This window comes from Serratia nevei (assembly GCF_024160145.1).
In the GTDB taxonomy this organism is placed as follows: domain Bacteria; phylum Pseudomonadota; class Gammaproteobacteria; order Enterobacterales; family Enterobacteriaceae; genus Serratia; species Serratia nevei_A.
Map to the genome: position 1 here is coordinate 1 of NZ_JAMYWQ010000038.1, position 45,591 is coordinate 45,591.

A 45,591-nucleotide genomic window follows, 5' to 3' on the forward strand; every position below is an offset into this window, starting at 1 on the left:
AAGCGTTTATTTCGCTTTTCTCTCGCTGACCCGGCGGCTTGTCAGTCGTTGTTCCCGGTCAGTGGAGGCGCATTATAGGGAGTTCTCGGCGGGCCGCAACCCCTAATTGCAAAAAACTTTTCAAGCGTGGATTTTTTCAGCAAAACGCTGGCCAAACCCGCGTTTTTGTCACTTTTCGTACTGGATCTGGCTAAATTCCTGGGCGAAACGATCGACCTGCTGCCAATCTGTGTACTCCACTTCCTTACTGGTATCCGTTTCGCCGCCCGTCATACGCATAATAAATTGAATCATGATACGGTCGAACCAGCGATAGCGTGGATAACGCAATGCGCCAGCAAACACCGCACACTGTTTTGGCTGCCACGGCGAGGCCAGCAGGAACTTGCGGGTATAAGCGTTGGTTTGCGGCGAACGCTTTTCCGGTTTACGCGCGGTCAGGTTCACGGCAAAGAACGCGCTCGGCATCCGATTCAGTTGCTCGGCATGGCGCTTAACGAATTTATCCAGCACCGAATTAAAGTGCCCATAGCGAATAGAGGCGCCGATCATCACCTGCTGATACTGGCTAAGGTCGACCTGTTCCGCCTGCAGCAGATCGATCACCTCACAGCGCAGCGTGTCCTGCAATTTGCTTGCTATATAAGAAGCGATAGCGCGTGTTTGCCCGTCACGGCTCGAATAAAGTATCAATGCCTTCATGGCGTACTCCTTATATCAGGTTCACTCACGCCAGAAGGTTGGCGTGAACAGCACCAGCAATGTAAACACTTCCAGGCGCCCGAACAGCATCGTCACCACCAGGATCCACTTGGCCGCCGCCGGCATCGTGGTGAAGTTATCCGCCACCACCCCCAGACCGGGGCCGAGGTTATTGAGCGTTGCCGTCACTGCGGCGAACGCGGAGAAGTCGTCAACGCCGGTGGCAATGATTGCCAGCATGCTGACGATAAACACCAGCGCATAGGCGGAGAAAAACCCCCACACTGCTTCCAGAATACGTTCCGGCAGCGCGCGGTTGCCCAATTTGATGGTATAGACCGCGTTAGGGTGCACCAGCCTTTTCAACTCGCGCGATCCCTGCAGGTACAGCAGCAGGATACGGATCACCTTCAGGCCGCCGCCGGTCGAGCCGGCGCAGCCGCCGATAAACGCCGAACACAGCAACAGCATCGGCAGGAACAGCGGCCACTTGGCGATGCTGTCGGTGGTGAAACCGGCCGTAGTCGCCATCGACACCACCTGGAAGAACGCCTGATTGAGCGTTTCCATGCCGGTCTTGTAGACGCCGTGCCCCCAGAGCACCAAGGTGCACACCACCACCAGCGTCAACTGAACGAAGATAAACATGCGGAATTCTGGATCGCGGCCGTACACCTTCAGACTGCGGCCGCTTAGCAAGGCGAAGTGCAGGCCGTAGTTACAGCCGGAAATCAGCAGGAACACGGCGATAATGGTGTTGATGGTCGGACTGGCGTAATAACCGATACTGGCGTCGTGGGTAGAAAAACCGCCGATGGCGATGGTCGAGAAACTGTGGCCGATGGCGTCGAACACCGACATCCCAGCCCCCCAGAGCGCCAGCGCACAGGCGACGGTCAGCAATACGTAGATTAGCCACAGGGTTTTGGCGGTTTCGGCGATGCGTGGACGCATCTTGTTGTCTTTCAGCGGCCCGGGCATTTCCGCCCGATACAGCTGCATGCCGCCGACGCCGAGTATCGGCAGTATCGCCACCGCCAACACGATGATCCCCATGCCGCCCATCCATTGCAGCATTTGGCGATAGAATAGGATGGCCTTCGGCAACGAATCCAGCCCCACCAGCGTCGTCGCTCCGGTGGTCGTCAATCCCGAGAAGGATTCAAAGAAAGCGTCGGTCAGCGACAAGTTGGGCCGTTCCGAAAACAGGAACGGCAATGCCCCCACGCTGCCCAGCACGGTCCAGAACAACACGACGATCAAGAAGCCTTCGCGCGGCTTCAGCTCGTGTTTCTGTTTGCGGTTCGGCCACCACAGCATCAGACCGATGGTCAGCGCCACGAAGAAGGTTTGGCTGAACGCACGCCCCGCCCCATCGCGGTAAATCAATGCCACCAGGCCGGGAATGAACATCGTCCCGGAGAACAGGATGACCAGCAGACCAACGATACGGGTTATGGCGCGAAAATGCATTTCAGCACGATCCTTAGCAATTCAATTGGGAGGAATTATTGCGAAATGGGGGTTAATTGCAAATTACCGCGACTGAGATCACGCAATTTATTTCCAAACAGCTCGACCTCGGTGGCCGGCAAGGCCAGATGCAGCACAACGGCGGCGCCGTATTCGCCCTGCAGGATCCGACCTGCGGTTTGCTGCAGCAAGTTCTCCACCAGCGCCAACTGCGCATAGTCGCACTGCAAGATATATTCGGCTTCCGGCACCTTTTGTACCAGCGCCAACTGCTTCAACGCCTGTTGAACACCGTTGCCATAGGCTTTCACCAGCCCGCCAGTGCCCAGCTTGACGCCGCCGTAGTAACGGACGACCACGGCGGTCACTTCGCCGATACCGCTGCCCATCAGCTGCGCGAGGATCGGTTTGCCGGCGGTGCCCGACGGTTCTCCGTCGTCGGAGAACCCCAGTTGCTGCGAGTCATCGGGGCTGCCGGCGACGAAAGCCCAACAGTGGTGCCGCGCCGCCGGGTGCTCATCCCGCACCTGCTGAATAAACGCCTTTGCCGCTTCTACCCCGCTGGTAGGCGCCAGCAGGGTGATAAAACGGCTCTTCTTTATTTCTTCGGTAAAGCAGGTTGCTTCCGCCGGTATCGGGTATGGCCGCATCAGGCCAGGTTCAGATCGCGCGTCATGTTCTCGATGCGCTTTTCGTGGATCACGATGTTGTCTTCGATGCGGATGCCGCCATACGGCTTCAGCGCATCGATGCGATCCCAGGCGAAGTGCTGCTTGAACTCACCGCTGCGCCACGGCGCCAACAGAGAGTCGATGAAGTACAGACCCGGCTCGATGGTCAGCACCATGCCCGGCTGCAACACGCGGGTGCAACGCAGGAACGGATACTTGGACGGTGCCGCCAGATGGGTGCCTTGCTCGTCCTGCATAAAGCCGGCGGCGTCGTGCACCTGCAGGCCCAGCGGGTGGCCCAGCCCGTGCGGCAGGAACGGCGTGGTGATACCCGTTTCAACCATCGCCTCTTCGCTGAGGCCGTTCACCAACTTGTGATTCTTGAGCAGCTTGGCGATGCGCTGGTGCATCTGCACATGGTAGTCGGTATAACGCACGCCGGTCTTGATGGTGTCGATCAACGCCAGCTGCTCACCGTTGAGATCTTTCACCAGGTGGGCGAACTCGCTGCCGCTTTGCGCCGCGTAGGTGCGGGTCAGATCGGCGGCGTAGCCGTTATATTCCGCGCCGGCGTCGATCAGGAAGCTCAGGGATTCGGCCGGCGGCTGATGATCCAGCTTGGTGTAGTGCAGCACCGAAGCGTGTTCGTTCAGCGCCACGATGTTGTCGTAAGGTACGTCGGTATCACGGTGGCCGGTCGCCGTCAGGTAGGCCAGGTTGATGTCGAACTCGCTCATGCCGGAGAGGAAGGCCTCATGCGCCGCACGATGGCCGGTTACCGCCGTCTTCTGCGCTTCGCGCATGCAGGCCAGCTCATAGCCGGTTTTGATCGAACGGTGGAAATCCAGGTAGTTCAGCACCGCTTTCGGGTTGATGTTTTCAGAAAGGATGCCGAGATCGCGGGCGCGCTGTTGCGCATAACCGATATAGCCCACGCGCTCGCGCTGCGGCGGAAGCTGCTGGGCGATAGCGTCGGCGTTGGCCAGCGGCATCAATTCGAGGGACTTGGTCCAGAAACTGTCCGGCAGCGGCTCCACGCTGTGCCAGTAGTCAACCGGGGAGTAGAACCACAGCTTCGGCTTATTGACGCCGTCGATCCACAACCAGCAGTTCGGCACCGACGTCACCGGCACCCAGGCTTTGAAATGCGCGTTCACTTTGAACGGATAGCTATGGTCGTCCAAAAATACCTTTTGCAGTTCCCCGGAGTGAATCAGCAGCGCATCCAGCTTGTTGCGCTCCAGCACTTCGCGCGCGCGTTTTTGCAGCTCTACCAGGTGGTCGTTATACAAAGAAGCCAGCGTTTCCATCACAGTACCCTTATGCCTTAGCACGAAAGAAGCCATCTTAACACAGCGCTCCGACGCACCAACCTCATCGCGTTGGGCATGCGGAGCAGCTCGCAATTCCCTGCAAATGCCGTTACATCCGCAGTTTAACCATTAGCCAGCCGGCCAGGCCGAGCAGCGCTATCGCCAGCGCCCACAGGCCATGGTGCTCCAACAACACCGCGCCGGCTGCGGCCACGCCCGCCAGGCACTGCTGCAGAAAGCCGCACAGCGCCATTGCATAGGCGCCGTACTCTTTGGCGTCGCTGACGGCCATCGCCATGCTGTTGGGAAACAACACCGCCTGGCCAAAAATGGTCAGGCAATACAGCGTGATGAACAACATCATGCCGGAAAGGCCGGCCAGGATACCGCTCCACCACAACAGCAGGATTGCCGCCGTCGCTAGGGCGACGATCCCACTGCCGGTTTGCATCAGTTTTTTCCCGCCGACGCGCGCCACCGTGCGGTTCACCGTCAATGCGCCGCTAAAGTAGGCGATGCCAATCACCAACCCCAGCGCACCGAACGCCGTGACGTTGAGACCAAAACCCTGCTGCATGACGAACGGGCTCACCTCCTGCAGCGTCACCGTGGTGGCGAAGCCCAACCCGCCGACGCAGGCCGGCCAAAAGAACCCCGGCCGCCGCAGAATGGCGAAGTAGGTGGCCGCCATCGCCGGGCGTGGCCCACGTGCGCGCCCCGCCTCCAGCGGCAGCGTCGCCATCAGCGCCAGAATGGCCAAACCGGTGGCGCCCATCAAGACGAAGCCCATCTGCCAGTGTGAATATTGGCTGAGCAGTCCACCGACAAACTGACCGCCGCCCAGCGCGGTGATAAAGGCGATGGAGAGCACCGACAGCCGCCGCGCCAGCTCATCACCGCTCCAGTTATCCCGCACGATGATACGCGCAATGATCGCCGCGCCACCGACCCCCACGCCCTGTAGCGCACGCAGCGTCAGCAGCTGGGTGCCGTTGCTGCACAGCGCCAACAGCCCGCTACAGCCGATGAAAAGCAGCAGGGAAAGCGTCAGCGGCGCTCGGCGGCCAAAACGATCGGCGGCCGCGCCCCAGAACAGCACCGGCAAGGCGGCACCGATGACGAAGATCGAAATGGACAGCTCGGTGGCGCGCCGGCTCATTGCCAACTCGCGCATCACCGTCGGCAGCGAAGGCAAATACACGGTCGTCGCCATTTGCGCCATAAACACCAACAGACACGCCAGCGTCATGGTTCTGGCGGGAATACTCCATAAGCCGCTGCGTTTGGCATAAGCCACCTTATTCATACCTAACCTCGTCTGAATGATAAATCGCTGCGAGCAAGTGTATGAGGGCCGACAAACTCCAGCAAATGCCGATAGCACATAAAATATAACTTCGTTTTAAATCAAAAAACTAACTTGGCGAGATGTGATCAGACCAGCAAATATGCAATCTCTCATTTGCATATTTTTAACATAAAAACCACACTCCTCATCATCTGGTCATACCAGATCATACGCTGATTCAGGAGATAGACATGCTCTACCAAGGCGAAACATTACAACTGCACTGGCTCGATAACGGCATCGCCGAGCTGGTGTTCAACGCACCGGGCTCGGTCAACAAGCTGGACACCCGCACCGTCGCCAGCCTGGGCGAAGCGCTCACCGTGCTGGAAAACCAGCCAGAGCTGAAGGGGCTGCTGCTGCGCTCCTCCAAAGCCGCGTTTATCGTCGGCGCCGATATCACCGAATTCCTCTCTCTGTTCGCCGCACCGGCTGAAAAGCTGCAAGAATGGCTGGTGTTCGCCAACAACGTCTTTAACCGGCTGGAAGATTTACCGGTACCGACCATTGCGGCCATCAACGGTTATGCGCTCGGCGGCGGTTGCGAATGCATTCTGGCGACCGATTTCCGCGTCGCCTCACCGGACGCGCGTATCGGCCTGCCGGAAACCAAATTGGGCATCATGCCGGGCTTCGGCGGTTCCGTCCGCCTGCCGCGCCTGCTGGGTAACGACAGCGCGCTGGAAATCATCGCCGCCGGTAAAGACGTCAGCGCCAAAGACGGGTTGAAAGTCGGCCTGGTGGATGCGGTGGTAGCACCGGAAAAACTGGCCGAAGCGGCGCTGAAAATGCTGCAACAGGCGATCGACGGCAAGCTGGACTGGCGCGCCGCGCGTCAGCCGAAGCTGGAACCGCTGAAGCTCAGCCCGATTGAAGCGGCGATGAGCTTCACCACCGCCAAAGGCATGGTGCTGCAGACCGCCGGTAAACATTACCCGGCACCGATGACTGCGGTGAAGACCATTGAAGCCGCCGCCAAACTGGGCCGTGATGAGGCGCTGAAACTGGAAACCGCCAGCTTTGTGCCGTTAGCACGTTCCAACGAAGCGCGTGCGCTGGTCGGCATCTTCCTTAACGATCAGTTCGTGAAGGGTCAGGCGAAAAAGCTGGCCAAAAATGTGGACGCGCCGAAACAGGCGGCGGTGCTGGGCGCCGGCATCATGGGCGGCGGCATCGCTTATCAATCGGCGCTGAAAGGCGTGCCGGTGATCATGAAAGACATCAGCGACAAGTCGCTGACGCTGGGCATGAGCGAAGCAGCCAAGCTGCTCAATAAGCAACTGGAGCGCGGCAAGCTGGATGGCCTGAAAATGGCGCAGGTGCTGTCGACCATTCAGCCGACGCTGGACTACGCCGGCATCGAGCGCGCGCAGGTGATCGTTGAAGCGGTGGTGGAAAATCCGAAGGTCAAAGCCGCCGTGCTGTCGGAAGTGGAAAACCTGATCGGTGAGGACACCGTTCTGGCGTCGAACACCTCGACCATTCCGATTAATCACCTGGCAAAATCGCTGAAGCGCCCGCAAAACTTCTGCGGTATGCATTTCTTTAACCCGGTACACCGCATGCCGCTGGTCGAAATCATCCGCGGCGAACAGACCAGCGACGACACCATCGCCAAAGTGGTGGCCTACGCCAGCCGCATGGGCAAAACGCCAATCGTGGTGAACGACTGCCCGGGCTTCTTCGTCAACCGCGTGCTGTTCCCGTATTTCGCCGGCTTCAGCCTGCTGCTGCGCGACGGCGCAGACTTCCGTCAGATCGATAAAGTGATGGAAAAACAGTTCGGCTGGCCGATGGGCCCGGCCTACCTGCTCGACGTCGTGGGCATCGACACTGCGCACCACGCGCAGGCGGTGATGGCCGCCGGCTTCCCGGATCGCATGAGCAAAGACTATCGCGACGCCATTGACGTGATGTTCGACAACCAGCGCTTCGGTCAGAAAAATCAGCTGGGCTTCTACCGCTACAGCCAGGACAGCAAAGGCAAACCGCGCAAGGACAACGACGAGCAGACCGATGCGCTGCTGGCCGCAGTGAGTCAACCGCGCCAGACCATCAGCGACGAAGAAATCATCGCGCGCATGATGATCCCGATGATCAACGAAGTGGTTCGCTGCCTGGAAGAGAAGATTGTCGCCAGCCCGGCGGAAGCCGATATGGCGTTGGTCTACGGCATTGGCTTCCCTCCGTTCCACGGCGGCGCGTTCCGCTACCTGGATACGCTCGGCACCGCCAACTACGTTGAGCTGGCCCAGCGTTACGCACACCTCGGCGCCCTGTATCAGGTGCCGGCCGGTCTGCGCGCCAAGGCCGAGCGCAATGAAAGCTACTACCCGGTGGCGACACCGCTGTCCGACGTCGCTACCCGCCAACCGGCATGAGGTCATAAAGATGGAAAACGTAGTTATTGTTGATGCCGTACGCACGCCGATGGGCCGCTCCAAGGGCGGCGCCTTCCGCCAGGTACGCGCCGAAGATCTCTCCGCTCACCTGATGCGTGAAGTGCTGAGCCGCAACCCGGCGCTGGACGCCGCCGAGATCGATGACATTTACTGGGGCTGCGTGCAGCAGACGCTGGAACAAGGCTTCAACATCGCCCGCAACGCCGCGCTGCTGGCCGAGATCCCGCACCGCGTGCCGGCGGTGACCGTCAACCGCCTGTGCGGCTCTTCGATGCAGGCGCTGCACGACGCGGCGCGCGCCATCATGGTTGGCGACGCGCACATCAGCCTGATCGGCGGCGTGGAACACATGGGCCATGTGCCGATGAACCACGGCGTGGATTTCCATCCGGGGCTGAGCCGCAGCGTGGCCAAAGCCGCCGGGATGATGGGGCTGACCGCCGAAATGCTGGCCAAGATGCACAACATCAGCCGCCAGATGCAGGATGAATTTGCCGCCCGCTCCCACCAGCGCGCGCATGCGGCCACGCTGGCGGGTTACTTCAAAAACGAGATAATTCCCACCAACGGCCACGACGCCGATGGCGTGCTGACCCGTTACGATTTCGATGAAGTCATTCGCCCGGAAACCACCGTAGAAAGCCTGTCGGCCCTGCGCCCGGCGTTCGATCCGGTCAACGGCACCGTCACCGCCGGCAGCTCATCCGCCCTGTCGGATGGCGCTTCCGCCATGTTGTTGATGAGCGAATCGCGCGCCAAAGCGCTCGGTTTGAAGGCCCGCGCCCGCATCCGCTCGATGGCGGTGGTCGGCTGCGATCCTTCCATCATGGGTTACGGCCCGGTGCCGGCCAGCAAGCTGGCGCTGAAACGCGCCGGTCTGAGCGTGCAGGACATCGATCTGTTCGAGCTGAACGAAGCGTTCGCCGCCCAATCGCTGCCGTGCATCAAGGATCTGGGGCTGATGGACAGCATCGACGACAAGATCAACCTGAACGGCGGCGCCATCGCGCTCGGCCACCCGCTGGGGTGTTCAGGCTCCCGCATCTCGACCACCCTGTTGAACAACATGGAACGTCGCGACGCGCAGTTCGGCCTGGCAACCATGTGCATCGGCCTGGGCCAGGGCATCGCCACCGTCTTTGAACGCGTTTAGCTGTGTCTATCTTGGGATGACCGCGTCACCACTTCAAATCGCGGCATCCCGCCAAGTTTAGTTGCCGTTCTTCCCGCCTGTCAGGGGCGGGTTTTTTATGCCTGACGTTTGCCGGCGCCCAAATAAAAACGGGGCGACTCTCGGCCACCCCGTTCACTGCGCACCGCATCGGTCAGATAAACGAAAACGCGTCGCCGAACATATGCGCTTCCAGCGCGCCGCGCTCGGCGCAGAAACGCTCACGGGCGATTTTCGCCATCTCGAAACGCCCGGCGATATAGATGTCATGCTCCGCCAGCGTACCGAAATCCTGCAGCACCGCGCTGAGCACGGTGCCGCTGCGGCCGCGCCATTCGGCTTCCGGCTGCTCGACCACCGGGATCACCTTCAGGTTCGGGTGCTGCAACGACAGCGCTTCCAGCTCGCTCAGATCGTACAGGTGCTTCAGCTCACGCCCGCCCCAGTAGATCGAAATATCACGATCGGGCTGCTGCTCCAACGCGGTCAACAAGATTGAACGCGCGTAAGAGAAACCGGTGCCACCGGCGATCAGCACCAGCGGGCGGCTACCCTCTTCGCGCAGCCAGGCGTCGCCGTGCGGCACGTCGACGGTGATCGCCTGCTCTTTCAGGATACGATCCATCACCGCCATGGCGTACAGATTCAGCTCCGAAGCACCGATGTGCAGCTCGATGTAATCTTGCTGCGTCGGGGTTGATGCTAGCGAGAACGGGCGCTTATCGCGCTCGTCCATCACCACCATCAGATATTGCCCTGCCTTGAAAGAAAACGGCTGCTCGGGCACCAGACGTACTCGATAAACCGTATCGGTAATGGCCTCTACCGAGGTCACTTTACAGCTCAATATTGTCATGCGTTCCCTCTGTCGGGTCATCAATGCAAAGCTGAGAACAGGGCCTGACGCTATAACGTCGGTTCCCTGTCACTGAAAATTGCGAGCTCATCCCAGATTTCGTCGACGCGCGCACGTACCTTTTCATCCATCTGAATCGGACGGCCCCATTCGCGATCGGTTTCACCCGGCCATTTATTGGTGGCGTCCAGCCCCATCTTCGAACCCAGACCGGAAACCGGCGAGGCGAAGTCCAGATAGTCGATCGGCGTATTCTCCACCAGAACGGTATCCCTTGCCGGATCCATTCGTGTGGTGATCGCCCAAATTACGTCGTTCCAGTCGCGCGCATTGACGTCGTCATCGCAGACGATAACAAATTTGGTGTACATAAACTGCCGCAGGAACGACCAGACGCCCATCATCACGCGTTTAGCGTGGCCGGCGTACTGTTTTTTCATGGTCACGACCGCCAGGCGGTACGAGCACCCTTCCGGCGGCAGATAGAAATCGACGATTTCCGGGAACTGCTTTTGCAGGATCGGCACAAACACTTCATTCAGCGCCACACCCAGGATCGCTGGCTCATCCGGCGGGCGGCCGGTGTAGGTCGAGTGGTAGATCGCGTTGCGGCGCTGGGTGATGTGGGTGACGGTGAATACCGGGAACTGGTCGATTTCATTGTAGTAACCGGTGTGGTCGCCGTAGGGGCCTTCCGGCGCCATTTCACCCGGCTCGATATAGCCTTCCAGCACAATTTCGGCGCTGGCTGGCACTTCCAGATCGTTGGAAAGGCACTTGACCACTTCGGTTTTATTGCCGCGCAGCAGCCCGGCAAAGGCGTATTCAGACAGGGTATCCGGCACCGGCGTGACCGCACCGAGGATGGTGGCGGGATCGGCCCCCAGCGCTACCGCGACCGGGAAACGCTCGCCGGGGTGCGCCTGGCACCACTCCTGATAATCCAGCGCGCCGCCGCGATGCGACAGCCAGCGCATGATCACTTTATTCTTGCCCAGCACCTGCTGGCGATAGATGCCGAGATTTTGCCGTTCCTTATGCGGGCCGCGGGTCACCGTCAGCCCCCAGGTGATCAGCGGCGCGGCGTCTTCCGGCCAGCAGTGCATCACCGGAATACGGCCCAGATCGACATCCTCACCCTGCCATACCTGCTCCTGACAAGGCGCGGAACCCAGCACCTTGGTCGGCATGTTCAGCACCTGCTTGAACTTCGGCATTTTGTCGAACAGATCGCGGAAGCCTTTCGGCGGCTCCGGCTCTTTGAGGAACGCCAGCAGTTTACCGACGTCGCGCAGCGCGCTGATGTCTTCCTGCCCCATGCCCATCGCCACGCGATTGGCGGTGCCGAACAGGTTGCACAGCACCGGCATGTCGTAGCCTTTCGGGTTTTCAAACAGCAATGCCGGGCCGCCCGCCCGCAGGGTGCGATCGGCAATCTCCGTCATTTCCAGGTAAGGATCGATCGGCTGGCTGATGCGTTTTAGTTCCCCTCTCTTCTCCAGCAACGAGAGGAAATCGCGTAAGTCACGGTATTTCATGCTGATCATTATAACGGCCAGTGGGGAGGGCATTATAAGCCCTCTTCACGGTTGTTGCTGCAATTTTGTTAACGCCGCCCGCTGCGGGGGGCCCTCAGCCGCAGTTGAACGGCACCAGCGTGGCCAGCGCACGCGTATCCTGATATTCACGCGTCTCCTCGCCGTGGCGGAACACCTTGAAGCCCTGCCCGTTGGCGCTGAAGTAACGCAGCGCATTGCCTTCAACGTGCAGCAGGCTGCCTTCACGCAGCGCCACCACCGATTCGCTCGGGTTGACTGCGCAGAACTCCGCCAGGCGCTCGTCACGGGTTTCGCCCATGTGGCCGCTGATATGTGCGTCGATGTAATGCGGGTTGATCTGCACCGGGAACAGCCCCAGCGCCGGCAGCACCACGCTGCAGCGCACCGGCATATCATTGGTGGTACGAATGCTCGGTGTGGCCACGTTGCAACCGGCGCTCCAGCCGACGTAAGGCACCTCACGCTCGCGCACCGCGCGCTGGATAGGCACGATCAGGCCCTGTTCGTGCAGCATCTGGTTCAGCAACCAGGTATTGCCGCCGCTGACCAAAATGCATTCCGCCTGCGCGATCGCCGCCGCCGGCGAAACGGCGTGGTGGATGCTGGTGACTTCGATGCCCAGCGTTTGCGCCAGCTCCTGCGCACGCCGATCGTAGTCGTAACGGATCAGGGCGTAAGGGATAAAGACGGCGGATTTGATGCCGCGACGCGCAATCATCGCCAGCAGCTGGCTTTTGGCGTACCCCAGCAGTTCGGCTTCGCCAGACAGCTTGCCGTTGCTCAACAAAAACAGCTCCATTTCTTTTCCCCTCGGTCAAAAACGATGAATAGCATCACAGCCGGTAGCGCAACGCCTTGCCATACTGTGACGGTAACAAATTTTCAGCCCTCTGTTATACCAGCGCCGTATCGATAAGTGTGTGACCCCTCGCTAATAGCCGCATATTCATAGAGATAGGTGATGTTACACGCTGAAACTTGCATCACTATGTATCCGGAATAGCTTTTGATATGCTTACCGGCTGGCAGAAAGGCATGTGAAATTATGGAATCCTGGTATCTACTTTATTGCAAACGCGGTCAGCTGTTGCGAGCGCAGGAACATCTGGAACGGCAGCAGGTGAACTGCCTCAGCCCGATCATCACGCTGGAAAAAATCGTGCGCGGCAAGCGTATCGCGGTCAGCGAACCTCTGTTTCCCAACTATCTGTTTGTGGAGTTCGACCCGGAGCGCATTCACACCACCACCATCAGCGCCACCCGCGGCGTCAGCCACTTCGTGCGCTTCGGCGCGTTGCCGAGCGTCATCCCGAGCAAGGTGATCGATGAGCTGCGTACGCACGCCAGCGAAACCTATGTCGATCCGGAAACCCCACAGCCGGGGGATACCGTCCTGATCGTCGACGGCATGTTCGAAGGGTTACAGGCGATCTATACCGAGCCGGACGGCGAGGCGCGTTCAATGCTGCTGCTGAACCTGATCAACAAACAGGTCAGTCAAAGCATCGACAACCGACAGTTCCAGAAGATGTAATGCAAAAGGCGCCCTCAGGCGCCTTTTTGTTGGCTCATTTGGCGCTTAACGACGCATCGCGTCGTCGTGCAGCCACTGGGCGACACGCTTGGCGAAGTAGGTCAGCACACCGTCGGCACCGGCGCGTTTGAAGCACATCAACGACTCCATCACCGCAGGCTGCTCCTGCAGCCAGCCGTTCTGAATCGCCGCCATATGCATGGCGTACTCGCCGGACACCTGATAAGCGAAGGTTGGCACGCCGAAGGTATCCTTCACGCGGCGCACCACGTCCAGGTATGGCATCCCCGGTTTCACCATCACCATGTCCGCGCCTTCCTGCAGATCCTGTGCAATCTCCTGCAGCGCTTCGTCGCCGTTGGCCGGATCCATCTGATAGGTCTTCTTGTTGCCGCCCTTCAGGTTGCCACTGGAGCCCAGCGCATCGCGGAACGGGCCGTAGTAGCAGGAAGCATACTTGGCGGAGTAGGCCATGATCTGGGTATTCACCAGGCCCTGCAATTCCAGACGATCGCGGATCGCCCCGATGCGGCCGTCCATCATGTCGCTCGGCGCCACGATTTCCGCGCCCGCTTCGGCATGGGACAGCGCCTGACGCACCAGGATGTCTTTGGTCACGTCGTTAATCACATAGCCCTGCTCATCGATTACCCCGTCCTGCCCGTGCGTGGTGTAGGGATCGAGCGCGACATCGGTCAGAATGCCCAGTTCAGGCACCGCGTCTTTCAGCGCGCGCACCGTGCGCTGCACCAGCCCTTCCGGGTTATAGGCTTCTTCCGCATGCAGCGACTTCAGGCCCGGTTCGATCACCGGGAACAGGGAGATCACCGGCACGCCGAGTTTGGCGATGGTTTCCGCTTCCTTGACCAGCAGATCGATCGTCATGCGCGATACGCCCGGCATCGAGGCCACTTCTTCCTGGCGATTGCTGCCTTCCATGACAAACACCGGATAAATCAGGTCGTTGACCGTCAGTTGATTCTCGGCGACCAGGCGGCGGCTGAAGTCATGACGGCGCACGCGGCGCATACGGCGACCAGGGAAGGTGCCCGGAAATGCATAGCTCATAGTTTTCTCCTAGCTCAAACCAGCCGGAATAGCCGGCGGGCGTTCTCATCGGTTTTTTGCCCCAGCCATTGCGGCTCTTCCTGTCGCCAGACGGCGACCTGATGCACGATATGGGGCAGGAAACAGGGTTCGTTGCGGCGAGATGCGGGTTTAGGCTGTAAATCCCGGGGCAACAGATAAGGGGCGTCAGTTTCCAGCAGCAGACGCTCGGCCGGGATCTGCGGCAACAGGGCGCGCAATGCCAGGCCGCGCCGCTCGTCGCAGACCCAACCGGTAATCCCGATCGACAGGCCCAGCGACAGGCAGCTTGTTAATTCTTCGGCGGTGCCGGTGAAGCAGTGCACCACGGCCGCGGGCAGTTTATCCAACCACGGCGTCAGTAGCTCGGCAAAACGTGCGTGTGCGTCGCGGCAATGAAGAAACACCGGCAACGCCAACTCTGCGGCCAGCGCCAGCTGCGCGGTGAACGCCGCTTCCTGCTGCGCGGGCGTCGAGAAGTTGCGATTGAAATCCAGTCCGCATTCGCCGATCGCCGCCACTTCAGGGCGCGCGGCCAACGCATAAATCTGCTCGGCGGTGTGTTCATCCCAACCGCTGGCGTTGTGCGGATGCACGCCGGCGGTAGACCAACCGTAGCCCGGATGTTGCTGCGCCAGTTCAGCGGCCTCGCGGCTCTGCGCCAGATCGGTGCCGGTAATCAACATCCCCGTCACGCCCGCGGCATGGGCGCGTTCCACCACCGCCTGGCGGTCTTTGGCGAATTGGCTGCTGGTGAGATTTACGCCGATATCAAACATGGTTTTTTCCAAAGCAAAAGCCGCCCAATGGGCGGCTTCGCAATCAAGATGGATCAGGGGGCTGGGGGTTCGTCACCCTCGTCTTCTTCTTCCGCCTGCGGACGACGTTTTCCGGTATAGAAGCGAGCGAAGAACACCCCTACTTCAAACAGCAGATACATCGGTATCGCCAACAGGGTTTGCGAGAACACGTCCGGCGGCGTCAACAGCATGCCGACCACAAACGCGCCGACCAGCACATACGGCCGTTTCTTCTTCAGATCTTCCGGCGAGGTGACGCCACTCCAGCACAGCAGAATGATGGCGACCGGCACTTCGAAGGCAACGCCAAACGCCATAAACAACGCCATGACGAAATCGAGGTAGTTTTTAATGTCGGTCGCAATGGTCACCCCCATCGGCGCAGTCTTGGCAAAGAAGCCGAAGGCCAGCGGGAACACGATGAAGTAGGCGAAAGCCATCCCGAGGTAGAACAGCAGGCTGCTGGACACCAGCAGCGGCATCATCAGGCGGCGTTCATGCTTGTACAGCGCCGGCGCGATGAATGCCCACACCTGATACAGGATCATCGGCGCGGAGACGAACACCGAGACGATCATGGTCAGCTTGATCGGCGTAAAGAACGGTGATGCCACGTCGGTGGCGATCATGCTCGCCCCGGCCGGCAGCTGCTTGAGCAGCGGCGCAGAGACCAGTTGGTAGATGTCGTTGGCGAAAAACACCAGCACCACGAACACCGCCAACACGCAGATAATCGAGTTCAATAGCCGCTTGCGCAGCTCTATCAGATGACTGATAAGGGGTTGGGTATCTTCAACAGCCATGTATTAACGATCGCCACTAGGTTGGTGAGACGCTGGGGTTTTATCCGCAACAGGTTCGACAGGTGCCGGCGCGGTTTCCACCGGTGCTTTAGCCGGTTGCGCCGCCACAGGCGCAGCCGGGGAAGCAGCCACGACGGCCTCAGGCTCCGATGCCGGTTTCGGCACGGCGGCAGGCGCGCTGGCGCGGGTTGCCGCTTCCGCCGGCGTCACGCCGTCGTGTAAGGCTTCCGGATCGGTGACCTGCGGGTTATGAATGGTGTTCGCCAGCTCTTCTTTCTCGCCCCGGTAGGTGCGTTTCAATGATTCCGCCGCGTCTTTCAGTTCATCCATCGACGCCTTCAGTTCCGGCGTCAGGTTCTGCAAACCAGCCTGTTCCGCTTTTTTCAGGCTGTCCTGCAGCTCCTGCAGCTTCAGCTCCTGAGACAGTTCGTGCTGCACCGAGGCCGCCAGCGAGCGCAGCGCGCGGATCCAGCCCGACACCGTTCTGACCGCGACCGGCAACCGTTCCGGCCCCAGAACAACCAGGCCGATCACCAGCACCAGCAGCAGCTCACTAAACCCAATGTCAAACACGGTTTATACCTGCTCTTTGTTCTTCGACTCTTCCGGTTTCACTTCCGGCTGCTTATCGGTAATAGGCTTGGCCGAGAAGTCAGCGTCATCCAGGCTGCTTTTCTCAGCCGTGTTGGGGGTCGACGGCGTGTCGTCGCCGATCGCCTTCTTGAAGCCCTTGATCGAGGCGCCGAGATCGGAGCCCAGCGTGCGCAGTTTTTTGGTACCGAACAGCAGCACCACGATCACTGCGATGATCAACAATTGCGTAATACTAATACCGCCCATTTTAATTACCTCTAATTTTAAAGGGTCTTTTAAAGCCAGCCCGCATTATAGGGCCGACTTTACCAGAGTGACGAATTAAATCAGGTGGTTCGCTTCCAGCCAATCACCCAGCACACGATGCCGGCGGCCATCATCCAGGCGGGAAACGCCTCGATTTGCCCCAGCAGCAACAGCGTGCCGCTTACCAAGAGTGTAGCGCCAACGCCGAACAAATAACGTGACTGCCCCTGACGAACCCGCTGAGCCTGCATCTGGTTGGTCAGCTTATCAACGCTTTGTTGCAACAGTTTATGCTGCTGCAGGCTGTCGTAAAACAGCTCGGGCAGTTCGGGCAGTTTCTCCGCCCAGAACGGCGCTTTCTCTTTCAGCGCGCGCACCACGGCAGGAATGCCGACCTGATCGCGCAGCCAGCTCTCGAGGAACGGCTTGGCGGTGGTCCACAGATCCAGCTGCGGGTAGAGCTGGCGCCCCAGCCCTTCAACATACAGCAAGGTCTTCTGCAATAACACCAGCTGCGGCTGCACTTCCATATTGAAGCGGCGCGCGGTGTTGAACAGGTTCAGCAGCACGTTGCCGAAGGAAATCTCCGCCAGCGGTTTCTCGAAAATCGGCTCGCACACGGTGCGGATGGCGAATTCGAAGTCTTCCACGTTGGTGTCGCGCGGCACCCAGCCGGAATCGACGTGAAGTTCCGCCACCTTGCGGTAATCGCGGTTGAAGAAGGCAATGAAGTTTTCCGCCAGGTAGCGTTTATCATCCTTGTTGAGCGAGCCGACGATGCCGCAGTCGATGCCGATATAGCAAGGATCTTCCGGGTGTTCGTAGCTGACGAAAATATTACCGGGATGCATGTCCGCATGGAAGAAGCTGTCGCGGAATACCTGGGTAAAGAACACCTGCACGCCGCGTTCTGCCAACAGTTTCATGTTGGTGCCCTGCTGCTCCAACGTGGCGATGTCCGAGACCGGAATGCCGTAGATGCGCTCCATCACCAATACGCTTTCGCGGCAGTAGTCGGAATAGACTTCCGGTACGTACAGCATCGGGCTGCCGTCGAAATTGCGGCGCAGCTGAATAGCGTTGGCCGCTTCGCGCAGCAGGTTCAGTTCGTCCAGCAGGGTTTTCTCGTACTCGCGCACCACTTCGCGCGGGCGCAGACGGCGGCCGTCCGGCAACAGCTTCGGCACCCAGCCGGCCAACCGGTACATCAGGCGCACGTCGGCCTTGATGATCGGCCCGATATCCGGTCGAATCACCTTCAGCACCACTTCCTGGCCGGTGGTTTTCAACCGCGCGGTATGCACCTGCGCGATCGAGGCAGAGGCCAGCGGCTGCTGATCAAAGTCATCGAACCAGGTTTCCAGCGGGCCGCCCATCGCCAGCTCAATATGTTTACGTGCCAGCGCGCCGTCGAAAGGCGCGACCCGATCCTGCAACAGCGTCAGCTGATCGGCAATCTGCGGCGGAAACAGATCGCGGCGGGTCGACATCATCTGGCCGAACTTGATCCAGACCGGCCCCAGTTCCTGCAGCGCCAGCCGCAGGCGTTCACCCAGCGGTTTGTCCTTGTGCCGATTCGGCATCCAGAACAGCAATCGGCGGCCGAAGCGCAGCGGCAGCGTCAAACGCATTTTAGGGATCAGCTCATCCAGCCCATAGCTGAGAAAAACGCGGACGATAAAATACAAACGGCGCAGTTCGCCTGGGGTCATCGCTTGCCCTCCAACTTGTCCATGCGGGCAATCAGCGCTTGCGCGCTGCGGGCGAGTGCATCAACTTCTTCGTTGAACCACACCACTTCCAGCGGCCCCGGCGCCAGGCGCCACTCTTCCGTCAGCGTCTCCGCCATGTCTTGCTGCCGGCGTATAAAGCCGGCTTTCAGCAGCGAGGCGCCTTTTCCCAGCGCCTGCGTAATGCCCTGGGCGGCGATATCGCCGATGTAGGGCGCCAGCCACTCCGCCGGATCCCATTCCGCCAGATCGAGCAGGCCAACCAGCTGTTGCACCACCTGAAGATCGCCTTCCACCGCCAGTTCACCGCTGCGCATCAGCACCGGCAACTGCTGGCGATCGCGCAGCTTCAGTAAGGCGGGAATGCGGCTGCGCACCGTGCAATCGGCGCTGTCTTCCGACTGCCCCAGCACGTCCACGCGCTGTTCGCTGAACACCAGCACCAGCGGTGACGCCAGCTCTTCCAGTTCGATACGCAGCACCTTGCCCGCCAGGCGTTGGCGGGCGGCTTTCATGCTGCGATCGCGAAACAGCAGATTATTCAGCGAGGTTTCCAGCGCACCGGTCAGCAGAGGGGTAAACAGCATCGGCATCTCCCTCTCAGAACTTGAAGCCGCGATGCAGGGCGACAATCCCGCCGGTCAGGTTGAAATAGGTGACGTTTTCAAAACCGGCGTTGCCCATCATGCCCTTCAGGGTTTCCTGATCGGGGTGCATACGGATAGATTCCGCCAGGTAGCGGTAGCTGTCCGGATCTTTGACCACCAGCTCGCCGATCTTCGGCAGCACGTGGAACGAGTAGGCATCGTAAGCCTTGCTCAGCGGCGCCAGCAGCGGCTTGGAAAACTCCAGCACCAGCAGGCGGCCGCCCGGCTTCAGCACGCGGAACATCGAACGCAGCGCTTTGTCTTTGTCGGTGACGTTGCGCAAGCCAAAGGAGATGGTGATGCAATCGAAGTAGTTGTCCGGGAACGGCAGCGCTTCGGCGTTGGCCTGCACATAATTGATGTTGCCGACGATGCCGCGATCGCGCAGCTTCTCGCGCCCCATCTTCAGCATCGAATCGTTGATGTCCGCCAGCACCACCTGGCCCTGCTCGCCGACCATGCGGGAGAACTTGGCGGCCAGGTCACCGGTACCGCCGGCCAGATCCAGCACGCGCTGCCCGCGGCGCACACCGCTGCAGTCAATGGTGAAACGCTTCCAGATGCGGTGGATACCGAACGACATCAGGTCGTTCATCACGTCATACTTTGCCGCTACCGAATGAAAAACGTCCGCCACCATGGCCTGTTTTTCGTCTCTAGCGACGGTGCGAAAACCGAAATCGGTGGTTTCCTGCGGTTGATCTGCCATTGTCCTGCCTGCTATTCAGTCAATTTTGTGTGGATGAGTTTACCAGAAGCCCGAGCAATACCCCACCTCGCCACGGCCTCAGCCGTGCGAAACGAAGCCCGGTTCCCCGGCGGTATCGTCATCGTCTTTCGTCTGCGGCAGCGCGGCGACATCGTCGTCGTTCGCCTCTTCCGCTTCATCGTGTTGCGCGCCGGCTTGCTGCGCCAGCAGCGGGTTGATCGGCCGTTTGACCTCCACCCCCAGCGCGCGGAAACCTTCAATTTGGCCGATAAGATTACCACGGCCTTCGCTCAGTTTGTTCATCGCCTGACGATAACTGCCCTGCGCCTTGTCCAGGCTCTGCCCCAGTGCCGACATATCGTCCACGAACAGCCGCATCTTGTCATACAGTTTCGCCGCGCGATCGGCGATACGCTGGGCGTTCTGGCTTTGATGCTCATAGCGCCACAGGTTGGTGATGGTGCGCAGCGCCACCAGCAACGTGGTCGGGCTGACCAACATGATGTTGTGTTTGAGCGCTTCGCCTATCAGCTCCGGTTCGCGGTCGATAGCCAGCAGGAAGGCGGGCTCGACCGGAATGAACATCAGCACATAATCCAGCGAGCGCAACCCCGGCAACTGCTGATAGTCCTTGCGGCCCAGCATGCGGATATGGCCGCGCAGCGAGGCGATATGTTCATTCAGCGCCGCTTCGCGCTCCACCTCGTCTTCACCGTTGAAATAGCGCTCGTAGGCGATCAGCGACATCTTGGCGTCGATCACCACGTCCTTGCCCTGCGGCAGGCGCACGATCACATCGGGCTGCATGCGGCTCTGGTGATCCACCCGCACGTTGACCTGCGTTTCATACTCGCGCCCTTCGCGCAGGCCGGAGGCCTCCAGCACCCGGCTCAGCACCACCTCGCCCCAGTTGCCCTGCGTTTTGTTATCGCCTTTGAGCGCTTTGGTGAGGTTGATGGCCTCGCGCGCCATCTGCGCGTTCAACTGCTGCAGATTGCGTATCTCGTGCGTCAGCGTGTGGCGTTCCCGCGCTTCCTGACCAAAGCTGTCCTGCACCTGCCGGCGGAAACCGTCCAGCTGTTCACGCAACGGCAGCAACAACCGATCCAAACTTTGCTTATTTTGCTCGTCCACCTTGCGGCCGCTGTGTTCAAAAATGCGGTTGGCGAGGTTTTCAAACTGGGTGGTGAGGCGTTGTTCGCTGTTGATCAGCAGGCGCTGCTTCTCCTCCGCCGCCATGCGCGTCTCTTCCAGACGGATAGTGACTTCGCGCAGCTCGGCCTCCTGCGCGCTGTTAACCTCGCGCTGGGCGCGCAGCTCCTGGTTGAGCAGTTCGCATTCGTTGCGCCAATGGTTGAGCTGTTGCAGCTTTTCATGCCCGGCCGCCAGCTGGCTGTGCAGGTTACGCAGCTCCAGCTCGCTCTGGCGCAGCTGCTGCTCGTGGCGCTGCAGAGCCTCCTGCCGCGCCGCCGTTTCCTGCTGCGCCTGCTGCAACGCTTGCTCCAACAACCGCAGCTCGGTTTCATGTTGCGCATTCGTCTGCTGCACCCGCAGGCTGGCGATCAGCCATCCCAACAGCATGCCGATCGCTACGCCGCCAATCCCATAAATCAGACTGGTATCCACCCTGCCTCCTGTTGCACCTTGCCGTTCCGGCGTTTCGCACGCCCATTGCCCGTCACGTTAAGGGGAGGCTGTATGGATGTCCAGCCTGATTTTGCCCGCCGCGCACAATATTGCGCGGCGCTACGCAATTTAGCGAGAAATCAGCCCAACCACTGGCTGAGCCACTTGATACCGAATGCCCCCGGCGCCAGAATGCCGAACGCCCAAATCATCGCCGACGTGACGTTGGCCAGTTGAAAATAGCGCTGCGGCATGCCGCAAATACCGCCCACCAGCGGCACCACGGCGCGCAGCGGGCCGAAGAAGCGGCCGATGAAGATGCCCAGCACGCCCCAGCGTTCAAAGAAGGCGTGGCCGCGTGCCAGCAGCTGCGGATTGCGCGACAGCGGCCACATATGCGCCACGCGGTCCTGATAGTGGTAGCCGATCCAGTAAGAGAGCCAGTCGCCGAAAAACGCCCCGACGGCGGCAGCGGCCCAAATCGGCCAAAAGGCGATGCCGCTTTCGCCGATCAGCGCGCCCAGCGCCAGCAGGATCACCGTGGCCGGCAGCAGCAGTGACAAGAACGCCAGCGATTCGCCGAACGCCAGGAAGAAAATGATGGGAATGGCCCAGCCTTCGTGCTGACGCACGACGTCGCTGACCCAGTTGATAACGTCGTTGAGGCTCAATGCGGGGCTCCTGATACGCGATAATTCGCCGCCTAGAATAGGCCGGGGCGAGTTAAACCCCGGCTAAACACACGGCGATTTACTCGAGGTAGAACGCCTGCAGCGCTTCGCGCTGGGGCGCGCCCAGGCCGTATTCCGCTTCCAGCCAGCGGTCGGTGGAGCCGTATTGCCGGCGGATACAGCCCAGCGCCGTCATCAGGAACTCCTCACGCGCACTGAGCACGTAGGCGAATTGCTCCAGCGCCGCCGCATTCAGCTTGATAGACAGCTGAGCCAGCATCTGCTCGCGGAAGGTGGCCAGCGTGGTTTCGGTCAGCAGATAGTCTTCCAGCACCGTCGCTTCGTCGGCCCCCAGCGCAAACAACACCAGCGCCGAACCGACCCCGGTGCGATCCTTGCCGACCGCGCAGTGCTGCACGATGGCGCCGCCGCCAGGATTACTCAACAGCTGCGCCAGCCGCTGATAGGCCGCATTGCCGAACGGCAGGCGGCGATACAGCTCCAGCATGAACGCGCGGGCGTCGAAGGCGGCCAGCGTCTCGTTGGTGAGCTTCTCCAGGTTGGCGTTGACTTCGCTGCTCAGCGGGTTGGCCGGCACGTGGTGATAATCGGCGCCATGCCACAGAATATCCGGCTTGGCCTGCACCTCGTCGGCATCGCGGTAGTCCAGCACCGAGCGCACCGGCACGCCGGCGAGAAAGGCGCAGTCGTTTTCCGTCAGCCGCTCGAGGGAACCGGAACGGAACAGCAGGCCGCGCTTGATGCGGCGCCCGTCGGCCACGCCGTTGCCGCCGAAGTCGCGGAAATTGATGCCGCCGTCGAGCGGCGCGAGCGAAGGATGAAGCAGGATCTGGGCGGTCATAAACGTCCTCGTTGTTTTTGTTCTGACGACGCGCAGCGGCCATCGGCGCAGCGCTGAGGAGTATCACCGTAACAGATTCGCCGCGAATGGAAAAACGGGCCGCGTCAGCGGCCCGCTGGGGGAAAGGCGATTACAGCAGGCGGCGAGCGGCGTCCACTACGATCTGTACCGCTTTGCTTTCGGTGTTTTTCATGGTCTCGGCGTTCGGGATCTCTTGCTGGGTGCGGTTGACGATCACCCCGGCCACCATGCCGGCACGCAGGCCCTGGCTGGCACACATGGTCAGCAGCGTGGCGGATTCCATTTCATAGTTCATCACGCCCATCGCCTGCCACTCTTCCATCGAGCCTTTAAAGCGGCTGACCACGCGGCCGGAGTAAGTGTCGTAACGCTCCTGGCCCGGATAGAAGGTATCGGAAGAGGCGGTCACGCCGATGTGCGTGGTGGCGCCGCTGGCCTTGGCCGCTTCCACCAGCGCGGTGGTGCAGGCGAAGTCCGCGACCGCCGGGAACTCCATCGGCGCAAAGTGCAGGCTGGCGCCGTCGAGGCGTACCGCGGCCGTAGTGACCAGCACGTCGCCGACGTTGATATTGGCCTGAATGGCGCCGGTGGTGCCGATACGCAGGAAGGTGCGAATGCCCAGCTGCGCCAGCTCTTCCACCGCAATAGAGGTAGACGGGCCGCCGATGCCGGTGGAGCAGACGATCACCGCCTTGCCGTCCAGCTCCGCGCGCCAGGTAGTGAATTCACGATGGGAGGCCAGATGTACCGGATTTTCCATCAGCTTGGCAATCTTCTCTACGCGCTGCGGATCGCCCGGCACGATGGCAAGCTGGGCCCCTTGTAAATCTTGCTTGGTGAGGCCGAGATGAAAAACGTCAGACTGAGACATACGAGACTCCTCATGGATCATGTTTATTGGGAGGAACAAAAAAGCACTCTACTGAAAATCGTCGCTTAATTTCGTGACGATAGTCACTATGAAAAGAGAAACAAATTACATGCTACATATTTTTTGTGAATTTAATCACAAAAAATAACCAGGGCGCATCCAGAGCACGCCGCTGAACCTCAGTCTAGCCGACAAATCTTGCCGCCCTCTGCCCGTTGGTTGCCGGCTGAAACTATTTAGCTGATCAATCCAAATAACCCTATCTTATCGGCGGCTTAGGGACAAAAAAGCCTTCTAACGCACCTTATGGCACTTACGCGGGGCAAAACGCGTAATAACATGCTAAAAAGCGCTTAAAAATGCCGCAAAGCCAGATAATTAGCCGTTTTTTATCGACTTGTCCGAAAGTGCGCCACGCAGCGCCAATAATGGGTAATCTTTCCTATAGTTAATCTCAGCGCTTTTTTCTATTGCACGGAGACCGCAATGAAAACCGAACATGTGATGACATTAGAACAGGCTCAGGGGGGATTCGCCCCGGCCGCCGCGCCGTTGGCCGCCTCCGCGATTATCACCGACGAACAGGGCATTCACGCCGGGCAAACCACTATCCCTTCCCAGGGGGACGCGCTGCCGGCCTACGTTGCCAAGCCCGCCGACCAGAGCGGCCCTTTCCCCATCGTGCTGGTGGTGCAGGAAATCTTCGGCGTCCATGAACATATTCAGGATCTGTGCCGCCGCCTGGCCAAGCAGGGTTATCTGGCGATCGCGCCCGAACTCTATTTCCGCCAGGGCGACGCCAACGACTACACCGATATCGGCGAGCTGTTCCAACAGTTGGTCACCAAGGTGCCGGATCGTCAGGTACTGGCTGATCTGGATCACGCCGCGCACTGGGCCATCCGCCACGGCGGCGACGCCGGCAAGCTGGCGATCACCGGTTTCTGCTGGGGTGGCCGCATCACCTGGCTGTACGCGGCGCACAACCCGCAGTTGAAGGCGGCGGCCGCCTGGTACGGCAAGCTGGTGGGGGAAAAAACGCTGAATTCACCGAAGCATCCGGTCGATGTCGCCACCCACCTGTCGGCGCCGGTGCTGGGGCTGTATGGCGGGCAGGACAGCGGCATCCCGCTGGAGACGGTGGAAACCATGCGTCAGGCGATCCGCGCCGCCAACGCCGAGGCCGAAATCGTGGTGTACCCCGAGGTCGGGCATGCGTTCAACGCCGATTATCGCCCCAGCTACAATGCCGAAGCGGCGGAGGACGGTTGGCAGCGCATGCTGGCCTGGTTCGCCCAGCACGGCGTCAAATAGCCTCATAAAAAAGGGCGCCGAAGCGCCCAATCATCACACCAGCCAATCTATAAGCGGCGGTTTATCCGCCGCACGGCATCACGCCTGTTCGCGCAGGCGCTGCGCCGCCAATACCATGTTGGCCAGCGACTGCCGGGTTTCCGGCCAGCCGCGGGTTTTCAGACCGCAATCCGGGTTAACCCACAGGCGTTCCGCCGGGATGTTCTGCGCCGCTTTACGCAGCAGCGCTTCAATCCATTCCACGCTCGGCACGTTCGGCGAGTGGATATCGTAAACGCCCGGCCCGATTTCGTTCGGGTATTCGAACTCTTTGAAGGCTTCCAGCAGATCCATATCGGAACGCGAGGTCTCGATGGTGATCACGTCGGCGTCCAGCGCGGCGATGGAGTCCATGATGTCGTTGAACTCGCAGTAACACATGTGGGTGTGGATCTGGGTGTCGTCCCGCGCCACGGCGGCGTTCAGTTTGAAGGCGTCCACCGCCCAGTTCAGGTACGCGACCCAGTCGGATTGGCGCAGCGGCAACCCCTCGCGCAGGGCGGGTTCGTCGATCTGGATGATGCCGATGCCGGCTTTTTCCAGATCTTCCACCTCGTCGCGCAGCGCCAGCGCAATCTGCTTGGCAATCACTTCGCGAGTCACGTCTTCACGCGGGAACGACCAGCACAGGATGGTCACCGGCCCGGTCAACATGCCTTTCACCGGCTTGTCGGTCAGCGACTGGGCGAATTTGGCCCATTCGACGGTGATGGCTGCCGGGCGGCTGACGTCGCCGATGATGACCGGCGGCTTCACGCAGCGGGAGCCGTAGCTCTGCACCCAGCCGTTCTGGGTAAACACGAAGCCGTCCAGGTTCTCGCCGAAATACTCCACCATGTCGTTGCGTTCGGCTTCACCGTGCACCAGCACGTCCAGCCCGAGGCGCTCCTGCTCGACGATCGCCTGTTTGATGTGTTCGCCGATGCTGGTGCGGTAGTTGTTGCTGTCCAAACGGCCCTGTTTGAAGTCCAGACGCAGGCCGCGGATCTCGGTGGTCTGCGGGAACGAACCGATAGTGGTGGTCGGCCAGGCAGGCAGGTTGAAACGTGCGCGCTGCGCCCTGGCGCGTTCGGCGTAAGCGCTGTGGCGTTCGCTGTCCTGGGCGGTGATCGCCGCCAGACGGCGCTCAACCTGTGGGTTATGCACGCGGCTCGACTGACGGCGGGCGCGGATCGGCGCGCTGTAGGCATCCAGTTCAGCCTGCCTGGCCGCGTCAGGCGCGTTCAGCGCCGCAGTCAGCAGCGCCAGCTCGGCGCATTTTTGCAACGCGAAGGCGAACCAGCTTTTCACTTCTTCGTCCAGACGGCTTTCCACGCTCAGGTCGATCGGGCTGTGCAGCAGTGAACAGGAGCTGCCAATCCACAGCGGGCGGGTGCCCACCAGCGGTTGCAGGCGTTCGAACCAGCGGCTCAGATCGGCGCGCCAGACGTTGCGGCCGTTGATTACCCCCAGCGACAGCAGCCAGTCGTTCGGCAATGCGGCGCTCAGCGCGGCAATATCATCATGGCCGGCGACCAGATCGACGTGCAGCCCCTGCACCGGCAGCGTGCGGACGGTATCGAGGCTGTGGCCGACGCTGTCGAAATACGTGGTCAGCAGCAGCTTCACCTGCCCCTGCAGCGCGTCGTAAGCCGGTTTGAACGCGTCCAGCCAGGCTTGCGGCAGCTCCAGCACCAGCGCCGGCTCGTCAATTTGCACCCACTCGACGCCACGTTTCGCCAGCTCGGCCAGCACCTGTTGGTAAACCGGCAGGATGTCTTTCAACAGCGACAGGCGGTCGAACGGCTCGCCCTTCACCTTACCCAGCCACAGATAGGTCACCGGGCCCAGCAGCACCGGCTTGATGCGATGGCCGAGCGCCAGCGCTTCGTCCACTTCGTCCAGCAGCTGGGTCCAGCCCAGCTTGAACTGCTGACCTTGCTGAAATTCGGGCACCATGTAGTGGTAGTTGGTATTGAACCACTTGGTCATTTCCGCCGCGGCCGCCGGCTCGCCGGTCGGTGCGCGGCCACGGCCAATGCGGAACAGCGTGTCCAGATCGATCGAGCCATCCGCATTCTGATGGCGCGCCGGCACGTTGCCCAGCAGCAGGCTGGTGGTCAACACATGATCGTACCAGGCGAAATCGCCGACCGGCACCAAATCCACCCCGGCCTGCCGTTGCTGTTGCCAATGACGAGCGCGCAGCTCGCGGCCAACCGCCAACAGCTCTTCCTGCGTTGAATTGCCGGCCCAGTAGCTTTCCTGAGCTTTTTTCAGCTCACGTCGTAGCCCAACGCGAGGAAAACCCAGTGTGTGATTCAAAATTGCCATCGTCATATTCCCCATTTAGCCATCCAGATGTTTACACATCCATAATCAGCAGGTACTGTATTAACCACAAGCGCAATTTATTCACTGTCAATGTGAAGGACTCTCATGATCGAACTGAAACATTTACGGACGCTGCAGGCCCTGCGCAACAGCGGTTCGCTGGCGGGGGCGGCGGCCCAACTTCATCAGACGCAGTCTGCCCTGTCGCACCAGTTCAGCGATCTTGAACAACGTCTGGGCTTCAAGCTGTTCGTGCGCAAGAGCCAGCCCCTGCGCTTCACCGCCCAGGGCGAGATCCTGCTGCAGCTGGCGGAACAGGTGCTGCCGCAGATCCAACAGGCGCTGCAGGCCTGCCACGAGCCGCACCAGACCACGCTGCGCATCGCCATCGAATGCCACAGCTGCATTCAGTGGCTGACGCCGGCGCTGGACAACTTCCGCCGGCGTTTCCCGCAGGTGGTGATGGATTTCACCTCCGGCGTCACTTTCGATCCGCAGCCGGCCCTGCAGCAGGGTGAGCTGGATCTGGTGATGACGTCGGATATTCTGCCGCGCAGCGGCCTGCACTACTCGCCGATGTTCGATTTCGAAGTGCGTCTGGTGCTGGCGCCGGATCATCCGCTGGCAAGCAACACGCACATTGAGCCGGAAGATTTGAGCGACGAAACGCTGTTGATTTACCCGGTACAGCGCCAGCGGCTGGATATCTGGCGGCATTTCCTGCAGCCGGCGGGCATCAGCCCGGCGTTGAAGAACGTCGATAACACGCTGCTGCTGATCCAGATGGTGTCGGCGCGGATGGGGCTTGCGGCGCTGCCGCACTGGGTGGTGGAGAGTTTCGAACGCCAGGGGCTGGTGGTGACCAAAACCCTGGGCGACGGCCTGTGGAGCCGCCTGTACGCCGCCGTGCGCGACGGCGAGCAGCGCCAGGCGGTGACCGAAGCCTTTATCCGCTCGGCCCGCCAGCACGCCTGCGATCATCTGCCGTTTGTGCGCGACGCCGCACGCCCTGGCGCGACCGGCGCCAAAGCGTTGGCGGCCGGCGTATAAACTTTCGGCCCCCCCGCGCCGGGCGAGCCCGCGTTCTTAGCCGTTCTGTTTCGGCGCCACCCAGCGGCGGTGCACCCACAGCGAAGCGACGATCACCGCCCCGCCGATGATAAAGCTCGGCCAGTGCGGCTGTTGTTGCCAGATGGCCAGATTGACCAACAGCCCGGCCGGCACATGCATGTTGTTCATGATACCGAGCGTGCCGGCATCCACCTGCGTCGCGCCGTAGTTCCACATGAAGTAGCCCAGTCCCGACGCCACCACGCCCAGCCAGATCAGCACGCCCCACTGCAGGTTGGTGGTCGGCAGCTGCTGCGGATTGCCCCACAGGAACCAGGCCACCACCGCCACCGCCGCCGCCCCCAGGTAGAACCAGGAGAACGCGGTGTGCTGCGGCAAGGGATGCACCTCCATCAGGCGCTTATAACCGACCATGCCGATGGCAAAGCTGATGTTCGCCGCCTGCACCAACAGCAGCCCCCACCAGAAGTGTTCGCTCAGTTGGTGATAGCGGATGATCGCCGCGCCCAGCACCGCCAGCAACGCGCTGAAGACATAGCCCCAGCGCAGGCGTCGGCCGCTCAGCAAATCGTAAATCAGCGTGATGTACAGCGGCGTCAGCACGGTGAACAGCAGGAATTCCGGCACCGTCAGGTATAGATAGGCGCGGAAGCTGAACAGGTACATGATGCCCAGCTGGAAGGCGCCCACCAGCATATACAGCAGGATCACCCTGGGTTTGATGTTGCGCCAACGCAGAAACGGCAGAAACACCAGCGCCGCCAGCCCGATGCGCACCAGCGCCGAGAATCCGCTGTCGACGTGGCCCGCCAGGTACTCGCCAATCAGGCTGAAAGAAAATGCCCACAGAATGGTGGTGATAACCAAAAGCAGCACGATGAGTTCACCCTAAAAAGACCGAAAGGGCGATTGTAACGGAAGATGCGCACCGCGTTGGTGAAAAGGCGGTTTACATCAGAACAAAAGATAAACTACCGGCAAAATTTCACCGCTGGGTTAGGCTTAATAAAACGGCGAGGTAACCATCATGAAAACGTCTCATATCCTGTTCGCTCTGCTGTGGCTGCCCGGCCTGGCCGCAGCGGCCAACGGCGTGACCGATCTGCGTTCACAGCAGCAGTTTCTCAACCAAAGCAGCCAGCAGGCCCAGCAACAGCGTCTGTTGAACAATCGGCAAATGGACCAACGCCGCCTGCAGCAACAGCGGCAGTTCGACCATCAGCGGCAACAGCTGATGCAAACCACGCCGAACGGCGGGCAACTGCTGCCTAATGGCAATCAGCCGCGCGATCCGTTCAATCGCACCGCGCCGGCGGTGCCGCAGGCGCCGCTGCCGGCTACGCCCGCACGCCCATGACGGTAAGGAACAGCCCATAATTCAACGCGATCGGGACAAACAGCGGTAAAGACAGCACGACCTGGTGCCACAGTGACAGGATAAAGCCAGGCATCGCATTCCTTCCGGTGGTGCGGCGGCAAGGCTTGTCGTCGCGGGTTCATCGGCGCCGGATTAAAAATCCGGGCCAATCAAATCTATCCGGTCGGTGCAAATGCAGTCAACGCCCCAGTCGAGCAGCAGACGCGCGCGATCCGGTTGGTTGACGGTGTACACCAGAATGCGCAGCCCGGCGTCTTTCAACGCTTTGACCCGCTCGGCGGTCAGCGCTTTGTGATCGATATGCAGCGAGACGCAGTCCAGGCGCTCGGTCAGCTCGCGCCAGTTGTCGTCCCAGGCCTCGAGCAGCAGGCCGCGCGGCAAATCCGGCACGGTGCGCTGCGCCGCCGCCAGCGCTTCTACCGAGAAGGAGGAAAGCAGCGGATCGGTTTGTCCTTGCCACAGCAGCCGCGCCGCCAGCGCCACCACCCGGCCGGTTTCATCGTCGCTGCCGGTGGTCGGCTTGATCTCGATATTGGCCATCAGGCCGTGTTCCCGGCAGCGTTCCGCCACCTCCGACAACAGCGGCAACCGCTCGCCCTTGAAGGCCGAGCTGTACCAGTTGCCGGCGTCCAGCTGCACCAGTTTGTCCCACGGCAGTTCGCCCGCCACGCCCCAACCGTTGCTGGTGCGATCCAGCGTGTCGTCGTGCAGCAGGAAAATTTGCCCGTCCTGCGCCAGCTTGGCATCGAACTCGATCATCTTGTGGCCGTGGCGCGCGCCGACGTCGATCGCCGCCAGGGTGTTTTCCGGCGCCAGAGAACCGCCGCCGCGGTGGGCAACGATATGAGGGTAAGGCCAGGGTCTAGTCATCAATCCATCCGTAATCCGCTGTGGGTGTCAAAGAAGTGCAGCGCCTGAACAGGCAGCTGCAAATATAGCGTACTGCCCGCCGCCGGCAAGGTTTCGTGCGACAGCCGCGCGATCACCCCGTGGCCGCCCCACTGGCCATGCGCCAGATTGTCGGCCCCCAGCAGTTCCAGCGTCTGCAGCTGCAGCGGCACGCCCTGGCCTTGCGCCACCGGCTGAATATGCTCCGGCCGAATGCCCAACGTCAACTGCCGCCCCGCCCACTGCGGTTTGGCCGCCGGCAACGGCAGCGCCATGCCGTCCGCCAGCAGCAGCTGGCCGCCGTCGGCGCTGAGGGTGCCGGGCAAGAGGTTCATCGCCGGCGATCCGATAAAGCCGGCGACAAACAGCGAAGCCGGCCGTTGGTACACTTCGCTCGGGGTGCCGATCTGCTCCGCCACGCCCTTGTTCATGACGATCACCCGCTGCGCCAGCGTCATCGCCTCCACCTGATCGTGGGTCACGTACAGGCTGGTGGTTTTCAGACGGCGGTGCAGCTGTTGCAGCTCCAGGCGCATCTGCACCCGCAGCTTGGCGTCCAGGTTGGACAGCGGCTCATCGAACAGGAATACCGCCGGTTCGCGCACGATGGCGCGCCCCATCGCCACGCGCTGGCGCTGGCCGCCGGAAAGCTCGCGCGGTTTGCGTTTGAGCAGCGGCTCCAGCTCCAGAATGCGCGCCGCCTCCTCCACCCGCTGGCGGATATGATCCTTGCCGAAACCGCGGATCTTGAGGCCGTAGGCCATGTTGTCGTACACGCTCATGTGCGGATAGAGCGCGTAGTTCTGGAACACCATCGCGATGCCGCGATCCTTGGGCTCCAGATCGGTCACGCGCCGGGTATCGATATAGATATCGCCGCTGGTGGTGCGTTCCAGCCCGGCCACCATCCGCAGCAGCGTGGATTTGCCGCAGCCGGACGGGCCGACCATCACGATGAATTCGCCGTCCGCCACATCGAGGTCGATCTGTTTGATCACCGGCGTTTTACCGTCGTAAGACTTGGTGACCGCCTGTAGTTTTAATCCTGCCATCGTCGTTATTTCTCGCTATCAACCAGACCGCGCACAAACCAGCGCTGCATCAGAAGCACCACCGCCAGCGGTGGCAATAAAGTCAGAATCATCGCCGCCATCACCTGGTTCCACTGGGTCGGCGCGCCGGAAGTGGAGATCATGCTCTTGATGCCCGCCACCGCGGTGCCCATCGAAGCGTCGCTGGTGATCAGGATCGGCCACAGGTATTGGTTCCAGCCGTAGATAAAGGTGATGACGAACAGCGCCGCCAGATTGGTTTTCGACAGCGGCAGCACGATGTCCCAGAAGAAACGCATCGGCCCGGCGCCGTCGATGCGCGCCGCCTCCAGCAGCTCATCCGGCAGCGTCATGAAGAACTGGCGCAGCAGGAAGGTCGCGGTGGCCGAGGCCATCAGCGGCAGCGTCAGGCCGGTGTAGCTGTCCAGCAGGTTGAGGTTGGAGATCACCTCCACCGTCGGGAAAATGCGCACCTCCACCGGCAGCATCAGGGTGAGGAATATCAGCCAGAAGAACAGGCTGCGCAGCGGAAAGCGGAAGTACACGATGGCGTAAGCCGACAGCACCGACACCGCGATCTTGCCGAAGGTGATCGCCAGCGCCATGATCACGCTGTTCAGCAGCAGCAGCGAGAACGGCACTTTGAGGTTGCCCACGCCGCCCTGCCAGATATTGCGGATGTTCTCCCACAGGTGGCCGCCGGGCACCAGCGTCATCGGCACCTGAAACACCTGCTTGTCGTCCAGCGTGGCGGCGACAAAGGCCACGTACAGCGGGAACAGCACCACCAGCACGCCGATAATCAGCATCACATGGCTGAAGATATCCAGCCCGCGTCGATTCTCAATCATTGATAGCGCACCTTACGTTCAACGAAGCGGAACTGGATCACCGTAAGGCCGATCACCAGCAGCATCAGGATCACCGACTGCGCGGCAGAGCTGGAGAGATCCAATCCGGCGAAGCCCTCGCGGTAGATCTTGTAGATCAACGTGGTGGTGGACTGCACCGGCCCGCCGCCGGTGGCGGCGTCGATCACCGGGAAAGTATCGAAGAAGGCGTACACCAGATTGACCACCAGCAGGAAGAAGCTCACCGGCGCGATCAGCGGCAGCACCAGATGGAAGAAACGCCGCACCGGGCCGGCGCCGTCGATGGCCGCCGCCTCCACCAGCGAGCGCGGGATCGACTGCAGCGCCGCGAGGAAAAACAGGAAGTTATAGCTTATCTGCTGCCATACCGAGGCCAGCACCACCAGGAACATCGCCTGGCCGCTGTTTTGCGCATGGTTCCAGTTATAGCCCAGCCCGTTGAGGAAATGGGTGATCAACCCCAGGCCGGGGTTGAACAGAAAGATCCACAGCACCGCCGCCACCGCCGGCGCCACCGCATAGGGCAGGATCATCAGCGTGCGATAGAGGCGGCTGCCGCGCAGCACATAGTCCACCAGCGCGGCGAAGAACAGCGACACCGCCAGCCCGATGCCCGCCACCAGGAAGCTGAAGATCAGCGTGGTGTAGAACGAATCGAGATAGTAAGGATCCTGAAACAGCTGCTTAAAGTTATCCAGCCCGACAAACTGGCTGGACAGGCCGAACGGATCGAGGCTCTGCACCGAATACCACAGCGCCTCGCCGGCGGGCCATAAAAAGAAGACGGCGGTAATCAGCAGCTGCGGCAGCACCAACGCATAGGGCAACCAGCTGCAGCCGAAACCGGGACGGGAAGATGACATAGACGTTAAACCATTAATCGGGTACGCAAGGATCGGCGTGAAGACGCGAGCCCGATCGGACGGGCCCGCGACGCAGGGTTACTTGGTTGAGGCTTCGAAACGGCGCAGCAGCACGTCACCGCGCTGCACGGCGGCGTCCAACGCCTGCTGAGGCGTTTTCTTGCCGGTCCACACGCCCTCCAGCTCTTCATCCACCACGCTGCGGATCTGCGGCATGTTGCCCAGACGCAGGCCCTTGGTGAACGGCAACGGCGGCTTGTTCAGCATCTGGCGAGTGGCGACGTCGGCACCCGGGTTCTTGTCGTAGAAGCCCTGCTGCTTGGTCAGATCGTAAGCGGCGGTGGTGATCGGCAGATAGCCGGTCTTCTGGTGCCATTCGGCGGCGATTTCCGGCTGCGCCAGGTACTGCAGGAACTCGGCCACGCCCTTGTAGGTGGCGGCGTCTTTGCCGTTCATCACCCACAGGCTGGCCCCACCGATGATGGCGTTCTGCGGCGCGTTTTTCGCGTCGGCGTCGTACGGCATCATGCCGACGCCGTAGTTGAATTTGGCGTAGTGCTTGATGTCCGCCAGCGAACCGGATGACGCGGTGGTGATGGCGCAGTCGCCGTTATAAAACTTCTCGGTGGATTCGTCTTTGCGGCCGAAGTAGGTGAAATCGCCCTTCTTGTTCATCGCCTCCAGCAGCGCGATGTGCTTGACCTGCAGCGGCTGGTTGAACTCCAGCTTGGCGTTGGTGCCGCCGAAGCCGTTGTTTTCGCTGGCGAACGGCACGCCGTTCCAGGCGCTGAAGTTCTCCAGCTGGATCCAGCCCTGCCAGCCGCTGGCGTAGCCGCACTTCATGCCGGCCTCACGCAGCTTGGCGGTATCCGCCGCCAGCTCCTGCCAGGTTTTCGGCGGCTGATCCGGGTTCAGGCCGGCCTTTTTGAAGGCGTCTTTGTTGTAGTACAGCACCGGCGTGGAGCTGTTGAACGGCTGAGACAGCAGATGGCCGCTCTTGTTGTCGGTGTAATAGCCGGCCACCGTCGGCACGAACACCGACTCGTCGAAGTTGATGCCGGCCTCTTTAAACACTTCGTAGACCGGTTTGATGGCCTTGCTGGCCATCATGGTGGCGGTGCCCACCTCGTAAACCTGCAGGATCGCCGGCGCCTTGCCGGAGCGGTAAGCGGCGATGCCCGCCGCCAGGCTCTGTTCGTAGTTGCCTTTGTAAACCGGCACAATCTTGACGTCGCTGTGCGACTGGTTGAAGCGATCCGCCAGGGAATCCACTTCCTTACCCAGTTCGCCTTCCATCGAATGCCAGAACGGGATCTCGGTCGCCGCCAGCGCCTGAGTGCTGACCGCCAGGGTCAACGCGACGCACAGCGTGGTTTTGCGAATAGCGTAGGTGAGCATGCCTAACTCCTGAAAAAAGCTGGTGTAAAAGCGCGTGAGCGAAAAGAATCAATTCTTGATGAGGGAGTGCCCCCTATAGCTTTCGAGTTGCAGCTAGGCGGCAACCTGCTGGCACCCTGGAGCTTAGCTAACTAAGTGACAGGGGGGCAGTCGGGCAGCCAACAACGCTGCGGCTCGAAAGATGACGGGGGATAACATGCCATGCGCGGATGACAGAAAAATAACCGTTATATGACAGCCACATGACGGCAAGGTGAAGTGAAGATGGCGGTTTGATGTCGGCGGCGGGCATGGGTTCCGCCGCCGTGAGGATTACAGCGAACGGCGCAGACGCGCCACCGCTTCCTGCATCTGCTGTTCGGTGGCGGTGGCGAACGACAGGCGGAAGGTCGAACGATCCGGGTTGTCGGAGAAGAAGTATTCCCCCGGCACGAACACCACGCCCTGCTGCAGGGTAGCGTTCAGCCATTCGGTGGCGTTGAACGGCCGGCGGAAACGTGCCCACAGGAACATGCCGCCCTTCGGCTTATCGAAGGTGATGTAGTCGCCCAGCTCCTGCTCCACCAAACCGGCCAGGATCTCGCCCTTCTGTTTGTAGGCGGCGCGGATCTTGTCGATCTGCGCCGGCAGGCGGCCCAGGCCGAGGTAGCATTCGACGATGCTCTGCGACAGCGCGCTGGCGTGCAGATCCGCCGCCTGCTTGATGATCGCCACTTTATGCAGCAGGAACGGCGGCAGGATCGCCCAGCCCAACCGCAGGCCCGGCGCCAGGATCTTGGAGAAGGTCGAGGTATAGATGATGTGGTCGGTGTTGCCCAGCACCCGCTGCGACACCTGATGCAGCGTCGGGTGGCGCTCTTCGGTGAAACGCAGCTCGCCGTACGGATCGTCTTCGATGATCAGGAAGTTATGTTCGGCGGCCAGCTTCACCAGCCGTTCGCGGCGCGCGGCGCTCAGGGTGATGCCGCTGGGGTTGCCGAAGTTCGGCACCACGTACACGCCCTTGATGCGCTGGGTTTTCAGCAGCTCGGCCAGCTCTTCCACCACCATGCCGTCGCTGTCGGACGAGACCGACATGATGTTGGCTTCCGCCAGCTCCAGCGTTTGCAGCGCCGCCAGGTAGGTCGGGCGCTCCACCACGAACACGTCGCCGGGGTTGACGATGGCGCGCATCACCAAATCCAATGCCTGCTGCGAGCCAGCGGTGACCATCACCTCTTCCGCACCAGCGGTGACGCCGCGCTCGGCGCACAGCGCGCAAATGCGCTCACGCAGCAGCGGGCTGCCCTCGGTCAGGCCATACTGGAACGCGCTTTTCGGCTGTTCGGTGATCGCCTGCTGGGTGGCGATGCTCAATCCTTCGAAATCGAACAGCGCATCAGAGGGGATGCCGCCCGCCAGCGAAATGACGTGTTCCATCTTGCTGTGTTTAAGCAATTCACGGATGGCCGAACTTTTTACGTTAACGATGCGCTGCGCGAGTAACCCTTCTGTCTTCATTTCTTCTTCTCGTACCTGATTATTTTAATTCGTAGGGGGGCGGATTAACCGCCCAGATACGCCGACCTCACTGCTTCGTTGGCTAACAATGCAGCCCCCGTATCTTCCAACACCACGCGGCCGTTTTCCAGCACATAACCGCGGTCCGCCAATTTCAGCGCCTGATTGGCGTTTTGCTCCACCAGGAAGATGGTCATGCCCTCTTCCCGCAGCTGCTGAATGATGTCGAAAATCTGCTGGATGATGATCGGCGCCAGCCCGAGCGAGGGCTCGTCGAGCAGCAGCAGTTTCGGCTGGCTCATCAGCGCGCGGCCGATGGCCAACATCTGCTGCTCGCCGCCGGACATGGTGCCGGCGCGCTGGTTGCGGCGCTCCAGCAGGCGCGGGAACAGCGTGAACACCCGTTCGATGCGCTGTTGATACTGCCGGCGATCGGCGAAGAAGCCGCCCATCGCCAGGTTTTCTTCCACCGTCATGCGCGAGAAGACGCGCCGCCCTTCCGGCACGATCGCCACCGCTTCGCGCATGATGCGCGAGGTTTGCCACTGGGTGATGTCCTGGTCCTGAAAGACGATGCTGCCTTCGCTGGCGCGCGGCTCGCCGCACAGGGTGCCGAGCAGCGTGGTTTTACCGGCGCCGTTGGCGCCGATTAACGTCACGATTTCGCCCTGGCTTATCGTGAGACTGACCTGATGCAGCGCCTGAATTTTGCCGTAATGGGCGGATACCTGATTGAATGACAACATATTATTCTTCGCCCAAATAAGCCCGGATCACGTCCGGGTTGTTGCGGATCTCCGCCGGTGTGCCCTGCGCCAGCGGCGTGCCCTGATTCACCACGTAAATGCGGTCGGAAATACCCATCACCAGCTTCATGTCGTGCTCGATCAGCAGCACCGATACCTTATGCCGATCGCGCAGCTCGACGATCAGGTGATCCAGCTCGTCGGTCTCTTTCGGGTTGAGGCCGGCGGCCGGTTCATCCAGCATCAGCAGCGCCGGCCGGGTCACCATGCAGCGGGCGATCTCCAGCCGCCGCTGCTGCCCATAGGCCAGGTTGCCCGCCGAACGGTTGGCCATCTCCAGCAGGCCGACGCGCGCCAGCCACTCCGCCGCACGCGCCAGCGCTTCGGCTTCGGCGCGGCGGAAGGCCGGGGTTTTCAACAGCCCGGCGAACACGCCGCTTTTCAGGTGCTGATGCTGCGCCACCAGCAGGTTTTCGATCACCGTCATTTCACGGAACAGCCGCACGTGCTGGAAGGTGCGTACCACCCCCATGCGGGCGATGGCCTGCCCCGCCAATCCTTCCAGGTGGCGATCGCGCAATTTGATGGTGCCGCCGGTCGGGCGGTAAAAACCGGTCAGGCAGTTGAACACCGTGGTCTTACCGGCGCCGTTGGGGCCGATCAGCGACACGATTTCGCCTTCGTTCAGCGTCAACGCCACGTTGTTGACCGCCAGCAGCCCGCCGAAACGCATCGACAGGCCCTCCACCTGCAGTAAAGGTTGAACGCTCATGCCTGCTCCCCCTTGCCCGCGTGAATGTCCGCCGCCTGCAGCTTCAGCTGCGGCCGTTTCATCGGCAACAGCCCCTGCGGCCGCCAAATCATCATCAGCACCATCAGCGCACCCAGCAACAACATGCTGTATTCATTCAGATCGCGCATCAGCTCGCGCGACACCACCAGCAGGATCGCCGCCAGAATGACTGCGAACTGCGAGCCCATGCCCCCCAGCACGACGATCGCCAACACAAAGGCCGATTCGACGAAGGTGAAGGACTCCGGGCTGACAAAGCCCTGGCGTGCGGCGAACAGCGTGCCGGCAAACCCGGCGAAAGCGGCGCTGATGGTAAAGGCGGTCAGCTTGATGCGCGTCGGGCTGAGGCCCAGCGAGCGGCAGGCGATCTCGTCTTCGCGCAGCGCTTCCCAGGCGCGCCCCAGCGGCATGCGCAGCAGGCGGTTGATGACGAACAGCGTCAGCACCACCAGCAACAGCGCCACCAGGTACAGGAACACGATGCGATCGCTCGGATCGTATTTCAGGCCGAAAAAGTTATGGAAGGTATCCCAGCCGCCGTCGCGCACGCTGCGGTTGAACTCCAGGCCGAAGAAAGTCGGTTTCGGGATCTGGCTGATGCCGTTCGGCCCGCCGGTGATCTCGGTATTGTTCAGCAGCAGGATGCGCACGATCTCACCGAAGCCGAGCGTCACGATCGCCAGATAGTCGCCACGCAGCCGCAGCACCGGGAAACCGAGCAGGAAGCCGAAGGCGGCGGTGACGATGCCCGCCAGCGGCAGGCTCTCCCAGAAGCCGAGGCCGTAATAGTGATTCAACAGCGCGTAGGTGTAGGCACCGATGGCGTAGAAACCGCCGTAGCCGAGCACCAGCAAGCCGGACAGGCCCACCACCACGTTGAGGCCGAGACCCAGCATCACGTAGATCAGCGTCAGGGTGGCGATATCCACCGTGCCGCGCGACACCAGGAACGGCCAGGCGACCGCCGCGACGATGAGCAGAGCCGCCAGCAGCTTTTGCCGCGGCGTGGTGCCGTCGAAGCTCGGCAGCACGAACGCCGGGCCGGAGACTTTTTTCAATCCCTGCTGCAGCAGCGGGCGCAACAGCTGGAAGAAAAAGACGATGACGCAGCCGATGCCGATCCACATCCAGCGTACTTCCGCCGCGCCGTGCACCACCAGCTTGGTGCCGTCCAGGCTGAGCTGCATGCCCATCAGGAACGACGCCATCACGAACAGCACCGCCGTGGCGATCAGCGCATTGAGCAGATTGAGTTTCATACTTTCTCAACCTCCGGACGCCCGAGGATGCCGGTCGGCATGATCAGCAGCACCACGATCAGCAACGCGAACGACACCACGTCTTTATATTCAGTGCTGAGGTAGGCAGAGGTCAGCGCTTCCGCCACGCCCAGCACCAGACCACCGATCATCGCGCCGGGAATGCTGCCGATACCGCCCAGAACCGCGGCGGTGAAGGCTTTCATACCGGCCATAAAGCCGATGTAAGGGTTGATGACGCCGTAGAACTGGCCGAGCAATACCCCGGCCACCGCCGCCATCACCGCCCCGATGACGAAGGTCAGCGAGATCACCCGGTCGGTGTTGATGCCCAGCAGACTGGCCATCTTCAGGTCTTCCGCACAGGCGCGGCAGGCGCGGCCCATGCGCGAATAGCGGATAAACAGCGTCAGCGCCAGCATCGCCAGGAAGGTCACGAGCCAGATGATCAGCTGCATGGTGCTGATGGTGGCGGCGAAGCCGTTGCTTTCCCCCAGCACCCACTGGCCGGTCACCAGGCTGGGCAGCGCCAGATCGCGTGAGCCCTGCGTCAGGCTGACGTAGTTTTGCAGGAATATCGACATGCCGATGGCCGAGATCAGCGCAATCAGGCGCTTGGAGTTGCGCACCGGCTTGTAGGCCACCCGCTCGATGCTCCAGCCGTAAGCGCTGGCGATGACGATCGAGACCAGGAACGCGGCGCCGATCAGCAACCAGCCGACGTCGATGCCGAGCATCATCAGGGCAGCGATGACGATAAAGGAGACATAGCTGCCGATCATGTACACCTCGCCGTGGGCGAAGTTGATCATGCCGATGATGCCGTAAACCATGGTGTACCCGATGGCGATCAATGCATAGGTGCTGCCCAACGTTAAGCCGTTGAACATCTGCTGCAGAAAATAGAGGAGCTGCTCTGACATACTCTGAACCCTTGGCTGCGAAACCCGCTGGCGGAGAACCGGCGGGTAAAGGGAGACGGGGCCGGCAAGCCGACCCGCCGGGCGCAGCGGGCTGCGCCCCACCCTAATCATTATGGCTTATTTGATCGGTGTGGACGTGCCGTTGGCATGCCATTCGAACACGCCGAACTCGAAGCCTTTCAGATCGCCCTTGTCATCCCAGGTCAGCGGCCCCATCACGGTGTCTACCGGCTTGCCGGTTTTCAGATCCTTGACGATATCCGCCGGCTCCTGGCTGCCGCTGCGCTCCATGCCGGTGGTCAGCGACTGCAGCGCGGCATAGGTGGTCCAGACGAATGGGCCGGTCGGATCCAGCTTCTTGGCTTTCAGCGCATCGACGATCGGCTGGTTGGCAGGCACCTGGTCGTAGCGTTTCGGCAGCGTCACCAGCATGCCTTCCGAGGCGGCCCCGGCGATGTTGGACAGCGAGGAGTTGCCCACGCCCTCCGGCCCCATAAAGCGGGTGGTCAACCCGGCCTGCTTGGCCTGACGCAGGATCTGGCCCATTTCCGGGTAATAACCGCCGAAGTACACGAAGTCGATATTTTCTTTCTTCAGGCGCGCCACCAGGGTGGAGAAGTCTTTGTCGCCGGCGGTGATGCCTTCGAACATCGCCACTTCGGTGCCCTGTTTTTTCAGGCTGTCGCGCACCGAGCGCGCCAGGCCTTCACCGTATTGCTGCTTGTCGTGCACCACGGCGATGCGCTTCGGCTTGATGTCGCTGAGGATGTATTTGGCGGCGGTCGGGCCCTGATCCGAGTCCAGGCCGGTGGTGCGCAGGATCATCTTGTAGCCGCGGGTGGTCAGATCGGCGTTGGTGGCCGCCGGGGTAATCATGATCACGCCTTCGTCTTCATAGATATCGGACGCCGGCTGGGTGGAAGAAGAACACAGGTGGCCAATCACATAGCGAATGCCGTCGTTGATCACCTTGTTGGCTACCGCAACCGCCTGCTTCGGATCGCAGGCGTCGTCGTATTCCACGCCGACCAGTTTGTCGCCCTTGATGCCGCCCTTCGCGTTGATGTCGGCAATCGCCTGGCGCGCGCCGGTAAACTCCATATCGCCATACTGCGCGACCGGGCCGGACATTGCCCCGACGATCGCCACCTTGATGTCTTTCGCCATGGCCGCCTGGCTCATGGCCATCGCAATACAGCCCGCCAGCAGTGCCTTACCTGTTGTTAATTTCATCCGCAAATCCCCATCTGTCGTTGTGAACGTACCTGTTGTGTTTGCCTGCACCCGATCGTTATTGACCGCTTTTGTTATAAGTAATAATGATTTAGGCGTTTTATCGGCATTATTTTCTAATAAGACTTTATTTTTCATACCATTAAACAGGAATTTTCTGCTGCAAATCAACTTCATCAGGCAGAAACAAGCGGCGTAAACAGGATAAAATTCGAATTAAATCTGCGCTGTTTACCTTGAGGCGTAGCGCGTTGTGCTGGTTAACAATCCGTTTACTAACTATTTACTCGGAAAATGCCCCGTGCAAAAAACATATTGCACAGTAATCGTACAGAAAAACTTACACAACGCTCTGCACAAGATCTATTACACTGTCGGCATCATTTAGCTGCGCGGAAATTCTGCATGAAACTGACCATCGAGCGCCTGACCGCGCTGTCCCCGCAAGACCTTATCGACCTCGGTAAAATTTGGCCGCATCAGCAGCCTAAGCAGTGGCAGGGCTGGCTGAGCGACGGCAAGGCGCTGTTCGCCGCTCGCTTTAACGAGCGCCTGCTGGGCGCGGTGAAAATCGCGTTGCAGGACGACCGCGCCGAGCTGCATGACCTGCTGGTGCGCGAAGTGACGCGCCGCCGCGGCGTCGGTCTTTACCTGGTGCAGGATGCACAGCGTCAACTGCCGCAGGTCGCCCACTGGCAGCTGTCGACCGCCGGCCTGGCGCCGCGCGAACGTGGGGAAGTCGATAACTTCATGCGCGCCTGCGGCTTCGCACCGCAGGGCGATCTCTGGCAAAAATGAAACGCCGGCTGGCGGCGCTGGCCTTGATTGCGCTCGGGCTGGCGGCCGCGTTCTTCGGGCGCCAGCAGGCACTGCGCCTGGCCTCAGGCTGGGATCAGCAGGTTTATGTCTGGCAGCGGGTTTGGACGCCGCAGCACGCGGCTGCGCTGGCTCACAGCCGCGATCTGTTCGACGGGCTGAGAGTGCTGGCGCTGCAGGTGCATCCGCGCGAAGGCTGGCGGGAAATCCCGGCCGATCTCAGCCTGCTGAAGCAGGACGGCCGCCCGCTCTGGCTGGTGGCGCGCCTCGACGGCCAGCTGCCGCAGCTGGACCAAGAAGCCATTATCCAGCGTCTGCTGGCGCTCACCCAGCGCTGGCAGGCGGCCGGGCTGCCCGTCACCGGCGTCGAGATCGATCATGACGCCGCCACCGCCCGCCTGCCGGACTACCAACGCTTTCTACAGCGGCTGCGCCAACGGCTGCCCGCCGCTTTGCAACTCGGCATCACCGCCCTGCCGGCCTGGATCGGCTCGCCCGACCTGCCCGGCGTACTGCAACAGGCCGACAGCTCCGTCCTGCAAGTGCATGCGGTGCTCTCGCCGCAGCAAGGGCTGTTTGACGGCCCATTAGCGCTGCGCTGGGTGCGGCAGTATGCCGCTGTCACACCGAAACCGTTTCGCGTCGCGCTGCCGGCCTATGGCATGGCGCTGCTGGGGTTTGATGCGCAGGGCGCGCAGGTGGAGAGCGAATCCTCGCTGCGCGTGGCGGGCAACGGCCGCGAGCTGACGGTCGCGCCGCAGCAAATCGCCGATTTTCTGCAGACGCTGGCGCAGCAAACGCCACCCCGGCTGCGCGGCATTCTCTGGTTCCGCTTGCCGCTGGCGGACGATCGGCGCGCCTGGTCGCTCGCCACGCTGCGAGCGGTGATCGAACGGCGGCCGCTGAACGTCGACTGGCAGGTAAAATTTAGGCCTCAGCCACAGCAAAACGGGCTGTATGATCTGATAATTCAGAACAACGGGCCGGTGGACGCCCCGCTGCCGCAAGAGGTGGTCATCCGCGCCGACGACTGCCTGGCGGCCGACGCGGTCGGCAACTACCGGTTGGAATCCGCACCGCAACGGCAACGCTTTATCCGCATCAGCGGCGACCAGCTGCACGCCGGGCAATCCCGGCCGCTGGGCTGGCTGCGCTGCCAACAACTGACGCCAGGAGGCACCCTTGTCACACCTTGATTCGCGCGCGGCACGGAACACCCGCCGCCTTCTTCCGCTGGCCATGCTGATCGGCGCCGCGCTGGCGCTGCCGCTGAACGGCTATGCCTGCGGCCCGGATTTTCCTAATCGGCTGCTGATCGACCGCAACGGCACCCTGCTGTATATGCCGGAGGGCAATTTCGCCTTCGAAGCCGGCCGGCTGGTGCCGGCGGATAAGCAGCTGCCGCGCTGGCAATCCCCGCCGCCGCCGATGCCACCGAAACCGATGCCGCAGTCGCCGGAAACGGTGGCGATCGGCAAAATGCGCGCCGCCAAAACGGTGGAAGAGGCTGACGCCGTCAATACTCAGGGGTTGTCCAACGCCGCACGCCTTTATCAACTGGGCGCCGTCGCTTTCGCCAGCCACGATCCGCGCGCCACAGAGTATTTCCAGCAGGTGCTGAAGCTGCCGGCCGCCGAACAGGGCGACTGGGGACTGCGGGCGCAGTATTCGCTTGGGCGGGTGTTGATGAATGACCACGGCACGCCGATGAATGAATCTGGTGAAGCGGCGCCCGCCGCCGAGCATCCGCCTAAAGCCGAACTTGAACAGGCGCTGGCGGCGTTCCAGCAGGTGATCGATCGGGTGAAAAGCGGCACCGCCGACCCCGATCGGCTGGCGCTGAGCAGCCTCGGGCAGCAGGCGCGCATCCACCTGTGGCTGGGTGACGTCGCCCCCGCCGCCCACCTGTACGCACAGCAGGCGGCGCAGGGCGATCCGAGCGGCGGGCAGTCGCTGCAATACGTCTCCAGCTTCCTGGTCAATCCCGACCATCTGGCAACGCTGAAGCAGGTGATCGGCGATCCCCTAATCCAACAGCTGGTGACCATTGAGCTGTTCGCCCGCAGCGGCAACCTGCAGATGGCGGATACCGACGGCAACGGCCGCTCCGCACAGATCATCAGCCAGATCCTGACGCTGCTGGACGGCACGGTGAAAAGCGGCTTCGCCGGCAGCGATCGGCTGGCGGCATTGGCCTACCGTTCCGGGCAGTATCCGATGGCGGCCAGCCTGCTGAAAAACGCCGGCGACAGCGGCCTGGCGTGGTGGCTGCGCGCCAAAATGGCGCTGCGTGAGGGTGATGTGAAAGCCGCCACCGCCGCCTACGCCAAGGCGGCAAGCGCGTTCCCCGCCGACGAAAGCTGGGGCGAACAGCGCAACGCCGACTTTGTCGCGGAAACCATCGTGCCCGAGTGCCGGGTGGCCGGCGAACAGGCGATCCTGGCGCTGAACCGCGGCGACTATCTGCAGGCGATGGACCTGCTGTATCGCGGCAAAGCGCTCTACTGGGCCGACGTGGCCGATGTGGCGGAGCGGGTGCTGACCGTCGATGAGTTGAAAGGCTTTGTCGATAAACACGCCCCGGCACCGGCGACGCCGCTCAAGCCGGTTAACCCGGACGACTACGGCGGCCAGCAGATCACGCCGGAAGTGCAGCTGCGCGAGCTGCTGGCGCGGCGCTTGATGCGCGCCGGGCGGGCCGCGGAGGCGCAGGCCTACTTCGATATCCCCAACTATCGCCAGGCGGCGCAGCAGTATGCCGATGAGCTGAAGGCCGCCAAGGACAAGTCCGCCGCGCCGCTGGCGCGCGCGCAGGCTTACTATCGCGCCGCCAACCTGCTGCGTGCCCAGGGGCTCGAATTTACCGGCTATGAGATGACGCCAGACTACGCCATCTATGGCGCCGGCTATTCCTATCTGGGGGATGCGTTCGATACTCGCGAGCTGAAGCACAAAAGCTGGATCGACAGCGCAGAAGCGGCGCGCGCCAAGGCGGCGCTGCCGGCGCAGGACAACCGTTTCCTGCACTATCGCTGGCAGGCGGTGGGGTTGGCGCAACAGGCGGCCGATCTGCTGCCGCCGAAAAGCCAGGCCTACGCCGCCGTGCTGTGCAACGCCGCCAGCTGGGTCATCAAGCGCGACGCCAAGACCGGCCGGGTGCTGTATCAGCGCTACATCAACACCGGCACCCGCTACCCGTGGGCGGCGAAATTCGGCTACGACTGCCCGGCGCCGGACTTCGCCACTGTTGCACCATAACGCCGAATTTCAGGCATGAAAAAGCCCGGCTTGCCGGGCTTTTTTTCGAATATTGACCCGTCCTGAATAGCGTTGACACGTTTTCGACTTAAATCCGGAGAACGTGATAATGGCCGAGTTTAAACGCACACAACGCGACTATCCTTTGTCTTTTAAAATTGCTGTTGTTGAGCAGGTTGA

Annotated in this window: 42 protein-coding genes; 9 read left to right on the forward strand and 33 right to left on the reverse strand. The window is 61.2% G+C overall.

The features are described from left to right. Positions 1–168: 168 nt before the first annotated feature. The 5 genes from hemG to M6G53_RS20605 all read right to left on the reverse strand — a co-directional run bounded on the left by hemG (position 169) and on the right by M6G53_RS20605 (position 5,408). A complete protein-coding gene (gene hemG, locus M6G53_RS20585) occupies positions 169–702 on the reverse strand; it encodes a menaquinone-dependent protoporphyrinogen IX dehydrogenase (protein ID WP_089181541.1) in 534 nt (177 codons plus the stop codon). A gap of 21 nt (positions 703–723) precedes the next feature. Continuing rightward, on the reverse strand, positions 724–2,175 hold the full coding sequence (gene trkH, locus M6G53_RS20590; protein WP_253334170.1) for a Trk system potassium transporter TrkH: 1,452 nt from the start codon (positions 2,173–2,175) through the stop codon (positions 724–726). Positions 2,176–2,210: 35 nt separating this feature from the next. Next, entirely contained in the window at positions 2,211–2,825 is a 615-nt protein-coding gene (locus tag M6G53_RS20595) for an IMPACT family protein (RefSeq protein WP_060424127.1), read from the reverse strand. Beyond that, positions 2,825–4,156, reverse strand: a complete 1,332-nt coding sequence (gene pepQ / locus M6G53_RS20600; RefSeq protein ID WP_253334171.1) for a Xaa-Pro dipeptidase — start codon at positions 4,154–4,156, stop codon at positions 2,825–2,827. The genes M6G53_RS20595 and pepQ overlap by 1 nt, the downstream gene beginning before the upstream one ends. A gap of 112 nt (positions 4,157–4,268) precedes the next feature. Further along, a complete protein-coding gene (locus M6G53_RS20605; RefSeq protein WP_436286542.1) occupies positions 4,269–5,408 on the reverse strand; it encodes an MFS transporter in 1,140 nt (379 codons plus the stop codon). A 290-nt stretch (positions 5,409–5,698) separates the two neighbouring features. Between M6G53_RS20605 and fadB the strand changes: the two genes are divergently transcribed. Together fadB and fadA are read left to right on the forward strand one after the other, a co-directional pair. Then, the gene (fadB, locus tag M6G53_RS20610) at positions 5,699–7,888 is read left to right on the forward strand and encodes a fatty acid oxidation complex subunit alpha FadB (RefSeq protein ID WP_253334173.1); all 2,190 of its coding nucleotides are present in this window, start codon (positions 5,699–5,701) and stop codon (positions 7,886–7,888) included. Between the two features lie 10 nt (positions 7,889–7,898). Then, a complete protein-coding gene (fadA, locus tag M6G53_RS20615) occupies positions 7,899–9,062 on the forward strand; it encodes an acetyl-CoA C-acyltransferase FadA (RefSeq protein WP_004934476.1) in 1,164 nt (387 codons plus the stop codon). A gap of 172 nt (positions 9,063–9,234) precedes the next feature. Here fadA and fre read toward each other — a convergent pair whose 3' ends face one another. The 3 genes from fre to pepE form a co-directional block, all read right to left on the reverse strand. Continuing rightward, complete coding sequence (gene fre, locus M6G53_RS20620) at positions 9,235–9,936, reverse strand: NAD(P)H-flavin reductase (protein ID WP_004934474.1); 702 nt, start codon at positions 9,934–9,936, stop codon at positions 9,235–9,237. 50 nt (positions 9,937–9,986) lie between these two features. After that, positions 9,987–11,483 carry a 4-hydroxy-3-polyprenylbenzoate decarboxylase gene (ubiD, locus tag M6G53_RS20625; RefSeq protein ID WP_436286541.1) on the reverse strand — a complete coding sequence of 499 codons (1,497 nt, stop codon included), beginning with the start codon at positions 11,481–11,483 and terminating at the stop codon, positions 9,987–9,989. Positions 11,484–11,568: 85 nt separating this feature from the next. Further along, entirely contained in the window at positions 11,569–12,294 is a 726-nt protein-coding gene (pepE, locus tag M6G53_RS20630; RefSeq protein WP_253334177.1) for a dipeptidase PepE, read from the reverse strand. Between the two features lie 246 nt (positions 12,295–12,540). Between pepE and rfaH the strand changes: the two genes are divergently transcribed. Then, a complete protein-coding gene (gene rfaH / locus M6G53_RS20635) occupies positions 12,541–13,029 on the forward strand; it encodes a transcription/translation regulatory transformer protein RfaH (RefSeq protein ID WP_253334178.1) in 489 nt (162 codons plus the stop codon). Positions 13,030–13,074: 45 nt separating this feature from the next. Here the strand turns inward: rfaH and hemB are convergent, their stop codons facing one another. The 12 genes from hemB to udp all read right to left on the reverse strand — a co-directional run bounded on the left by hemB (position 13,075) and on the right by udp (position 23,695). After that, a complete protein-coding gene (hemB, locus tag M6G53_RS20640; protein WP_253334179.1) occupies positions 13,075–14,097 on the reverse strand; it encodes a porphobilinogen synthase in 1,023 nt (340 codons plus the stop codon). A gap of 14 nt (positions 14,098–14,111) precedes the next feature. Beyond that, the gene (gene tatD / locus M6G53_RS20645; RefSeq protein WP_253334180.1) at positions 14,112–14,894 is read right to left on the reverse strand and encodes a 3'-5' ssDNA/RNA exonuclease TatD; all 783 of its coding nucleotides are present in this window, start codon (positions 14,892–14,894) and stop codon (positions 14,112–14,114) included. Positions 14,895–14,947: 53 nt separating this feature from the next. Further along, positions 14,948–15,718: a Sec-independent protein translocase subunit TatC gene (gene tatC, locus M6G53_RS20650; protein ID WP_004934456.1), complete on the reverse strand. Its 771-nt coding sequence runs from the start codon at positions 15,716–15,718 to the stop codon at positions 14,948–14,950. 3 nt (positions 15,719–15,721) lie between these two features. Beyond that, entirely contained in the window at positions 15,722–16,291 is a 570-nt protein-coding gene (gene tatB / locus M6G53_RS20655) for a Sec-independent protein translocase protein TatB (RefSeq protein WP_253334181.1), read from the reverse strand. A gap of 3 nt (positions 16,292–16,294) precedes the next feature. Next, complete coding sequence (tatA, locus tag M6G53_RS20660; protein WP_004934452.1) at positions 16,295–16,558, reverse strand: Sec-independent protein translocase subunit TatA; 264 nt, start codon at positions 16,556–16,558, stop codon at positions 16,295–16,297. Positions 16,559–16,638: 80 nt separating this feature from the next. Beyond that, entirely contained in the window at positions 16,639–18,270 is a 1,632-nt protein-coding gene (gene ubiB / locus M6G53_RS20665) for a ubiquinone biosynthesis regulatory protein kinase UbiB (RefSeq protein ID WP_253334182.1), read from the reverse strand. Beyond that, complete coding sequence (gene ubiJ / locus M6G53_RS20670; RefSeq protein ID WP_253334184.1) at positions 18,267–18,875, reverse strand: ubiquinone biosynthesis protein UbiJ; 609 nt, start codon at positions 18,873–18,875, stop codon at positions 18,267–18,269. Before ubiJ ends, ubiB begins: the two co-directional genes overlap by 4 nt. Positions 18,876–18,888: 13 nt before the next feature. Further along, positions 18,889–19,644, reverse strand: coding sequence for a bifunctional demethylmenaquinone methyltransferase/2-methoxy-6-polyprenyl-1,4-benzoquinol methylase UbiE (gene ubiE, locus M6G53_RS20675; protein WP_025304918.1), 756 nt, complete (start codon positions 19,642–19,644; stop codon positions 18,889–18,891). A 78-nt stretch (positions 19,645–19,722) separates the two neighbouring features. Continuing rightward, positions 19,723–21,270, reverse strand: coding sequence for a DNA recombination protein RmuC (rmuC, locus tag M6G53_RS20680; protein ID WP_253334186.1), 1,548 nt, complete (start codon positions 21,268–21,270; stop codon positions 19,723–19,725). A 140-nt stretch (positions 21,271–21,410) separates the two neighbouring features. After that, entirely contained in the window at positions 21,411–21,941 is a 531-nt protein-coding gene (locus tag M6G53_RS20685) for a DedA family protein (protein ID WP_019455291.1), read from the reverse strand. Positions 21,942–22,020: 79 nt separating this feature from the next. Further along, the gene (locus M6G53_RS20690) at positions 22,021–22,803 is read right to left on the reverse strand and encodes a tyrosine-protein phosphatase (protein WP_253334189.1); all 783 of its coding nucleotides are present in this window, start codon (positions 22,801–22,803) and stop codon (positions 22,021–22,023) included. 130 nt (positions 22,804–22,933) lie between these two features. After that, entirely contained in the window at positions 22,934–23,695 is a 762-nt protein-coding gene (udp, locus tag M6G53_RS20695; RefSeq protein WP_253334191.1) for a uridine phosphorylase, read from the reverse strand. 486 nt (positions 23,696–24,181) lie between these two features. Between udp and M6G53_RS20700 the strand changes: the two genes are divergently transcribed. Then, the gene (locus M6G53_RS20700; protein WP_253334193.1) at positions 24,182–25,009 is read left to right on the forward strand and encodes a dienelactone hydrolase family protein; all 828 of its coding nucleotides are present in this window, start codon (positions 24,182–24,184) and stop codon (positions 25,007–25,009) included. Positions 25,010–25,087: 78 nt separating this feature from the next. Here the strand turns inward: M6G53_RS20700 and metE are convergent, their stop codons facing one another. Next, positions 25,088–27,376, reverse strand: coding sequence for a 5-methyltetrahydropteroyltriglutamate--homocysteine S-methyltransferase (gene metE, locus M6G53_RS20705; RefSeq protein WP_253334195.1), 2,289 nt, complete (start codon positions 27,374–27,376; stop codon positions 25,088–25,090). A gap of 90 nt (positions 27,377–27,466) precedes the next feature. On the opposite strand from metE, the gene metR reads away from it, so the two are divergent. Next, entirely contained in the window at positions 27,467–28,411 is a 945-nt protein-coding gene (gene metR / locus M6G53_RS20710; RefSeq protein ID WP_253334196.1) for an HTH-type transcriptional regulator MetR, read from the forward strand. Positions 28,412–28,447: 36 nt separating this feature from the next. Here the strand turns inward: metR and M6G53_RS20715 are convergent, their stop codons facing one another. Next, a complete protein-coding gene (locus tag M6G53_RS20715) occupies positions 28,448–29,308 on the reverse strand; it encodes a carboxylate/amino acid/amine transporter (RefSeq protein WP_253334197.1) in 861 nt (286 codons plus the stop codon). A gap of 151 nt (positions 29,309–29,459) precedes the next feature. Here M6G53_RS20715 and M6G53_RS20720 point away from each other — a divergent pair, with 151 nt between their 5' ends. Beyond that, the gene (locus M6G53_RS20720; RefSeq protein WP_253334198.1) at positions 29,460–29,789 is read left to right on the forward strand and encodes a hypothetical protein; all 330 of its coding nucleotides are present in this window, start codon (positions 29,460–29,462) and stop codon (positions 29,787–29,789) included. 153 nt (positions 29,790–29,942) lie between these two features. Here M6G53_RS20720 and ugpQ read toward each other — a convergent pair whose 3' ends face one another. From ugpQ to M6G53_RS20775, 11 genes are all read right to left on the reverse strand, one after another. After that, entirely contained in the window at positions 29,943–30,680 is a 738-nt protein-coding gene (gene ugpQ / locus M6G53_RS20725; protein ID WP_033644980.1) for a glycerophosphodiester phosphodiesterase, read from the reverse strand. Then, positions 30,680–31,750, reverse strand: a complete 1,071-nt coding sequence (locus tag M6G53_RS20730) for a sn-glycerol-3-phosphate import ATP-binding protein UgpC (RefSeq protein WP_253334199.1) — start codon at positions 31,748–31,750, stop codon at positions 30,680–30,682. The genes ugpQ and M6G53_RS20730 overlap by 1 nt, the downstream gene beginning before the upstream one ends. Positions 31,751–31,755: 5 nt before the next feature. Then, positions 31,756–32,601: a sn-glycerol-3-phosphate ABC transporter permease UgpE gene (gene ugpE, locus M6G53_RS20735; RefSeq protein WP_019455301.1), complete on the reverse strand. Its 846-nt coding sequence runs from the start codon at positions 32,599–32,601 to the stop codon at positions 31,756–31,758. After that, positions 32,598–33,485, reverse strand: coding sequence for a sn-glycerol-3-phosphate ABC transporter permease UgpA (ugpA, locus tag M6G53_RS20740; protein WP_015376293.1), 888 nt, complete (start codon positions 33,483–33,485; stop codon positions 32,598–32,600). The genes ugpE and ugpA overlap by 4 nt, the downstream gene beginning before the upstream one ends. A gap of 78 nt (positions 33,486–33,563) precedes the next feature. Beyond that, a complete protein-coding gene (gene ugpB, locus M6G53_RS20745) occupies positions 33,564–34,883 on the reverse strand; it encodes a sn-glycerol-3-phosphate ABC transporter substrate-binding protein UgpB (RefSeq protein ID WP_253334200.1) in 1,320 nt (439 codons plus the stop codon). Positions 34,884–35,195: 312 nt separating this feature from the next. Beyond that, on the reverse strand, positions 35,196–36,383 hold the full coding sequence (locus M6G53_RS20750) for an aminotransferase-like domain-containing protein (protein WP_253334201.1): 1,188 nt from the start codon (positions 36,381–36,383) through the stop codon (positions 35,196–35,198). Between the two features lie 44 nt (positions 36,384–36,427). Next, the gene (gene livF / locus M6G53_RS20755; RefSeq protein ID WP_033636687.1) at positions 36,428–37,129 is read right to left on the reverse strand and encodes a high-affinity branched-chain amino acid ABC transporter ATP-binding protein LivF; all 702 of its coding nucleotides are present in this window, start codon (positions 37,127–37,129) and stop codon (positions 36,428–36,430) included. Position 37,130: 1 nt separating this feature from the next. Beyond that, positions 37,131–37,901, reverse strand: coding sequence for a high-affinity branched-chain amino acid ABC transporter ATP-binding protein LivG (gene livG, locus M6G53_RS20760; protein WP_253334202.1), 771 nt, complete (start codon positions 37,899–37,901; stop codon positions 37,131–37,133). After that, positions 37,898–39,181 carry a high-affinity branched-chain amino acid ABC transporter permease LivM gene (locus M6G53_RS20765; protein ID WP_060441197.1) on the reverse strand — a complete coding sequence of 428 codons (1,284 nt, stop codon included), beginning with the start codon at positions 39,179–39,181 and terminating at the stop codon, positions 37,898–37,900. The genes livG and M6G53_RS20765 overlap by 4 nt, the downstream gene beginning before the upstream one ends. Beyond that, positions 39,178–40,104, reverse strand: a complete 927-nt coding sequence (gene livH / locus M6G53_RS20770; RefSeq protein ID WP_038874154.1) for a high-affinity branched-chain amino acid ABC transporter permease LivH — start codon at positions 40,102–40,104, stop codon at positions 39,178–39,180. The genes M6G53_RS20765 and livH overlap by 4 nt, the downstream gene beginning before the upstream one ends. A 117-nt stretch (positions 40,105–40,221) precedes the next feature. After that, on the reverse strand, positions 40,222–41,337 hold the full coding sequence (locus M6G53_RS20775) for a branched-chain amino acid ABC transporter substrate-binding protein (RefSeq protein WP_004934358.1): 1,116 nt from the start codon (positions 41,335–41,337) through the stop codon (positions 40,222–40,224). Between the two features lie 405 nt (positions 41,338–41,742). Here M6G53_RS20775 and panM point away from each other — a divergent pair, with 405 nt between their 5' ends. The 3 genes from panM to M6G53_RS20790 are packed head-to-tail and all read left to right on the forward strand — an operon-like array spanning position 41,743 to position 45,411. Next, positions 41,743–42,135, forward strand: a complete 393-nt coding sequence (gene panM / locus M6G53_RS20780; protein ID WP_253334203.1) for an aspartate 1-decarboxylase autocleavage activator PanM — start codon at positions 41,743–41,745, stop codon at positions 42,133–42,135. After that, positions 42,132–43,349 carry a DUF3142 domain-containing protein gene (locus tag M6G53_RS20785; protein WP_253334204.1) on the forward strand — a complete coding sequence of 406 codons (1,218 nt, stop codon included), beginning with the start codon at positions 42,132–42,134 and terminating at the stop codon, positions 43,347–43,349. Before panM ends, M6G53_RS20785 begins: the two co-directional genes overlap by 4 nt. A 43-nt stretch (positions 43,350–43,392) precedes the next feature. After that, complete coding sequence (locus tag M6G53_RS20790) at positions 43,393–45,411, forward strand: hypothetical protein (protein ID WP_436286543.1); 2,019 nt, start codon at positions 43,393–43,395, stop codon at positions 45,409–45,411. The last annotated feature ends 180 nt before the right edge of the window (positions 45,412–45,591 follow it).

What these genes read in the sequence shown, in the direction of transcription:
- hemG (WP_089181541.1), bottom strand. Translation starts at nt 702, where the DNA reads ATGAAGGCATTGATACTTTATTCGAGCCGTGACGGGCAAACACGCGCT.
- trkH (WP_253334170.1), bottom strand. Translation starts at nt 2,175, where the DNA reads ATGCATTTTCGCGCCATAACCCGTATCGTTGGTCTGCTGGTCATCCTG.
- M6G53_RS20595 (WP_060424127.1), bottom strand. Translation starts at nt 2,825, where the DNA reads ATGCGGCCATACCCGATACCGGCGGAAGCAACCTGCTTTACCGAAGAA.
- pepQ (WP_253334171.1), bottom strand. Translation starts at nt 4,156, where the DNA reads ATGGAAACGCTGGCTTCTTTGTATAACGACCACCTGGTAGAGCTGCAA.
- M6G53_RS20605 (WP_436286542.1), bottom strand. Translation starts at nt 5,408, where the DNA reads ATGACGCTGGCGTGTCTGTTGGTGTTTATGGCGCAAATGGCGACGACC.
- fadB (WP_253334173.1), top strand. Translation starts at nt 5,699, where the DNA reads ATGCTCTACCAAGGCGAAACATTACAACTGCACTGGCTCGATAACGGC.
- fadA (WP_004934476.1), top strand. Translation starts at nt 7,899, where the DNA reads ATGGAAAACGTAGTTATTGTTGATGCCGTACGCACGCCGATGGGCCGC.
- fre (WP_004934474.1), bottom strand. Translation starts at nt 9,936, where the DNA reads ATGACAATATTGAGCTGTAAAGTGACCTCGGTAGAGGCCATTACCGAT.
- ubiD (WP_436286541.1), bottom strand. Translation starts at nt 11,483, where the DNA reads ATGATCAGCATGAAATACCGTGACTTACGCGATTTCCTCTCGTTGCTG.
- pepE (WP_253334177.1), bottom strand. Translation starts at nt 12,294, where the DNA reads ATGGAGCTGTTTTTGTTGAGCAACGGCAAGCTGTCTGGCGAAGCCGAA.
- rfaH (WP_253334178.1), top strand. Translation starts at nt 12,541, where the DNA reads ATGGAATCCTGGTATCTACTTTATTGCAAACGCGGTCAGCTGTTGCGA.
- hemB (WP_253334179.1), bottom strand. Translation starts at nt 14,097, where the DNA reads ATGAGCTATGCATTTCCGGGCACCTTCCCTGGTCGCCGTATGCGCCGC.
- tatD (WP_253334180.1), bottom strand. Translation starts at nt 14,894, where the DNA reads ATGTTTGATATCGGCGTAAATCTCACCAGCAGCCAATTCGCCAAAGAC.
- tatC (WP_004934456.1), bottom strand. Translation starts at nt 15,718, where the DNA reads ATGGCTGTTGAAGATACCCAACCCCTTATCAGTCATCTGATAGAGCTG.
- tatA (WP_004934452.1), bottom strand. Translation starts at nt 16,558, where the DNA reads ATGGGCGGTATTAGTATTACGCAATTGTTGATCATCGCAGTGATCGTG.
- ubiB (WP_253334182.1), bottom strand. Translation starts at nt 18,270, where the DNA reads ATGACCCCAGGCGAACTGCGCCGTTTGTATTTTATCGTCCGCGTTTTT.
- ubiJ (WP_253334184.1), bottom strand. Translation starts at nt 18,875, where the DNA reads ATGCTGTTTACCCCTCTGCTGACCGGTGCGCTGGAAACCTCGCTGAAT.
- ubiE (WP_025304918.1), bottom strand. Translation starts at nt 19,644, where the DNA reads ATGGCAGATCAACCGCAGGAAACCACCGATTTCGGTTTTCGCACCGTC.
- M6G53_RS20690 (WP_253334189.1), bottom strand. Translation starts at nt 22,803, where the DNA reads ATGACCGCCCAGATCCTGCTTCATCCTTCGCTCGCGCCGCTCGACGGC.
- udp (WP_253334191.1), bottom strand. Translation starts at nt 23,695, where the DNA reads ATGTCTCAGTCTGACGTTTTTCATCTCGGCCTCACCAAGCAAGATTTA.
- M6G53_RS20700 (WP_253334193.1), top strand. Translation starts at nt 24,182, where the DNA reads ATGAAAACCGAACATGTGATGACATTAGAACAGGCTCAGGGGGGATTC.
- metE (WP_253334195.1), bottom strand. Translation starts at nt 27,376, where the DNA reads ATGGGGAATATGACGATGGCAATTTTGAATCACACACTGGGTTTTCCT.
- metR (WP_253334196.1), top strand. Translation starts at nt 27,467, where the DNA reads ATGATCGAACTGAAACATTTACGGACGCTGCAGGCCCTGCGCAACAGC.
- M6G53_RS20720 (WP_253334198.1), top strand. Translation starts at nt 29,460, where the DNA reads ATGAAAACGTCTCATATCCTGTTCGCTCTGCTGTGGCTGCCCGGCCTG.
- ugpQ (WP_033644980.1), bottom strand. Translation starts at nt 30,680, where the DNA reads ATGACTAGACCCTGGCCTTACCCTCATATCGTTGCCCACCGCGGCGGC.
- M6G53_RS20730 (WP_253334199.1), bottom strand. Translation starts at nt 31,750, where the DNA reads ATGGCAGGATTAAAACTACAGGCGGTCACCAAGTCTTACGACGGTAAA.
- ugpE (WP_019455301.1), bottom strand. Translation starts at nt 32,601, where the DNA reads ATGATTGAGAATCGACGCGGGCTGGATATCTTCAGCCATGTGATGCTG.
- ugpA (WP_015376293.1), bottom strand. Translation starts at nt 33,485, where the DNA reads ATGTCATCTTCCCGTCCCGGTTTCGGCTGCAGCTGGTTGCCCTATGCG.
- ugpB (WP_253334200.1), bottom strand. Translation starts at nt 34,883, where the DNA reads ATGCTCACCTACGCTATTCGCAAAACCACGCTGTGCGTCGCGTTGACC.
- M6G53_RS20750 (WP_253334201.1), bottom strand. Translation starts at nt 36,383, where the DNA reads ATGAAGACAGAAGGGTTACTCGCGCAGCGCATCGTTAACGTAAAAAGT.
- livF (WP_033636687.1), bottom strand. Translation starts at nt 37,129, where the DNA reads ATGTTGTCATTCAATCAGGTATCCGCCCATTACGGCAAAATTCAGGCG.
- livG (WP_253334202.1), bottom strand. Translation starts at nt 37,901, where the DNA reads ATGAGCGTTCAACCTTTACTGCAGGTGGAGGGCCTGTCGATGCGTTTC.
- M6G53_RS20765 (WP_060441197.1), bottom strand. Translation starts at nt 39,181, where the DNA reads ATGAAACTCAATCTGCTCAATGCGCTGATCGCCACGGCGGTGCTGTTC.
- livH (WP_038874154.1), bottom strand. Translation starts at nt 40,104, where the DNA reads ATGTCAGAGCAGCTCCTCTATTTTCTGCAGCAGATGTTCAACGGCTTA.
- M6G53_RS20775 (WP_004934358.1), bottom strand. Translation starts at nt 41,337, where the DNA reads ATGAAATTAACAACAGGTAAGGCACTGCTGGCGGGCTGTATTGCGATG.
- panM (WP_253334203.1), top strand. Translation starts at nt 41,743, where the DNA reads ATGAAACTGACCATCGAGCGCCTGACCGCGCTGTCCCCGCAAGACCTT.
- M6G53_RS20785 (WP_253334204.1), top strand. Translation starts at nt 42,132, where the DNA reads ATGAAACGCCGGCTGGCGGCGCTGGCCTTGATTGCGCTCGGGCTGGCG.
- M6G53_RS20790 (WP_436286543.1), top strand. Translation starts at nt 43,393, where the DNA reads ATGCTGATCGGCGCCGCGCTGGCGCTGCCGCTGAACGGCTATGCCTGC.